The organism is Granulicatella sp. 572.rep1_STHE (assembly GCF_001073445.1).
Lineage (GTDB): Bacteria > Bacillota > Bacilli > Lactobacillales > Aerococcaceae > Granulicatella > Granulicatella adiacens.
In genome coordinates this window covers 1-40714 of sequence record NZ_JVBO01000021.1, presented here as the reverse complement: position 1 = coordinate 40714, position 40714 = coordinate 1, and the positions used below count along the sequence as shown (strand labels likewise).

Sequence of the window (40714 nt, the reverse complement as noted above, 5' to 3'; positions counted from 1 at the left end):
GGCTCTTTGTCAAATAGTGTTGATGAAGAATATTAGGAAGGGATTAAGCAACTAATTGTTGCTTAATTCCTTTTTGTTTTGGGCCAAACATTTTTGTTATTAAAATAATCCTGTTCCTAAAGTGATAATAGTTTCTAAAGCCATAGGCATTTCTTTTGAGCACTTTTATTTTATTGTTTATTCCTTCAATAGGTCCGTTTGTTCTAGTTGGATGCTCACAAGTATTTTGAATATATGGCAGGTAAGTAATTAGAGTTTTTAATACTCTTTTTAAACCAGAAGATAGGTCTAATTGTGTAGCTGCTTCAATCATTTCCTTGAATTCTATATAATCTCTAGCTTGAATACATTCACGAAGTGAATGTACAACCTCATAATCATTTTTAAGAGATGGATTGTTTTCCAAAATATAATCCACGATTCCTTTACTTGTTATAAAACTTTCAAAAAGCTTATAACGATTATATTTATAGTTCTGAAGTTCGTTAGGATTCTTTAAAATGAACTTCCAATAGTGTTTTAACTTTCGATATAATTTAGGGTCTTTATAACGATGCTTATTCATGACACGTACCCGAGTACGATTTAATTCTCTATTTAAGGCTTGTACGATATGAAAAGGATCAATGATAATTTTTGCGTTAGGAAACATTTCTTTTATTAATTGAATGTACGGTAGGTACATGTCGATTGAGATAGTTTTTACCATTAATCTAGTCTTGGGCTCAAAACGATGAAAATATCTTTTCAAATTGTAAGATTTTCTATCTCGTACAACATCGACCAGCTTGTGTGTAGTGCTATCACAAATAATGAAACTCATATTACTATCGGAAGATTTAACGGATTTAAATTCATCAAAGCATAAATGCGCAGGTAAATCATGTAATGGTTTAATCGTTAAGAATCGTGCTGTATCATCTATGATACGTCTGACAGTATGAACTGAAACATTTGTTTCTTTTGCGATATATGTTTCAGATACTGTTTCACTTATTTTTGATTTGATTTCGTTTTTTAATCGTTTCGAGATATGACAGTGTTTTTCTACAATTCGACTAGTGTCTGCGGTAAATGAAGAGCCGCATTCTCTACAGAGAAATCTCTGCTTGCGTAGATTTAAGTAGGCCGGAAGGCCTGAAACAGAACAGAGAGTGATACGAGAAGTTTTCGTCCCATTTTTAACAATATTATGATTTTGGCTAACACATCCACAGACGGTACAAAATTCTGGTTTATGCGTATATGTAGCTGAATAAAATAAAGATTTTCTCTTTTTAAATATCTTCTCTTGAACTTTATTATCCCAAATAATATTTTTATCTTTGATTTGTAGCGTAGCTTCTAGTATATTGTTCATATGGTCATCATCCTTTTGTATTAGGTTTAGGCGCTTTTAATATAATGGATGTTGGCCTTTTTGTATACACTAAAATAGGGTTGTGGAAAATTTCCATCAACCCTAAAAATTATAGAACCAAAAGAACTTAGCAACGAATATGCTAAGTTCTTTTTTTCTTATTTTGAAACGACAGCAAGACGACGAATGATCTCTTCGTGTTCCGCATACTTTTCTAATAATTCATCTTGGGTATAGAGTATAAAATCTTCGTATTCAAAACCAGGTGTAACGCTGCAACTCACAATCGCAAAATCTTCTTCGTTCTCCGATTCAATGGTAGATCCAAAGACGACTCCTGCAGGAACGGTGAATTGAAGTTTTTGACCTTCTCCTGGTCCGATTTCTACAGCTTCGTAAGTACCATTAGGATGAATCATATGTACGGTAAGGGCGTGTCCAAAATGATAGTACCAAATTTCATCAGATGAGAGGAGATGGAAGTGGGATGGGTTTTGGTTCGTTAATAAAAATAAGATAGAGGTAGAAAGAGACCGGATGCGTCCCTCAGGCAGTTCTACAGTTTCAATAGCTTTATACGTTTGTCTAAAATAGCCACCTTCTACATGTGGTTCTAAGGCTAATTCTTCAATCCATTCTTCTTTCGTTTTCATAAGAGACCTCCTAAGTTATTTTCTTATATTATAGCGTAACTTTTTCTGCTTGTGAATTGTTGATAGAATGGTAATTATGCTATACTGGTACTATTGGAAAAGGAAGGAGAAGAGTCATGAAAGATAATATTGCACTTATTGTTTCGAATAAAGATGTCAAGAAAATAAGAGAGCTTTTTAATGAGAATTATCCGATTGATATCGCTTTAGCGTTAGAAGAAGTTGACGATGACGTTCTAAAGAATTTCATGTTCTCTATCTCGAATACAAGACTTGCTTCGATTTTAGAAGTTGCTGAACCTGAATTCCAATTACGAATGCTTGAGAAATTACCATTTAGACGTGTAATTTTACTGTTCCAGCAAATGTCAAATGATGATGTCGTGGATATTTTAGGGAATTTACCAGTGGGAATACGTAAGCGTTATATCAAAATGATGAAGCAAAGTTCTCAAGATGATATTCAAACGATGTTAAATTACGCTCCGGATACTGCCGGGGGGATTATGACAACGGAGTACATTACGGTAAAAGAACACTTAACCGTAGAAGAAACTCTTTCTAAACTAAGAGAGATTTCTCCAAACTCAGAAATTATCAATATTATTTTTGTAACGAGTTTACAACGGAAATTAATTGGTTGGATTGATATTCGTGATTTATTCACGCATGATTTAGATGAGAGTTTACACGATGTGATGCATACGAATATTATTTCCGTCTTACCAGAAGAAGACCAAGAAGAAGTGGCCCGTATTTCTACTAAGTATGACTTATCTGTCGTGCCAGTAGTCAATAAGCAAAATGTGTTACTTGGGATCATCACAATCGATGATATCGTTCACGTCTTACAAGAAGAGCACCACGAAGATATGTTATTAATTAGTGGGGTTGAAGGAACAGAACGAATCGGTGGACCTTTTAAAGAATCGATTCAAAAACGGACCCCTTGGCTGTTAATCAACTTAATTACAGCCTTTATGGCAAGTGCGGTTGTTGGATTATTCCAAGACACGATTGAGCAAGTTGTTGTTCTAGCGGTTGCCATGCCAATTATTACAGGAATGGGTGGGAATTCAGCTTCTCAAACATTAGCACTGGTTATTCAAGAGGTTGCAATTGGTCAACTAACTTGGGAAAAAGATAAAAAGTATGTATTAAATGAAATCTGGCTTGGATTAGTGAATGGGATTATTACAGGGATTTTTGCAGCGATTGCACTCTACATCCCATATCAAAACTTTTTCTTATCGATTATCGTCATTTTAGCAATGGCAATGAACTTAATGGTAGGAGCATTCTTCGGCTTCTTTGTACCTTTATTCTTAAAGAAACTGAATTTAGACCCAGCCATTTCATCAACGATTTTTGTAACAACAGCTACAGACGTATTAGGATTCTTTATCTTCTTATACTTAGCTGAATTGTTCTTGCCATTATTAATGTAGTTTGATAGAATTATTTGAATTTTATTGTAGTAGTGATTAAGGAGTTATTCATGAATTTAGAACAAATGAAAGAAAGACAAAAGCGTATTCGAAACTTTTCGATTATCGCTCATATTGACCACGGAAAGTCTACATTGGCCGATCGTATCTTACAAGCAACTGATACTGTTGCTGACCGTGAGATGCAAGACCAATTATTAGACTCGATGGATCTTGAAAGAGAACGTGGCATTACCATTAAATTAAATGCTGTGGAATTAACATATGATGCTAAAGATGGCATAGAGTATATTTTCCACTTAATCGATACACCTGGGCATGTGGACTTCACATACGAAGTTTCACGTAGTTTAGCAGCCTGTGAAGGGGCCATTCTTGTAGTGGATGCTGCTCAAGGGATTGAAGCGCAAACTTTGGCGAATGTGTATTTAGCAATTGATAATGATTTAGAAATCATTCCTGTTATTAATAAAATCGATCTTCCTGCGGCGGACCCAGAAAGAGTGCGAACAGAAATTGAAGATGTTATTGGCATTGATGCTAGTGAGGCAGTTCTGGCTAGTGCTAAAGTTGGAATTGGTATTCCAGAAATTTTGGAACAGATTGTAGAAAAAATACCTGCGCCTACTGGAGATATTGAAGCACCGTTACAAGCGTTGATTTTCGACTCTGTCTATGATGCGTATCGCGGGGTTGTACTAAATGTCCGTATTCAAAACGGGATTGTAAAACCTGGCGATAAAATTCAATTGATGAGTAATGGGAAGACATTTGATGTAGTGGATGTTGGAATCTTCTCACCAAAACCAATCAGCCGTGATTACCTAATGGTTGGAGATGTGGGTTACATCACTGCTTCTATTAAAACAATTCAAGATACTCGTGTAGGGGATACGGTTACTTTAGCGAATAATCCTGCTAGTGAACCGTTAGATGGATATCGTAAAATGAATCCAATGGTATACTGTGGTTTATATCCAATCGATTCATCAAAATATAATGACTTGCGTGATGCGTTAGAGAAATTACAATTAAACGATGCTGCGCTTCAATTTGAAGCAGAAACTTCTCAAGCGCTTGGGTTTGGTTTCCGTTGTGGATTCTTAGGATTACTTCATATGGATGTTATTCAAGAACGCTTAGAGCGCGAATTCGATTTAGATTTAATTACAACAGCACCATCTGTAATTTATCATGTACAAAAAACAGATGGTACAGAGGTGGTTGTATCAAACCCAGCTGAGATGCCGGACCAATCCAGTGTTCAATCGATTGAAGAGCCATACGTAAAAGCATCTATTATGGTGCCAAACGAATATGTAGGAAGCGTAATGGATATTTGTCAACGTAAGCGTGGTGTCTTTGTAACGATGGATTACTTAGATGAATACCGCGTGAATGTGATATACGAAATGCCACTTTCTGAAATTATCTTTGATTTCTTTGATTCGTTGAAATCAAGTACTAAGGGATACGCATCATTGGATTATGATTTAATCGGTTATAGACCAAGTAAGTTAGTGAAAATGGATATCATGTTAAATGGTGAAGTTGTCGATGCTTTAAGTATTATTGTTCATAAAGACTTTGCTTATGGACGTGGTAAAGCCATCACAGAAAAATTAAGAACTTTAATTCCACGTCAGCAATTTGAAGTTCCTATTCAAGCGGCTATTGGAAATAAGATTCTCTCACGTACAAATATTAAAGCCCTCCGCAAAAACGTGCTTGCAAAATGTTATGGAGGAGATGTTTCTCGTAAACGTAAATTATTAGAGAAACAAAAAGAAGGGAAGAAACGTATGAAGCAAGTGGGGTCTGTTGAAGTTCCACAAGAAGCTTTCATGTCAGTTCTAAACTTAAACGAAGAAGAAAAATAATGAGTTGTAAAAAGGCGTTCAGTGCGCCTTTTTACTTTGAATTTGAAAGGAGATTATGAATGGATAAAGAACGTCAACATTTTTATCGGCAAATGCTTGCCATTGCAATTCCTGTATCTCTTCAAAGCTTATTAACGTCTTTCTTAAATACATTAGATACAATAATGATTTCTTCTCTGGGAGATGCGAGTATTGCGGGTGTCGGGCTTGCAAATCAGGTATTTTTCCTATTTACGTTAATCTGTTTTGGGATTCATACAGGATCTGCAGTTCTCTTCTCTCAATATTGGGGAATTCGAGATTCAAAGAAAGTTCAAGCGGTTAATCAAATGAGTTTACTGCTATCTACCGCTGTCAGTGTTGTATTTATGCTTCTTGGTATACTATTTCCTCAAGAAATTTTGCGTTTATTTACTCAGGATCCGCTTGTTGTTCAAGCTGGAGGTGATTACTTACGAGTAGCCGCTTTAAGTTATGTATTTACAGCTTGGAGTTTTGCGATGACAAATGCACTTCGTACAACAGGAAGCCCAAAAATTCCTCTAGTTGCCACCATTTGTAGTTTTATCACGAATGCTTTCTTTAACTATGTCTTTATCTTTGGTAAATTCGGAGCACCTGCACTTGGAGTCGTTGGAGCTGCTGTTGCTACTTTAATTGCTCGTATCGTTGAAGTGGGCGTCCTCTTTGGTGTTGTTAGTTTTTATAGCGGCCCAATTCATCTACCAATTGGTCGCTATTGGTCCAAAATTTCAAAAGGTTTTTGGATGAGTTTTTGGGTAACAACTTTCCCGGTAATTGTTAATGAAACTTTCTGGGCATTAGGACAAGTATTTTATAGTGCCGCCTACGCAATGGTTGGAACTCAAGCAACTGCTGCTGTTCAAGTTGCTGTTGCTGTACAAAATTTATCATTTATCCTAGTACGTGGAGTGGGTAGTAGTTGTAGCATTATGTTAGGAAACCGAGTAGGACGAAATGAACTGGAACAAGCTCAAAAGGAAGCAAAACGCTTTTTAATGATTTCTCTTGTTATTGGAGTAGTCATTGGAGCTATTCAAAGTTTAACGCCACAATGGACTTTATTAATGTTTGCCCATTTAAGCCCAGAAGTATTTGAACTTGGAATGCAATTGCTTCAAATTATGGGAATTATTTTTGTATTTAAAACCTTAAATTCAATTATTCTTGTTGGTATTTTACGTGGTGGAGGCGATACACAATACGGCATGAAACTTGAAATGGCTTGTGTATGGCTAGTGGGCGTTCCATTAGCATTACTTGCAGCTGCAATTTGGCATTTTCCAGTACAACTGGTCATAATCTGTGCTGGAGCTGAAGAACTATGTAAAGCAGTAATTGGATTGAAACGAGTGTTCTCAGGAAGATGGATTCACCGATTGGTTGAAGCATAAAAAAAGAAGATCCGATAGGATCTTCTTTTTTTAGTTTGGATTTGTAAATGAAAGCAGTGGATAATAGACCCCAGTTGGATCTCCTTGTAAAATTGAAATTTGTGTTTGATCCGCGCGAGGGAAGACACGGCCAGAAAAGACCATTTCTCCATCATTAACAAAGATTTCAAAGACAGAATTATCAATAAAAATACGCGCAGTAGTGTCTGCTGGAGCAACTGGTGCTGAACGAACACTACTATATTCTGTAGCTAAGGCTTCTCCAACATTGCTACGGTCAACTACAACCTCACCATCTACAAGATTAAATATTAGGGAAAGTCCATTGCCATCCTTGTCTGAGAACAGAATAAGTTCATGAATCATATCACCTTTTAATTTAAGGTTTAATTCGTAGCAATTCGATGTGTTTTTAATATATTTATTAAACGGAAGGGAAGATTGACGAAGTTTTTCAATTCCTTTTACAGGAGTTTGATATAATTTACCATTTTTAATGGAAAGTTCTTTCACTAAAGATAAGATTCCTTGGTGTTCGTAAATATCGCTAGGATAAGAAACATCTGGTAATCCAAGCCAGCTGATGCAAAGCGCACGCCCGTCTGGTGCGTTAAACGCTTGAGTAGCATAGACGTCAAAACCGTAATCTAATTGATGGGGCTTAGAAACTGGTGTGATTATCGCATTTTCTGGGTCGAATGTTTCACCAATTTTATATAAGTTTGGATAAATATTATCGTAGTGGAATACGTCTTTATCTAATCCTTGAGGGCAGTAAATGAGTACTGGTTTGTCATCTACGAATACTAAGTTCGGACATTCCATCATATAAGCGGTATTGTCATTCTTAAAATCTAAATCTCCAATTTCTTCCCAATTTGTATAATCGTTATTAACAGAGCGGTAGAGGCGAACAAACCCTTTTTTATCTAGGTTTTGACCTCCTACAATCGCGTAATAATGATCTTTATATTGAAAAATTTGAGGGTCTCTAAAGTGATCTGTAGCATCACTTGGTTTTGGAATCAAATCTTTTCCAAGTTTTTCAATATGACCGTCTTTATCCATAAGTGCCCCTAATTGGTAAGGGTGACGAACCCAATTTTCATCTCTAACATTTCCTGTATAAAATAGAAACAATTGATCACCAAATTGCATTGCACTACCTGAATACGCACCATGACTATCGAGTGGAGTATCTGGTAGTACCTTGACTCCAGTTTCTTTAAAGGTCACAAGATTATCACTTTCCAGTTGTACCCATGATTTTAAACCATGAGCCGCTCCGAAAGGAAAGTTTTGGTAGAATAAAATCCATTTGCCATCAAAATAAGAAAATCCGTTTGGGTCATTTAATAATCCGCTAGATGGTTCTACGTGATATTTCGCTCTCCAAGGAGATTTTTCCATTGTAGACTTTAATTGTTCTTTTTCAGCCTCTGACCAATCTTCATACCTTTTATATCTCTTTTCAGTTGTCCATTTCATGATGGATTCCTCCTCTAAAATTGTATCTTTACAGTACGTGTTTTTGCGCGTAAATGCAAGCTTTTTTGGAGGAAGTGTTCTTTTAGTGATTCAATATCAGATGTAACTTGACTTATAACGGTATAATGATACAATTCGAAATGAAATAAATGTGCTATTATTAGTAACAATTTTTATAAAGGAGAGTGTAATGGATGAATAATATTGAAATTGCTAAAAGTGTTATCGAAGCCATTGGTGGCAAAGACAACGTTAGTAGTGTAGCGCACTGTGCAACGCGTCTTCGTATCATGGTAAAAGATAAGGAAAAAATCGATACGAATAGAGTCGAGAATATTGAGAAAGTTCAAGGGGCGTTCTTCAACGCAGGACAATTCCAAATTATTTTCGGTACAGGAACTGTAAACCGTATTTATGATGAAGTGGTATCTCTTGGATTACCAACTTCAACAACTAGCGAAATGAAAGCCGAAGCAGCTAAGCAAGGGAACTGGTTCCAACGCGCTGTTCGTACATTCGGGGATGTATTTGTTCCAATCATTCCAGCCATTGTTGCAACAGGTCTTTTCATGGGGCTTCGTGGATTGTTAGAGGCTTTTGGTGTTGTATTACCATCTGACTTTTTAATCTATTCTAAAATCTTAACAGATACGGCCTTTATCGCATTACCGGCCTTAGTAGTTTGGTCTACGTTTAAAGTGTTTGGTGGGAATCAAACAATCGGAATTGTACTTGGTCTGATGTTAATTTCTGGTTCTCTTCCTAACGCTTGGGAGGTTGCTCAAGGTGGGGAAATTGTTCCAATTAAATTCTTCGGTCTTGTGGATGTCGTTGGATTACAAGGTTCTGTTTTACCAGCGTTTATCATCGGGGTTGTAGGTGCTAATTTTGAAAAATGGGTCAGAAAATATGTACCAGAAGTATTGGACTTATTAGTAACACCTTTTATTACATTATTTGTAATGTCAATTTTAGGACTTTTTGTATTAGGACCAATCTTCCATCAAGTAGAGAAAGTGATTCTTTCACTTACAACAACTGTATTGTATTTACCATTTGGTCTTGGTGGACTAATCATTGGTGGTACACATCAATTAATCGTTGTTTCTGGAGTTCACCATATCTTCAATTTATTAGAAATTAACTTATTATCAGCGACTGGACAAAACCCATTTAATGCTATTATTACAGCTGCGATGACGGCTCAAGGGGCTGCAGCGGTTGCGATTGGTGTTAAAACGAAGAGTCCAAAATTAAAAGCATTAACATTCCCAGCGGCTTTATCTGCTTTCCTTGGAATTACAGAGCCTGTTATCTTCGGGGTAAACTTACGATTCCGTAAACCATTCGTTCTTTCATTGTTAGCAGGTGCGTTAGGTGGAGCTCTTTCAGCTTTACTAGGATTAGCGGGTACAAGTAACGGAATTACAATCATTCCTGGTTCAATGCTTTATGTCGGAAATCAACAATTACCACAATACTTATTCATGGTTGCAGTATCATTTGCGTTAGGTTTTACTTTTACTTATTTATTCGGTTACGATGACTCAATGTTAGATACTCCTGTTGAAGCAGAAGGACCTTCTTCACAAGAAACTCAAGAGGAAGAAGCAGGTGCGCCGGCGACTGAACGTACTGATGAAAAATTACATTCACCAATTGTTGGCGAAGTTGTGGCTTTAAGCGAGGTAAATGATCCTGTATTCTCTAGCGGAGTTATGGGACAAGGGATTGCAGTGAAGCCATCTAAAGGAGTTGTATATGCTCCAGCAGATGCCGAAATCGCGATTGCGTTCCCAACAGGTCATGCATATGGTTTAAAAACAGATAATGGTGCTGAAATTCTCATTCACGTCGGAATCGATACTGTTTCGTTGAATGGTAAAGGATTTGAAGCAAAAGTATCTCAAGGAGACCGTGTAAGAGCAGGGGATATCATCGGAACATTTGATTCTGAAGTGATTGCTGCAAATGGGTTAGATGACACAACAATGGTCATTATCACTAACACAATGGATTATGCAGAAGTGACTCCAATCGCAACTGGTTCTGTTACGAATAAAACTCGAGTATTAGAGTTACATGTATAATTTTTCTATAAGACGAATTCTATTACAGGATTCGTCTTCTTTTTTTAGGTAAAAATATGATACAATAATTAAAAATAACTAAGGGAGCTTAAGGCCTATGACAAACTTATATGGAAGTTTAGAAGCTGGAGGCACAAAGTTCATTTGTGCAGTTGCTGATGAAGATTTTAATACTGTTGAAGAACTTCAATTTCCTACAACGACTCCAAAAGAAACGTTAAAAAAGACAGCGGACTTTTTTGCAAAATTTAAAAATCTAGCTGCAATTGGAATCGGGTCATTTGGACCGATTGATGTGGATCCTAAATCTAAAACATATGGATACATCACGACAACACCAAAACCAAATTGGGCAAATGTTGATGTTGTTGGTGCGTTGAAAAAGAGAGTAGATGTGCCTATTTACTTCACAACAGATGTAAATAGTTCTGCTTACGGAGAAGTTTATGCGCGTAACAATCGTGGAGAAAATATCGAAACGCTTGTCTACTACACAATCGGTACTGGAATTGGTGCGGGGGTGATTCAACGGGGTGAATTTATTGGAGGCACTAGTCATCCTGAAATGGGACATGTTTATGTAAGTAAGCACCCAATTGATGTGGCAAATAACTTTGATGGCGTTTGTCCTTTCCATAAAGGCTGTCTTGAAGGTTTAGCTGCTGGTCCAAGTTTAGAAGCACGTACTGGAGTTCGTGGAGAACATATAGATATTACGAGTGATGTTTGGGATGTTCAGGCGAGTTATATTGCTCAAGCAGCCATTCAAGCAACTCTAACTTTCCGCCCTGAAAAGATTGTTTTTGGAGGAGGAGTTATGGCTCAAAATCATATGTTAGAACGCGTTCATCGTATGTTTGAGGAATTACTAAACGGATATGTACCAACACCACCAGTGAAGGACTTTATTGTAACACCTGCCGTTGAGAATAATGGGTCAGCTACATTAGGTAACTTTGTATTAGCGAAAAGTTTAGTTCATTAATTTTCCAAGTATCTATCATTTATGAAGTTAACTAATGGAAACTTTACCGCAAGGCTTTTCATTTTCTTCATAATTTAGTACAATAGTTAAGGATACACATATTGAAGGGAGAGAAAGCCAAATGTCAACAGGAGCATGGATTTTAATCGTGATTCTTGCTGCAATCGCAGGTGCGATCGGTGGTTTCTTTATCGCACGTCGTACAATGATGAATTACTTCGCAGAAAACCCACCATTTGATGAAGATATGATTCGTAGCATGATGACTCAAATGGGTCAAAAACCATCTGAACAAAAAGTTCGTCAAATTGCTGCTTCAATGAGAGCACAAGCTAAAAAAAGAGCTAAAAAATAAAGTAAAAACCATCGGAAATTTCCGATGGTTTTTTTGTGATACCGTATACGGTATCACCTTATTTTTTTACTGGTAATTCATATACATAATTTGGATTAATTTCTTTATCAAGTTCATCAAATTTTTGAATAAGCACTTGATCGTAATTAGCAATTTCTTCTTTTGTTAGTTTTTGATCTGCAATATAAATAGGATCACCAATACGTACATGCATTTTCTTACGTTTAATAATATCCTTGAAAGTTAATGGTCCTTGATACACCATTGGAACGATAGGGGCTTTTGCTAGACGAGCAATCATCACAGCGCCACCTTTCATCTCGTTAGAGTAACGTGTTCCAGTAGGGAAGATAACAAGGGCTTTTTGATTTTCCTTAATTTGTTGGACAGGATATTTAATCGCGCTCGGTCCTGGTTTTTCACGGTTCACTGGAAAAGCACCAAGTTTCTTAATAAACCAAGCGAATGGTTTTGGTTTGAATAATTCTTGTTTTGCCATTAAGACAAGAGGTTGAGGATAAACAGCAATCGCCATCATCACTGGGTCTAGCCAAGAACGGTGTGGTGCAACTAATACATATCCTGTATCTTTGGGTAACTTATCTTTTCCTTGGTAATCGCCAAAGCCATTGAGTAAAACAAGAAGGCCTCGAACAATCCATAAAGTGATTTTGTATATCATAGAATTCTCCTTTAGTTTCTCTGTAATTGTAGTATGCGTGAATTCAACGTTTTTTGCAAGTTCAAAACACTCATGGAAACCCTCTCTTTTTTCGTTATATATGGTATAATAATGGTAAGAATTTTACGGAGAATTTCCTATGAAAGAATATAAAATCAGTTATTTTCGACTAAGTTTAGTCTTATTAGGGTATTTAATTTATAATCTTGTCTATTATATGCTTGATTATTCCGGAGGCTATGCGTTCTTTATTGTTTGGCCGATTTTCTTTTTATCTTTAGCCATGATTGTTTTAGGAAACATCTTACTTTTTAGAGACATCGTTAAATTAAGAGCTACTTATGAAAAGAATAAAATGATTCAAGTAACCAGTATGATTCAAGTCATCTCTGCTAGTATTGGTTTATGTTTCCAACTAACGAACTTAAGTGCAGGGATATTGTGGCCAATTAATTATGTCGAACATTATCCGCTTTTAGTTGGTACAAGCATCATTTATTCGGTTATTTTCATAATAGGCGTTATTCAAAAAAGAGCAATAGAGCAACAAGAAAAGTTGTCATCCGTTTTCAGTTTAGTTTTCGGGTTTTCCGTGGTCTTACTTTGTAACTTCTTATTATTCACGAATAGCAAGGCGTCTGTTTTTGATTCAAATAAACTATATGTAGAGGAGTTTAAAGATTTCGGCTTCACTGGAAAAGTTGAGGTTCGAGAAAAAACGCAATTAATTGAACCGTATGTTGGTTCTCGTACTAGTTTACATTATGATGAGAAATTATCGGATGGTAGTTATTTCTGGGAGTTAATTGATGTTGTAGAAGTTCGAAGCGGGACTCATGTAACCAAACTGGACGATCAGCTTGTTGAAGAAATTAGTAAGTATCTTGAGACCGATGAAGAAAATGAATTATTCGATAAAGTAAAGAAACTAGAATTTCAATTTGTGCTATTCCTTTATAAGGACTTAATCAGAAAACGTAACATTGATACAGAACTAATCGATAAAGTTAATAATGCGGTTGGGTTTAAACTAGTAGAAAAATACGGTTTGAGTCTTTATCCAAAAAATCCTCCAGAGTTTTATAGCTTGATTATTAAAAACGCTCTGAAAAATAGAGCAAACGGGGATACTGAAGTCGCTGGTTTTTATAATATTGATGTCTTAAATAAAGCGATGATTGCTCACTTTGGTTATGTGAATTACCTTGAGTTCGATCAATTCCTTAAGGATAAAAACGCAAGTCGTGTAGATTATCTTAAAAAGATACTATCTGAGATTCCATCTGGAACGCTTGAGGATGGGACTTATAAATTCACTGGCACGACAAAAGTTGATGGTAAAGATCAATTAGTGACGGTTACGATGGTAATTGAAAACGGAAGTAGTCATTTTGAACCAGACGAAATGAGAAATCCGTAATCTATGATAAGTAAGGAGGAACTTTTATGAAACGAAATACAGTCAGTTTTTTTCGGCTGAGTTTAGTGATCATTGGATATTTAATCTATAATGTTCTTTTCTATTTGTATCCATCTGGAGAGTTTCCTTCTTTTGCATGGCCTTTTGTTATTGTATCGTGGGCACTGATTGCTTTTGGAAATCTCTTTTTACTCATCGATCCAATACGATTAATGGTCGGATTTAAAGAGGATGAAAATATCAGGAATTCAAGTTTTATTCAGTTGGTTCTTGTAATTGTAAGCTACTTTATTCAGAGCGCTGATTTAATAAAAGGAAAACTAAAGTTCATTGATTTTATGAATCATTTTTCTGAAACATTCGCTTTAAGTTTAATTCTTACATTGATTTTTATCATTGCGGTTTATCAAAAGCTATGGCTCCATAGAGAGGACAATAATGATGCCAAATACCATTTTGTATTTGGATTGTTTTTAATTATTATTACGAATATTTTGTTAGTATCAACTGCATTTTCATCGATTTCAGCACCATCACTTTTCAATTCTGGGAAAAACTATCCTCAAGAGTTTAAAGACTTCGGACTAAATGGGACTGTAAAAGTAAAAAATAAAAAGCACGCATTTGAATTACGAGGATATGAAGTGAGTTTGGAATATACTGAGCAGTTTTCGGACGGATATTCTTATTCAAAAAATTATACAATTTCTGAAGAGGCTGGAGATCAATATGAATTAGCAATTTCAAATGAGAATGTTCAAAAAATCAAAGAACTATTAAAAACTGATAAAGAGCGCGAACGACTTGATAAAGTGAAATATGAGGAATTCAACTTTTTACTCACCCTTTATAAAGCGAAATTAAATAAATTAAAAGTGCCTTATACAATTGCTGATACCATTAATACAGCTTTTAAAGTTGAGCTGGTAAAAGAATCTAGAGTTGATTTTTATCCAACAGACGGGTATGAATTTACGGCGTTTTTAATTGCTGAATCGCTTCGAAATGTCGAAAAAGGGGATCAAGACGCTGCTGGGTTTTACAATATTGATGTAAAGCAAGCGATGAAGAACGATCAAATTTACGCAAATATTGATCTCATTTTCTATTCTGAATTAACTTCTAAAGCGCAAAAAGCAGGGTTATCTAACCTAGAATACTTTAAAGAAGTACTTGAAGCATTACCAAGAGGCTCCTTTTGGGATGGAGTCTATCAATTCAAGGGTAGTGCTGAGGTGAATGGAAAAACGAGAGATGTGATTAGTACTTTTGTTGTGGAAAATGGGTTAGGTTATTTTGAAGAAGATGAATTGAAATAGAATTGTTTCGTCATGAAAACAATAGAATTTTCTTGCATTTTAAATAACTTTCATGTACAATCATTGATGGTGTAAAAACCAAAAAAATTCACACCTAATTGGATGTTAAGATTGGTGCTTCTTTTAGAAGAGGTCTTATCGCTGAAAATTGGGGAGGAAAATATAAACCAAATTGGAGGAAAATAAAAATGGCAGTTATTTCAATGAAACAATTGTTAGAAGCTGGTGTACATTTCGGTCACCAAACACGTCGCTGGAACCCTAAGATGAAGAGATACATCTTCACAGAAAGAAATGGTATCTATATCATCGACCTACAAAAAACTGTTAAATTAGTGGACGATGCATACAACTATATGCATGAAGTTGCTGAAAACGGTGGTATTGCATTATTCGTTGGTACTAAAAAACAAGCACAAGATGCTGTTAAAGACGAAGCAATCCGTTCAGGTCAATACTACGTTAACCATCGTTGGTTAGGTGGTACTTTAACGAACTGGGATACAATCCAAACACGTATCAAACGTTTGAAAAAAATCAAAGAAATGCAAGAAGACGGTACTTTCGAAGTATTACCTAAAAAAGAAGTTGGTATTCTATTAAAAGAATTAGACAAACTTGAAAAATACTTAGGTGGTATTAAAGATATGCCACGCATTCCTGATGTAATGTTTATCGTTGACCCTCGTAAAGAACGCATTGCTGTTCAAGAAGCTCACAAATTAAACATTCCAATCGTTGCTATGGTTGACACAAACTGTGATCCAGATGAAATTGATGTTGTTATTCCATCAAATGATGATGCTATCCGCGCGGTTAAATTAATCGTTGCTAAAATGGCTGATGCATTCATCGAAGGTAACCAAGGTGAAGACGTAGCAGTAGACGTTGAAGACTTAGATAAAGATACTTCATTAGAAGATATCGAAAAATTAGTTGAAGGCGACAACGCTGAATAATCACTAACTGTTAAGCTGTTTGAATCAGAAAGAGGCGAAATAGACTTTTCAATTCAAACAGCTTTTTTTAAAAAGTTCATAAAAATTTTAAAGCAATTTATAGGAGGAATTGAGAATGGCTCAAGTTACAGCTCAATTAGTAAAACAATTACGCGATATGACTGGCGTAGGTATGATGGATGCTAAAAAAGCATTAGTTCAAGTTGAAGGAGATATCAACAAAGCAGTTGATTTCTTACGTGAAGCAGGATTAGCAAAAGCTGCTAAAAAAGCAGACCGTATCGCTGCTGAAGGGATTACTAATGTATTAGTAGAAGGAAACCGCGCAGTTATCTTAGAAGTGAATGCTGAAACTGACTTCGTTGCTAAAAACGACAAATTCCAAGCATTAGTTAAAGAAGTTTCTGAAGCAATCTTAAAAGCAAACCCTGCTGCATTAGAGGAAGCTCTTGAAGTTGAAACTCCAAACGGAAAAATTTCTGATGTGATTGCTGAAGCTACTACAGTTATCGGTGAAAAAATCACTTTACGTCGTTTTGAAATCGTTGAAAAATCTGATGCAGATGCTTTCGGTGCATACTTACACATGGGCGGACGTATTGGTGTGTTAACAGTTGTTGAAGGCTCTACTGATGAATCAGCAGCTAAAGATGTTTCAATGCACATCGCTGCAATCAACCCTAAATATATTGACCGTTCACAAGTTTCTGAAGAAGAATTAGAACATGAAAAGAAAGTTCTTACTGAACAAGCATTAAACGAAGGCAAACCAGCTAACATCGTAGAAAAAATGATCGCTGGACGTTTAAATAAATTCTTAGCTGAAATCAGCTTAAACGATCAACCATTTGTTAAAGATCCAGATCAAACAGTTTCTAAGTTCGTTGCTTCTAAAGGCGGAAAAGTTAAATTATTCCACCGTTATGAAGTTGGTGAAGGTTTAGAAAAACGTGTTGATAACTTCGCTGAAGAAGTAATGGGACAAGTTAGAAAATAATTATTGTTGAAGATAGGGAATATGGTAGTCCACTACCCGCTATTCCCTTTTTTTATAAAGATTAAGGAGACAAAGCAATGGTTGAACCAAAATATAAACGTGTGGTTTTAAAATTAAGTGGTGAGGCTTTAGCAGGCAAAGCTGGCTTCGGGATTAATCCACCAACGATTAAAGAAGTTGTTAAAGAATTAAAAAAGGTTCATGATCTTGGTGTTGAAATCGCAATTGTTGTCGGTGGTGGTAACATCTGGCGCGGAATTACTGGCGAAGAAGTTGGTATGGAACGTGCTCAAGCAGACTATATGGGAATGTTAGCTACTGTAATGAACGCTCTTGCACTTCAAGATGCTTTAGAAAACGTAGGGGTTCCAACGCGTGTTCAAACTTCAATTGACATGCGTCAAATTGCTGAACCTTATATTCGTCGTAGAGCTGTACGTCACCTAGAAAAAGAACGTGTTGTGATCTTTGCTGGTGGTACTGGGAATCCATATTTTTCAACTGATACAGCTGCTGCTTTACGCGCTGCTGAGATTGAAGCAGATGCAATCTTAATGGCGAAAAACAATGTGGATGGTGTTTACAGTGCTGATCCACGTGTAGACGTTAATGCGAAGAAATACAATGAATTAACACACTTAGATGTTATTCAAAAAGGCTTAAAAGTAATGGATACGACTGCAAGCTCACTTTCTATGGATAACAATATTCCATTAGTGGTGTTTAATTTAAATGAACCAGGAAATATTAGACGCGTTGTATTAGGGGAGAACATTGGTACAACAGTTAGGGGGAAATAGGATATGTCAACTAGCGAAATTTTAGCTCATACAAAAGAGCGTATGAAAAAATCTGAAGATGCGCTTCAACGTGAATTAGGTTCAATCCGTGCGGGACGCGCGAATGCAAGTCTTTTAGACCGTCTAGAAGTGGAATATTACGGAGCATTAACTCCCGTAAACCAATTAGCTTCAATTACAGTTCCTGAAGCTCGCATGCTTTTAATTACTCCTTATGACAAATCTTCATTAAATGACATTGAACGTGCAATTTTGATGAGCGATATCGGAATTACTCCAACAAGTGATGGTTCCGTAATTCGTTTAATTATTCCGCAATTAACAGAAGAACGTCGTAAAGAATTAGCTAAACAAGTAGGTAAAGAAGCTGAGAGTGCAAAAGTTAGCGTACGTAATATTCGTCGTGATGCAATTGACCAAGCGAAAAAAGCTGAGAAAGCTAAAGAAATTACTGAAGATGAATTACACACACTTGAAAAAGACATCCAAAAAGTTACGGATGACAGTGTTAAGAACATTGACAAATTAGCTGCAACTAAAGAGAAAGAACTTTTAGAAGTATAATTTGAATAAAAAGGGGCATTTGCCTCTTTTTTATTTATAAAGGAGAAGGCTAATGACACAAAAACAATGGAAAATGATTAGTACTATTATTTCAATTATTATCTTAATCGTATTTGCGCTTTATAAAGCTTTTGGAGAGCAAAAAGCTATCAACAAATCAAATGCTCATTCTTCGTCCAAAACCTCTCAGAATACGTCTAATTCTTCTTTTACGGGAAAAAACTTTGATTTCTTTGAAAGCATGAAAAAGTATCCTTTTAAATATGTGTACGGAGCTGATGGAGATACGTTTCATCTGAGTTATGAAGGAAAAGAGTTCAAAGTTCGCTTATTGATTGTAGATGCGCCTGAAACTGCTAAAGAGGGAAAAGAAGCACAACCATTTGCGGATGAGGCGAAGAAACGTACTGAAGAATTGTTGAAGAATGCAAAGAAAATTGAAGGAAGTTTCGATGTCGGGGACCATGCAGATAAGTATGACCGTGCATTAATGTACGTATATGTGGATGGTAAGTTACTTCAAGATATTCTAATTGAAGAAGGTCTTGCGAGAGTTGGTTATGCATATGAACCCAATACAAGTTTATTAAAGCAATTCCAAGAAATTGAAAAGAAAGCAAAAAAACAAAAGAAAAATATATGGGAAAAAGAGGGATATGTAACGAATAAAGGTTATGATATCAGCGTTTATAAGTAATTTGTGAAAAAACTATATATTGTGTTGAAAATGGATATTGTATTTTCATAAGAACTATATATTGTATTTTGAAACAAAATGATGTATGATAACTTCTGTCAGAAAAAATAAAAGGGGGAGAAGTAATATGTCAAATCGCAATATTATTCTTTATTCTAAACCAAATTGTATGCAATGTAATTTTACAAAACAATTTTTTGAAAATAACAATGTGGAATTCACTGTAAAAGATGTTTTCGAGTCAGAAGAAGCTTTAGCAGAAGTGAAGGAATTAGGGTTCCAATCATTACCTGTAATTGTTGCTGATGGCGTTGAACCATTCTTTGGATTCCGTCCCGATCTTTTAGAAAAATTAGTGGGATAATTTTATTTTTATATGGAAAAACACTTTTAGTAGAAAACTACTAAAGGTGTTTTTTTATTGCAATAAATAGCCGTATTTGTTTGATTTCATGATATACTAAAGAAGACTTTAAGTGGAGGGATAATGATGGGATTTAAAGCTGTAATTTCAAAAAAATCAACCAATAAATCAAAGATGATTGCTGGACGTTTTTCAAATTGGTTGAAAGAAAAAGAAACACACCAAGTGTTCTATATCGTTCCAGATCATATTAAATTTACTGCTGAGATGGAAATGATTCGAAATGTCGGTGAGTTGTTATCGAATTCAACCAACCGAAGTTATGCTTCTACGAGACTACAAGTTTATAGTTTTAAACGTTTATTATGGTATCTCCTTCGTAATGAAGCTATTACAGAAAAACTCTCCATTTCAAAAGTAGGAATTACAATGCTTTTGAAATCTATTTTGGAGGAACATTCTGACGAACTATTACTCTTTAAAAACGAAGCTCGTCATAAAGGTTTTCTTGAACAACTAAGCAAAGTAATGAATGAATTTCAATCGGGAGGAATTGAAATTGAGGATTTCTCAAGCTTTTTTGAAGCAACCAACCCTACTGAAAACGAGCAACGATTAAAAGAATTTGGAATTATTTATCGTTACTATACGAATGCACTAAAACAAGATTTTGTTCACCAAGAAGAAAGTTATGCCCAGTTATGTAGTGTCATTGCTTCGAAAAATTTATCCAATACCTTTATCGTGATTGATGAAATGGTGACGTTATCGAAGGCTGAAATGGAAGTAATTGAAGCTTTAGTAGGAAGTGGTGCCACTGTTGAATTTCATGCTACATTAACAACTTATGGTGTACATACTGCCAAGAATGAAATAGGAGATTCACTGTTTACTTCAAATAGAATTCTCTTGGAGAGACTCTCAAGATGGATTAATAGAGGAGATGACTTAGCACGCATCATCGAATGGGAAAATACTGAATCTATCTTTGATGAAGAATTTAAAGAGGTGGAACAGTTCTGGTTGGAAACAAATGGTGGACTTCCAAAGGTGAAAAGAACACCAGAACAAAAAATTCCATTACAAAAGATTACTTTTACTAAATACACGGACGAAAGAGAAGAGTACCAAGAAACTTTTGCCCAAATTAAAAGAATGGTGCAAACTGGAAAAGTTCGCTACAAAGATATCCAAATTTTAGGACGTAATTTAGAAGAGAATCATTTATTCTTAGAATCGCTTTTAAAGCAATACGATATTCCTGGATTTATCGATTTATCAGATTCTATGGAACATCATCCAATCATTCAAGTACTAGACGCGCTTTTTGCTATTTGGCAATATGATTGGCGTTATGCCGATATTATGAGTCTTCTTCGTAGTGAATATGTCTTATGGCATAAAGATGAAGAAACTTCACTTAAGGACCAATTACAAGCGTTTAGACAACAATTAGACGAAACAGAAACGGTTATTCTTGCCAATGGTTACGAAGGGTATCAATGGACAAATGGGAAACCTTGGGCGTATGTGGAAGATTCAATTGACGAAGATTCGAAAGCGGAACAGACTGATAAAAATACACAAATATTACTGAAAGCACAAGAACTTCGTAACGAATTAACGGCTATATTATTACCTGCATTCAAAAAAATAGAACAAGCAGCTACAACGAAAGAAGCTGTTTCTGTACTATATCAATTACTATTAACTTTATGCGTTGAACAATCCTTTATTTATTGGAGAGATGTTGCTGCTGAAGAAGGAGATGTAGAAACAGCTAGACGTCAAGAACAAGTTTGGTCCGAATTTATCCGATTGTTAGATGAATATATTTATATTTTTGGTGAAAAATCCTTTGATTGGGAAACCTTTATGATGTTACTTCATACTGGTTTTGAACAAACGCACTATAATTTAGCACCATCTACATTAGATGAATTAACCATCACTGGGATGGATTCCGTTCGTTATACACCGAAGAAAATCACTTTTGCAGTAGGGCTCTCGCAAGGTGTAATGCCACGAAATATCGATGAAACAGGATTATTAACCGACGACGAACGTGAACTATTCTCAAATCATTTAGATAGTGGACGTTTTCTTGCGCCAACAACAGGTCAGCTGCAATCCGTTGAGCCGTTTGTATTCTATCAGTTACTCATGAGCGCAACAGATCACCTATATCTCTCTTGTGCTATTTCTAAAGATGGTAAGGAACAACTGGTTTCAAATTTCATACAACGTTTATTAAAACACTATGAACTAGAAGAAATGGATGGGTCGTTGAACCGACAAAAACGCTTAGAACAGGGTGATTTCGTTGTTCCATATGAACTCTTTACAACGCTTCTATTGAAGATGAGAGAGAACAAGTTCAAAGAAAAAGAAGAGATTGATTTCTTGTGGAAATTAATTCCGCATTTACTAAAAACTGACGCCACATTCAGCGCTAACTATCACGCATTACTAGCGTCTGTCTTTAGATTGAATGTAGCGAGTAAATTGCCACTTTCTCTTTCGCAAGAGCTTTATGGAAATCAATTAAATTTATCAACATCTCAAATTGAAACTTACTATAAAGATCCATTTAGTCATTTCTTACAATACGGATTAAGACTGAAAGAACGTCAAGAATTTGAGCTTTCACCAGCCAATACTGGTGAATACTTCCATGAATTCTTTGATCAGTTTATTAAAGAGTTAAATGCACGTGGGATATCTCTAAGAGACTTAACGTTAGAGCAAAAGTTGGCTATTGAAAAAGATATCTTCAATCGAATGAAAGACAATCCGAAATTTGCGATTTTAGCCTCTTCTAGACGCTTAAACTTTGTCCAAGGATTGTTACACCAAACTCTAATGCAAACGACAAATGCGCTTCAAAAACAAGCCTTAGCGCTAGAGACAAAACCTTGGATGACCGAAGTGGTATTCGGGACTTCTGGAAACTATCCAATTCATATTCCAATTGGACATAATCAATCTATTCATTTACGTGGGAAGATTGACCGTATCGACTTACTACAAGCAGATAATGGAATTTTTAACGGAATTATTGACTATAAATCTTCTGAACAAAAATTCGAAATCGCTAAACTCATTGCAGGAGTTCAAATCCAACTGTTAACGTATTTGAAAGTTTCAGAAGAAATCATTCGCAGTGAAAAAGGCGTAATTCCAACGCCTCTAGAAGCAAGCTATATCCATGTGCATAATCCTAAATTCAGCATTAAAGAAGTGCCAACGGAAGATAAGTTTAAGCAAGAATGGACAAAAGCCTTTAAACATCGTGGTTTAGTTAACTCAGATGAGATTGCTAGACTCAATCCGGAATTAGTTGAGACGAGTAAGTCGAATGTCTTGAATGTTGCTCTTAAGAAAGACGGAGGCATTAGTGCAACTTATAAAAATGGTGTTTATACGACAGAAGAATTGAAGTTATTCAAAGATTTCGTATGGGAAAAGATTCAAGAAGCAGGAAAAGGAATCCTATCTGGGGATATCACACTAGCTCCTTACGAGGACTTTAAACAATATGCAGATTCTGTATCCGGTAAATTTAGTAGTATCGCACAGTTCGATGCTACAAACCCAGAAAACAGATATCGTACTCTTCCTAAATTTGAAAAAGAAGAGGGGATTACATTTATTCAAGATGAATTACAAGAGAAGAAAGGAGAGACAGAAGCATGATTCCAGAGAAACCAAAAGGATTACAAGCAACACCTGATCAATGGAAAGCGATAGCTACTCGTGGGAACAATCTTCTTGTTTCTGCCTCAGCTGGTTCTGGGAAAACAAAAGTTCTTGTAGAACGGATTCTCATGCATATTCAAGAGGGTATCGACATTAATGAGTTGCTAGTTGTAACCTTTACAGAACTTGCAGCAAAAGAAATGAAGGAGCGTCTTCGTTCTAAACTAGAAGAAGCGATTGAAAAATCAACGGATGAAGTCCTTCAGCAACGTTTCGCGAAACAATTACAACTGATTCCGTCTGCTATGATTTCAACGATTCATAGTTTCTGTATGAAAGTGATTCGTCGTTATTTCTATTTAGCAGGGATTGACCCCGTATTTACGATGATGGATGAAATTGAAGGACAACTTCTGCAAGAAAAGGTCTGGAGAGCCGTAGAAGAAGAACTACTTGAACAACCAGAATATGAAGAAGTATTTGCAACATTCTCAAACGATCGCTCTGACGATGGCATTACCAATACTGTTTACCGCCTATATCAATATTCTCGTTCAAAAAGAGAACCTAAAACATGGTTATCTCATTTAACGCAGAACTATGCTGTAGGAACTGATTATGCTTCAACACCTTTCGTAAAAAAGTATGTGAAACCAGCATTAATCGAAGAGTTAAGCTACCTTGTTACTCAATATGATCAACTTCTTAAAGAAATTGAACTGCTTGGAGCACCGAAGCATCAAGCAGTTTTAGAAGATGATTTAGATTTTGTTAAAGCTGTTCTAGTACATATCCAAGAGGAATCCTATGTTTTTGCGTATCAAACATTCGAAGATAGAAAATTTAAGAACTGGTCTACAGCTAAAGTGGATGAAACCGTTAAAGAAAGCCTAGATGAGATTAAAGCGATTCGTGAAGGTTTGAAAAAAGACTTCCAAAAGATCAAAGAGGATTACTTTGTGATTTCGCCAGAAGTTCAGCTTCAACAAATGACGAAAGTGAATCGAATTCTATCGAAGCTATCAGATATTGCAGTGATGTTCTATGACCGTTTCCAGAATGAAAAACATCAGTTAAATAAGCTCGATTTCTCAGATTTAGAACATGACACTTTGAGAATTCTGACGAAATTAGATCAAAATGGACAAAAGATTGCTTCAGAATACTATCAAAATCACTTTAAAGAAGTCATGGTAGATGAGTATCAAGACGTTAACCGTGTCCAAGAAGCGATTTTAGAGCTCGTAAGTAAGCCTGATAACCGTTTTATGGTAGGTGACGTGAAACAATCTATCTACGGCTTCCGACTAGCAGACCCGTCTCTTTTCCGAGAAAAATACGAAGCGTATGCCGAAGGAAAGAGTGGGGAGAGAATCGTCCTAGCAGAGAATTTCCGTTCTAGAGATGAGGTTCTTTCCTTTACGAATAAAGTTTTCCAACAAATTATGAATAAAGAGTTGGGACAAGTGGAATATGACGATGTCGCTGCATTAAAAACAGGGAATCTTTCATATTCTCAAGATGATGATAAATCCAGTGAAATTATTTTAATTGAAGATGTGGATTTAGATGAAAGCACGGACGATTTAGAAGATGCTGAAGGGTTCGAAAAGGTAGAAAATGAGATTCATTATGTTGCACAACGCATTCAAGAGATGATTCATACTCCTTTTGAAGTGATGAATGATAAAGCGGATGCCAAACGTCCGGTAAATTATGGAGACTTCGCCATCCTTTCATCTACAAAGAGTAATAATGATAAAATCGAATCTATTTTTGCAGCATATGGTATTCCAGTGAACGTTCAAAAGGCGCAATCGTACTTTAAACGTACTGAAATTACGACAATGGTTTCTTTACTAAAAGTGATTGATAATCCATTACAAGATATTCCATTAGTTGCTGTATTGCGTTCTGGACTTGTTGGATTAGACGAAATCGCATTAGCTCATATTCGTACAACATCCAAAAATACAAGTTACTATGAAGCTGTTTGTCAATTTATTTCTGATTTTAAACTCAAGGACGTAGACTATTATGATTCTAAGCAACAATTAGCGCTTAAAGAACGTCTTGAAGGCTTTTTAACATTATTAAATAAATGGAGAGACACCGCAAATAACGAATCTATCGCTCAGTTGATCTGGAAAATTTATATGGATACGCATTATTTGGAATATGTCCATGGGCAATCAAACGGTGAGCAAAGAGCTGTAAACTTGCATGCATTATATGAACATGCCCATCAATACGAATCAAGTAGCTTTAAAGGAGTTCGTAACTTTATTCGTTTCATTGAAGCTCTGCAAAAGAAAGAAAAAGACTTAGATGAAGCGCCAATAGCAATGGATTCCAACGCTGTGCAAGTGATGACAATTCACGCAAGTAAAGGGTTGGAATTCCCAGTTGTATTCTTAATCGATACCAATCGCAAATTTAACATGCAAGACTTAAAAGCGTCTATCATGTGCTCTGATGAGATTGGTGTAGGTACAAATTACTTTGATTTAAGCACACGCATTACGTATCCAACCGTTCAAGCAGTAGCTACAAGAAACTTCGAGAAGAAGAAATTATTATCCGAAGAAATGCGTAAATTGTATGTAGCGATGACACGTGCACGTGAAAAGCTAATTATCGTTGGTACCCTTAAAAACTACGAGTCATTTAAGAAGAAATATGCCTTTTTAATGAATGAATCTAGTGAAATTTTACCGTATCAAGCACGATTCAAAAGCAGTACATTCCTTAATTGGATGCTACTGAGTGCGATTCGCGAACAATACAAGATTACTCCTGAAATTGTTGCTAAGGCGGATATTGTATCTAATAGCAAACACTATATCCATGAAATCAGTGATAAGGAAGTCTTCCAAAAAGATTGGCATGAATATTATAATGAAGCCAATTCTCCGGGTGAATTGAAGGCTCGAGTTCAAAGTATGCTAAAAACCATTCAACAAGATTACCAGTTTGACGTTGAAAGCAAGACAACAAGCTATCAAAGTGTGTCTGAATTAAAACGTGTACTTGAAGATCCAATCATCGAAGAATTATCGCAAAATAGCTTGATAGAAGAGGGGAGAAGAGCCATTTATCTCTCTCCTACATTGGAACAACCACGCTTTATGGAAACTAGTTCAACAACTGTTTCTGGAGCTCAAAGAGGTAGCGCTCTTCACTTATTAATGCAGAAAGTGGACTTTACAAGTACCATTACATTAGATTCGTTAGAACAATTACAGGGAAGTTTAGTGGAATCCAATGAAATTACACCAGAAGTTGCTGCAAAAGTTCCAGTGACACAAGCGTTCGAATTCTTCCAATCAACATTTGGTCAATGGATTGTTCAAAATTCACATGCATTAGTCCGTGAGCAAGCATTTTCATATGTACTTGAAGCTAGCAAATTCTTCAAATCGATTCAGACAGATGATTTGATGATGATTCACGGGATTATCGATGGATATGTCGAGTTAGACGATGAGATTATTGTATTTGACTATAAGACAGATTATGTCGTAGATTCTATAGAAGGAATTCAAAGCATCGTACGTAAATATAAGGACCAATTGAATATATATGCCGATGCATTAAGCATTAGTTGTAACAAAAAAGTTACAAAAAAAGTTCTATGTTTATTATCAATCAATAAGAATATAGATATCGATACATTAAAAGCTATATAACGTTATGCGCTCAGTGTTTCTTATAAATGCTGAGCGTATTTTGTTGATGATGGAGGATATATTAATTTTCTGATTAATAACTTAGTATAATATATATTATGTAAACCTATAGATGTGTCAAAGAAACATCATTGCATTTTAAAGCACCTCAAAGTATACTATTAAAGTAATTAATTATTAAGGATGGTCTCTCATGCAATATAATCAAGACAGCAAGTTTTGGCATTTCGCTACATTAGTTGCTGATTTTATTTTATTAAATCTATTATTTGTCGTTCTATGTATACCTGTTGTTACGATTGGTCCAGCAATTTCTGCCTTAATTCATACAACACTTAAGCTTTCTGAGGATGAGAATCGTACACTGATAAAGCCGTTTTGGAATGAATTTAAGCGTGATATCACTAAAAAGATACTCTTATGGATCGTGTATTTAATTCTACTTGCTGCTATGGTTTATATGGCACAATTTTACTGGAAATTTGCGAATAATAACGTTGATTTATTGAGAATTATCGGTTTTATGTTATTTGTCTTATCAGCGTTGATTTTAGTTGTAACTATTGTAGCTTCAATTATTGGTCTTGCAATGACGACAAGGTATTTCAGTCCGATTAAACGATTAGTAAAGAATAGTTACTTATTAATTATTGTATTGCCGATTCAGGCTTTTATTATGGCTGCAGTTTTAGTAGCTTCAACCTTATTCTTTATCTATCAAACGGTGCCTGTCTTATCATTTTTCCTTGTAATTGGTTTTGCTGCTTTAGCTTATAGCTTTGCACCTTTAGTTCGTGAATTTTTCACAAAAGTAAAATAGATATCATTATAAAAGAAAACGACCTACAGAAATGCTCTGTAAGTCGTTTTTTGTTGTTTATTTGATGAAATTTAACCGCGTGCTAAACGTGTACGAATCTTAGTAGATACAAACTCAATGAATAGCACTAGAATGATTAATCCGCAAAGAATGGCTCCTACTTCATTCCATTTATAAGCGCTCATCGCAAACATTAAAGGAGAACCGATACCACCGGCACCTACCATCCCTAAAACTGTCGCATCTCTTAAGTTCATATCAAAACGATAAATAACCGTTGAAATGAAAGACGGAATTAATTGAGGCAAGATGCCAAATCGAATTTTTTGGTACAAATTACATCCGCTAGCATCTAATGACTCTAAAATCTTGTAATCTAAGTCTTCGATTGCTTCAATGTACAATTTTGAAATCATCCCGATGGATGCTACAGACATTGTTAAAAGCCCTGTAAATGCTCCAGGGCCTGTTACCCGGATGAACATTAATCCGTAAATTAATGTTGGAACTGTTCGGATTGCCATAATTAAAGTACGGAAAACTAACGCTACCGGCTTTGGAACGATATTTGTTGAAGACAAGAAAGCAAATGGAATTGCTAAAATTGATCCTACTAAAGTTCCTAGAAACGCAATACAGATGGTTTCTAACAGAAGGTACGCTACACCTTTGTTGGAAGTGTCAAATAAGAGTGTTGTATCCGGAGAAAAAATCCCTTTAATAATGTTCTTTGAGATTTCAGCGCCATTCTCAGGAATTTTACTTAATTCAATAGTCGTACCAGACCATGCAACAAGCGTTACAAGAATTAAAACAACCATTAATTTTACAATCCAAGTACGAGGAGCTTTTTGATATTGATTTAAAACTGCTTCATTCATTTAAGTCCCCTCCTACGCTAATTTAGTACGTAAATAATAACTAACGCTTTCGATTATGACTACAGTTAAGAATAGAATCACTAAAATCATCCCGACGTTGCTATATTCACGCCAACCTAAGTTTTCATTTAAAATAATACCGATACCACCAGCACCTACATAACCAAGAATAGAAGCGTATCTCACATTCCCTTCAAAACAATATAAAGAAGAAGCTAAATAACCTGGTAAAATTTGCGGAATGATAGCACTTGAGAAGGCTTTTCCTTTAGTAGCACCCAAAGCTTCAGCAGCTTCGAAAGCTCCCATATCAACCGTTTCGATTTGCTCGTATAGTTGTTTTCCACAATAAGCGAATGTATAGGTTGCAATCGCAAACGTACCTGCGAGTGTTCCTAAACCGAATATATATGTAGCAATTAATGCGGTTACTAGTGTTGGTAATGTACGAACAACACTTAAAAATAAACGGCTTAAACTAATCACAAACTTATTTTTTACAATGTTGCTAGATGCAATAATCGCAAAAGGAATTACTAAAATCGACCCTAATAAAGACCCCAATAATGACATTTTAATCGTATCGATTAATGGCGACCAAATTGAACTAGAGTATTCCCAGTTTGGTGGGAACATTCTACCAATCATTACAAAGAATTGTCCACCACGTTGCATAAGCGTTTTTAAGTTAAATCCCGTTACTTTACCAGCGTAATACATTGCCACAAGAAGCAAAATCGTAATAATAATTGCTTTCGATCGTGGTTCTCTAACGGTAGTTCCGTTTTCTAGTGTATATTCTTTTGGTGCGAAGAGTTTACTTAGCTTCATTCAACCCCTCCACCTTTCCTTTGTAGATTAAATCTAAAACTTCAGGAGTCACTTCAGAACTTGGACCATCATACACAATTTCGCCATCTCTAATTCCTAAGATACGATCAGCATACTCAAGCGCTAATTCTACATGGTGAATGTTTAAAAGAATAGAAATATTCATGTCTTTGTTAATGCGTTTGAAGTCTTCCATGACTCGTTTTGCTGTTACTGGGTCCAGTGCCGCAACTGGTTCATCTGCAAGAATAATTTCTGGATTTTGTGCTAATGTACGAGCTAAAGCCACACGTTGTTGTTGCCCACCAGATAATTGGTCCGCACGAATAAATGCTTTATCAACAATTCCAACTTTATCTAAGGCTTCTAATGCATGTAATTTTTCTTTTTTGGTATAAATTCCAAATAATGAACGGAAGAATGGAATATCTGGTACGATAGACGTCAATACGTTTTTAATAACCGTTGTTCTAGTCACTAAGTTAAACGATTGGAAAATCATCCCTACTTTATTTCTACGGAATTTACGCAAAGATTTCCCTTTTAATTTACTTACATCAGTTCCATCAACCGTTAATTTTCCTTCACTGATATCCAGCATTCTGTTAATTGTGCGAATAAGCGTAGACTTCCCAGCACCTGAAAGACCGATAATAGAAACAAACTCCCCTTGTTCAATTTCTAAGTTAATATTTTTAAGACCCTTAACCCCATTTGGATAAGTTTTAGATACATTTTCGAATTTAATCATTTTTCTTGCCTCTCTCTCAAAAAAGGGTCAGGAGAAATTTCCTAACCCTCATTTGATCTTCAACTCAAATTTATTAGTTACCTGATTTTAATTTTTTAAGTAATTTTTGTGCTTCACGTTCTTTATCGTAGTCGCTAGCATTTGCTTTCTTATAGCCTTTATGAGAGTAAATTTTGATAATTTCTTTACCTTCATCTGTTTTAGCAATATTCATCATTGCATTAGCGAACGCTTCTTTAAATGCATCGTCTACGATTGGAGAAGATTTACTTACTGAAATTGTGTCATTGTAAATATCTGGAGTTACACCGATAACGTTCGTTTCTTTGAAGATATCTTCTGAACGACCATAATCACTAGTCCATTTTTTAGCGTAATCGTTACGAACGTCAGCATAACCAACCATGATATCAATTTGACCAGAAGCTAAACGTGCTGCTGAACTTGCGTAAGAGTCTGATTGAACAACATTTTGTAAGTCAGAAATTCCTTTCCCATACTTTTCTTGTAACCATAATGTTGGGTAAATATAACCTGATGATGATGAAGTTCCTAATACTCCCCATTTGGCAGAATTTAACTCTTCCCAAGTCAATTCTTGACCACTATTGATTTTCGCAGCTAATTCCTTCCCTTTTTCAGTAGGGCCAGCAATAACTAATCCTTTATAGGATGTAGCTTGTTCAGTTCCACGACCTGTTTCTTTTCCATCATTCCAATCTTTTGGATTAGTAGAGTCTTTTAATAAATTATCACGAGTAGCCGTTAATAATACATCAACTTCTTTGTCATACAATACATAAGTCCCACCAGGTAAGAAACCAATATCTGCACTACCTGATGCTAATGCTTCACCTACAGCGTCAAAACTTGTACCTACAGAGATATCAACATTTTTAACATCGTAGCCTTCTTTCGCTAATTCTTTCTTTAGTAGTTCTTTTAATGGTTCTGTTGTTGTCACAATTGTTTCAGGATCACGAGATGGTACAAAAGCGATTTTCAAAGTTTCGATTGTTTTCGAAGCATTTTGGCTTTGACTTTGATTTGTATCTGAACCTGAATTACTAGAACATCCTGCTAATAAAGCTAATGATGATAAACCAATTGCTAATTTAGACCAAAAAGACTTTTTCATAAAAATATATCCTCCTAAGATACGTTTTGTTATTAGAAATTAAGAATTCCTTAACCCCTCTTACTATATTACAAGACATATACGTAAATTACAACAGAAATATTATTAAAAATAAAGTTTTTCATACTATTTTCAAAATAATATTCAAACAAAATTATTGAAAACGCATAACATACGAACTTTAAAACGCGAACGTTCGGCAATTTAGACAAAAAAGAAACCTCCCAAATTTTGGAAGGTTTCAATCTATTTATTTGTTTGGAAAATGAGATCTTAAGAATTGGTTTGCAAACTTAATGTCTTCTAACCAGTTTTCTTGACCTACATACCAGAATTCACCGGTGAAACGATTTACTCCGATTGATAAGAATGTATCGACCATACGTTTGAAATCGATTTGACCAGTACCAAATGGAATTTCACGGTAATGTCCAGGAATCGTTTCTTTTAAGTGAGCTGCAACAATATGCCCTCTTCCTAATTCGATATCTTCGTAGACATTTTTTGCTCCAGGTTCTAATGATGCGTTCATTAAGTTACCTGAGTCTGGATATACTTGTAAGTATGGAGATTTCACTAATTCAACGAAACGCATTGATTTCTCAACAGTGTTCATGAATGGAGTTTCCATTGTTTCAAAACCAAGAAGAATACCTTTTTGTGAAGCCATTTCAGTAGCTTTCTTAAGGTTTTGGATGAAGTAATCAAGTGTTACTGCATCTCCTTCTTCATAGTAAACATCGTATCCAGCTAATTGGATCACTCGAACACCTAAATCATCTGCTAATTGAATTGCTTTTTCCATGATTTCTAGACTGCGTGTGCGAGTTGCTTCATCGTGCGAACCAAATGGATATTTACGATGGCCACTTAAGCACATTGAACGGATTGGAACTCCAGTTTCGAACATGTCGTTCACTAACTGTTGGCGTTCTTCCTTAGTCCATTCTAGACGACTTAATTTTTCATCAGTTTCATCGATACTGATTTCTAAAAAGTCAAATCCAGTTGTTTTCACTGTTTCTAACTTTTCTCTAAAACTAAGTGTGTTAGGCATTGATTTTTCATACAAACCAAGTTCATAAAACTTTTTATTGTCCATAGTAAGCATTCGCTCCATGTTTTCTTAAATAGTGTTTATCTAAAATTGTTTGTGACATTGGCTTCATATTTGGGTTTAAAGCAAAGTTATGCCAAGCCATGTTTGCAACGTATTCTAATACAGTAATGTTGTGTACCGCATCCATTGCGTCTTTACCCCATGCAAATGGTCCATGGTTAAATACTAAAACAGCTGGAATCGCATTTGGATCTTTATCTTTGAAAGTTTCAACGATTACTTTACCTGTTTCTAACTCATAAGCACCTTTAATTTCTGCTTCTGTCATTTCTCTAGTACAAGGGATTGTTCCGTAGAAGTAGTCTCCTTGTGTTGTTCCGAATGCAGGAATTTCTTGTCCTTGTTGAGCCATTGTAGTTGCCCATAGAGAGTGAGTATGCACTACCCCATTTACATCTTTAAAATTACGGTAAATTTCTAAGTGAGTATCTAAGTCAGAAGAAGGTTTTAGAGCTCCTTCTACTTTATTACCGTCGATATCCACAATTACGATATCATCAGCAGTTAGTTTATCATAGTCAACGCCTGAAGGTTTGATTGCGATAACCCCTGCTTCACGGTCGTACTCTGAAACGTTACCCCATGTAAAAATAACTAATCCATGTTTTGGTAACTCTAAGTTTGCTTTTAATACACGTTCTTTTAATTGTTCGTATGCCATTGTAGAATCCCTTCTTATAGGCCTAAAGCTTCAGAAATTTTTTCAGTCATTTCTTTTTCAGATAATAAGTTTTGTAAGCCTACGATTTTTGTGTTTGGTAAATCTAAGCCATCAAAAACTTCTAACAAAGCTGATGAAATAACAACTAAATCATAGTTTTTTGCTGAAGATTTTGCTTCAGAAACTGCACAGTGATGAACTTCTAAAGGAATATTTAATTTTCTAAATACATTTGTTAATTTCATTTTGATAATTTGGCTTGAACCCATTCCGCTTCCACATGCTGCTAATACTTTCATAATTTACATCTCCTTATATTGCTAGAGTATCGGATAGAAAACACTACCCGATACCCTTATTTTACTATATTCTTTTACTTAATTAAATTAGTTTTGCTTAGACTCTAAGTATGTTTCATAGTCTTCAGCGATAGTGAAGTAATGTTCTTTGTTTTTGCTGTATTGTAATTGAGGGATTGCTAAAAGAATAATTAACACAATTCCTAAACCAATGTATTGGAAGTTTTGCATTAAGAATCCGAATCCAACCCAAATTGTATCCCAGTCAAAGTTACCATGCCATCCACCGTATGCAGCTAAACCAAATGCCCCTGCTGCTACAGCTCCACCTAATACTTGGATTAAACCTGATAAGAATGAAAGGATAGAAGCAGCACGTAAACCACCTTTATGGTTAGCGTATACTGCGAATGTAGCGTTATCGAAGAATACTGGTACGAATCCAGTGATGATTAATACTGGAGATTTGAATACGATTAATCCTAAGATTGCTACGATTTGTCCTAATACCCCGAATAAGAAACCAACTGTTACAGCGTTTGGAGAACCAAATCCGTAAACTGCAGCACAGTCAACCGCTGGCATAGAACCTGGTAATAATTTGTTAGAGATACCTTGGAACGCTTCTGATAATTCAGCAACGAATAAACGAACCCCTAATTGTAAGATTTGAACATAAACAGTGAATGTTAATGCTGTTTGTAAAATGTAGAAGAAGAAGTCGTCAGTTGCTTTTAATGTAGTCATTTTGAATTTAGAAGCAGCAACTGTTAACTCTTGTCCATTTACGCCTACTAAGTAGTCTTTACCTAATACTAATAAGATTGCACCGAAGAACACGATCATTAAGATTGATGTTGCAACGATTGATTCTTTGAAGATTGATAAGAAACCTGGTAATTCAAGATCTTCAATCTTCTTGTCGTTTTTACCTGAGAATTTAGGAGCTAATTTGTCAACTAACCAAACCCCAAACATTTGTTGGTGACCAATTGCAAATCCGCCGCCTTCTGTTAATTCTTGAGTAGCTTCTACAGTTAAGTTTGCAGCTACTGCCCAATATACACCTAATACAATACCTAATAAGATTACAAATTGTAATTGGTTAACGTTATCACCTAAAGCTAAAGCCATTAACCAAGTTGCTGTAGCAGATTGTTGCACCATGATGTGACCAGTGATGAATACTGTACGAACTTTAGTTAATTTACGGAAGATAACTAATACTAAGTTCGTTAAGAAAGCTACTAATAATACTTGTACTGTTAAACCTGTTGCATGACCAGCTGATTTTAATGCAGCTTCTGCAGCAGCTTGACCAAAGTATGGGTCAATAACGGCAGCTTGTAATCCAAAACGATCCCCTAATGCTGCTAATACTGGACGGAAGTTTGAAACTAATCCACCAGCAGCTACGTTTAAGATCATGTAACCTACAACTGCTTTAATAAAACCTGCTAATGCATCGTACCATTTACGACCCAATAGTAAATAACCAACTAAAACGATTAAACCAACAAAGTATTGTGGTTTAGTAAAAATGTTAGCATAGAAGAATTGCCAAAAACTGAATAAAAATTCCATTATTATTCACCTATTCCTTTTAAGATATTTTCTAAATCCTCTTTTGAGCGCGCATTAACAAACGCATTAATTACAGATTCATCGTCTAATAAAGTCACTAACTCAGATAAGTTGTTTAAGTGTTTTTCATTATCAGTTGATGCTAAAACGAAGAATAAATGTGGTTGGTAGTCAGCACCTGGTCCAAAATCCACAGCTTCTTCAATGTTCATAAATGCTACAGCAGTATCATTTACCCCTTTTCCTTCTTGTGCGTGAGGGATACAAATCTCTGGCGCAATTACGATGTAAGGTCCAAATTCATGAACATTACTAATAATGTAACCTGGGTATTCAGGTTCAATGATCTTTTGTTCTAATAAAGGTTGGCAAGCTTTTTTGATGGCTTCTTCCCATGATAGAGAACCTTTTTGGAACGAAAAGCGTCCATTTTCGATAATTTCTCTTAACATATTTTCCTCCTTGTGTTATTAAGAAATCGTATTCATTATTACGCTTGGATAAAGCCTAGAGTGGGTTAGCTCTAGGCTTTCCAAATTTAATGACAATATTATAAGAATGATGGGAATGGTACGTCATTCTCTACAGAGAATACATCGTCAAATCCACGGTAGAAGTTAAATTCTAATTTATCTTTGTCAGTTGGGTAAGTATACTTACCACCTACTTGCCAGATGAATGGTTTGAATTTGTATTCTAAGCGATCCTTCTTGAATTTCCAGATTTCTGTAATTTCTTTTGGATCTGCTTGGAAGTTAGCCCAAATATCATAGTGAACTGGGATAACCACTTTCGCATTTAATGATTCAGCCATACGTAACATATCAACTGAAGTCACTTTATCAGTGATACCACGAGGGTTTTCACCGTAAGCACCTAAGCACACATCGATTTCATGTTCGTTACCATGTTTAGCAAACATGTTTGAGTAGTGAGAATCTCCTGCGTGATATAAGTTACCACCACTTGTTTTGAATAAGTAGTTCACAGCGATTTCGTCCATGTCTTGAGGCATTTTGCCTTTAAGAACTTCACCGTCTTTAGCTGTAACTAAAGCTGTACGGTCAAATGCTTCTAAAGCAACGATTTCGATGTCTTTGATTTTAACTGAGTCTCCTGGGTGTACAACGATTGTACGTTCAGCAGGAACTCCCCAACCTAACCAAGTGTTTACTACTTCTTGAGGTCCTACGAATTTAGCTTCTGGACAGTTGTTAGCAACTGCTGCAGCTGTATTAATGTCTAAGTGATCTGAGTGAATATGAGTTACTACTAAAGCATCAACATTTTTCACTTCGAATGGATCGATTACAAATGGTTGTGTACGTAAGTTTGGTTGTAAGTTTTGGCAACCACTCATACGTTGCATTTGGTGACCAGTTTTCATTTTTCCATTACCGTGGCTACGTTTACCAGTTCCACACCATAAGTCACATAAGATGTTTGTATTTTTTTCTGATTTTAACCAGATACCTGTACATCCTAACCACCACATAGCGAATGTTCCTGGTTTCACTTCTTCGCGTTCGATTTCTTCATTTAACCAAGTTCCCCATTCTGGGAAAGTAGATAAAATCCAAGATTCTTTTGTTACATCTTTGATATTTGCCATTATTATTCCTCCTTGGGATTATCCCCAAATACGTTTGATTTCTTCTTTAAATTCACGAGCAGATTGCGCTGGATTTTCAGTAGCGTAAATTCCGCGGCCTGCGATGAATGTATAAATTGGAATTCCTTCAAACACTTTTAATGTGTCTTTTGTTAATCCACCTGTAGCTGAAACTTTGAATCCCATGTCGATTAAACGACGGATTTTGTTTAAATCAGATTCAGTCCAAGTTGCTCCTGCAAATAGAGCATCACGGCTTTGGTGGAAGATTGCTTGGTCAATACCAGCGTCTCTCCATTGTTGTGCTTGTTCGAAAGTCCAATCTCCGTATAATTCAACTTGTAAAGACTTCACTTCTTTGTTTGCGGCTTCCATAGTTGGAATAGTTGCACAGCAAATTACTGTCATCCAGTCTGCTCCAGCGAGGGCAACATTTTTAGCAACAGTTGTACCAGCGTCAGCACATTTTGTATCAGCAATGATTACTTTATCTGGGAAAGCACTACGTAAGCATTTAATCGCTTTGTCCCCTTCGTTTAAAAGTAAAATCGTTCCTGCTTCAATAATGTCTACTTCGTTTCCAACCGCAAGAGCATCTTTTAATGCATCTTCAATACGGTTGTGGTCTAAAGCAACTTGTAAATTAGGAATTGCCATATTGTCATTCTCCTTTTCTGTCTTGCTTTAAACAATCATAAAATCATAACGTCTTACGAAAATGATCATTTAAAAAGTTACGGTACCAATTCATGGTATTAGTATAGTATAAACATTTTTTTGTTACAACCGTTTACAAACAAGTAATCGAATAATCAGTTTTATGATTGTTTGCGTTTACTTTACGAACGTTTGGAAATAAGCAATATGGTTATGTATATAGGAAGAATTCATAAAATTATATTATGAATACTACTAAAATATCTGTTTTGATCGTTTACGATTATAAAATAAAAATACCCTCTCAATAAAGAGAAGGTAATAATATTACTCATTTTCAATAATGACCTCATCAGAAGCGTCATCCTCCAGTAAATGAACATGGATAACTTCCTCTAAAGAAGTGGGTACATTTTTCCCGATAAAATCTGGACGAATTGGAAGTTCTCTATGACCTCGATCGATAAGAATTGCTAAACTGATTCGCTTAGGTCTGTCGATATCCATAATTGCATCTAAGGCAGCTCTTACCGTTCTTCCTGTAAACAAAACATCATCCACTAAGACCACTTGCTTTCCTTTGATATTAAAAGGTATAGACGTTCCATTTAATACAGGCGCCTCTTCATTCTCGATATCATGCCGATCATCTCGGTATAATGTAATATCTATTTCGCCAACTGGTACTTTAATCTTTTCTAAAGAAGAGATTTTCTCAGCGATGCGTTTTGCTAAAGTGATTCCTCTTGTTTTAATACCAAGCATCACTAAATTCGAAACGTCTTTTTGTTGCTCAATAATTTCGTATGAAATTCTGGTTAATGCTCTACTAATAGCACCTTCATCCATAATTCTGACTTGTTTCATTGCTTTCACCTCTAGTCTTCAAAGTGTCCTTTATTCAATTGAATAAACTCCGCGAATTCTTTTGGTGGTTCCACTTGGAAGTTTAGCGTTTCTCCTGTTAATGGGTGAGTGAAGCTAAGTGTTCTTGCGTGTAGAAATTGACCAAATTCTGTTGCTTTTTTCCCTTTTGGATGATACAATGGGTCATTTACAATCGGATGTTTAATAAATTCCATATGGGCTCTGATTTGATGAGTTCGTCCAGTTTCTAGGCGACAAGATACGAGTGAATAGTTTGAAAAAGAATCTAAAACTTCAAAATGCGTAATAGCATTCTTTCCTCCTTTTTCCACGACTCTTTTTAAGCGATTCGTTTGATGACGGGATAAAGGTGCATCAACAACACCCGTTTCATGTGCAAAGTGCCCATCCACAATGGCAATATACTCACGGCTCATCTTATTTTCAGCAATCTGCTCAGCCAATTTTTGGTGCACATCATTATTTTTAGCAATGACTAATAAGCCACTTGTATCTTTATCAATGCGATGGACTAATCCTGGACGATAGATTTCTTCACTCGTGCTATCTGATAAGCTATTTGAATGATATAACAATGCGTTTACTAACGTACCACTATAATGTCCTTTAGACGGATGAACAACCATACCACTTGGTTTATTGACTACAATTAATGAGTCATCTTCAAAAACGATATCTAGTGGAATATTCTCTGGTTGAATGGTTATAGTTTCTTCCTCTTTCTGAAGAATTGTAACTTCATCCCCAGAATGTGCTTTATAATTTGATTTTACGACTTCTCCATTAACTGAAATAAGTCCAGCTTTTAGCCAACTTTGAATGGTAGTTCTACTTAGACCAAGCTCGCCAGTTAACACTTTGTCTAATCGTTCAGTCTTTTCTAATTCAAGTTTTAATTTTTTTAATACTGATGTCATAGTGCTCTCCTATTTTGATTGTTCCTTAAAAATAACATAATAAAATAAGAAGATTACTCCGAAGGTTAAACAAATGTCTGCAACATTAAAGATTGGAAAATCGATAAATTCAAACTTAAACATATCGACAACATACCCTAATCGGATACGATCAATAAAGTTTCCTACAGCCCCAGCTAAAATGAAAGAGTAAGCTGTTAATAACCATTTGGATTTTCCTTTTTCTTTAAACATCAAATATAAAAGTGTTCCAACTGCTACTGCAGTGATTGCATAAAAGAAAACCATCTTCCCTTCGAACATTCCCCAAGCTGCTCCAGTATTTCGAACGTATAATAAGCTCACAATTCCATTAATAAACTGCATTCCATCATGCAAGTTAAAGTTATTTACAATCCATAATTTCACTAGTTGATCTGCAATAATTAGTACAGCGCTTAATATTAAATATAAAAACATATCGACTCTCCATTTCTTTTCAATAATAGTATTGTACAAAGAAGTCAAAGGTTAGTCAACGAACTGAAAATGATGTTAAATTGAAATACTTTTTTCCACTCAAGGGGTAAAAACGGGTAAAATTTAACTGAAAATGGGGATAAAGTCCTAAAAATCAGTCAAAAGATTGAAAAAACAACAAAATACACGTATAATATCAACAAGAAAACGCATTACTGTTAAAGGAGTGTAATATAAAAAAAATCGCAGCCAAGGTATTCTTGATTAGCGCGGGTTTCTTATTTTTAGGAGCATGCGGTAATACAAAGAAAAGTGCCGAATCTACTGTTCAAGAAGTACAAGATACCTTACCTGTTGTCGTTCAACAATTAAATGACATTCAAGCGTTAGAAAATTCATTACAATCTGATTGGGAAGCGGATATCCATGAAGATTACACGATGACGTCTTACGCTAAGAAAACGGGTAAAGTATTCTCCAACATTCAAGAACGTCAGCAATTGTTGAAGTCTATGCAAAAATCGCTCAAAGTATTATCAGATGATGCGACTAGACTAAGTAACTTGAAGGATAAAAATCTTCCATCTGCAGAAATTCAAATTGTAGTTTCTAATCTGCAATCAATTGTTTCTCAATTAAAGAACTACTCCGAAATGTCTCAAAAACAATTGGAAAAAGAAGCTGAGTTTTGATATGTACCCCCTTTACTGGACAAACCAGTAAAGGGGGTATTTATTATGCGTTACTCATTTGAATTCAAAATGAAATGTGTAGAATTATATCGACAAGGAATATGGGCCGAAACGCCTGAAAAAGTTATGAAAAGGAGTTTCCAAAGAAAAATACTGGATTGGGATAAAATTGAAAAAATTCACGGACCTAAAGGATTAGAGCGCGTTAAAAGGCAAAGAAAATGGACAGCAGAAGAAAAATTGACATTTATTCTACAGGTTTTAAACGGGAAGACTCTTTCAGAGGTTTCTTTTCCAGCAGGAATTAGTCGCGGATTATTAAGTTCTTGGGTTCACAAGTACCTAACTTATGGATATAATGGTCTAAAGAATGAGAAACGTAGACAAGCATTATCTAAGGAGCTTATTATGAATAAAAAAGCTGTGACTGGTAACCTTTCAGAATCCGAACGAGAAGAATTAGTTCGATTACGTGAGCGAAATGCATATTTAGAAGCTGAAATTGCTGTTATAAAAAAACTGAGAGCCTTGAGAAAAGAA

At 35.6% G+C, this 40714-nt stretch carries 37 protein-coding genes; 19 read left to right on the top strand and 18 right to left on the bottom strand.

Features of this window, described 5'->3' with window-relative positions:
- Positions 1 to 43: 43 nt before the first annotated feature.
- Both ADH99_RS05560 and ADH99_RS05555 read right to left on the bottom strand, forming a co-directional pair.
- Positions 44 to 1360, bottom strand: coding sequence for an ISL3 family transposase (locus ADH99_RS05560; RefSeq protein WP_049554475.1), 1317 nt, complete (start codon positions 1358 to 1360; stop codon positions 44 to 46).
- Positions 1361 to 1518: 158 nt separating this feature from the next.
- Positions 1519 to 2013, bottom strand: coding sequence for a cupin domain-containing protein (locus tag ADH99_RS05555; protein ID WP_049555411.1), 495 nt, complete (start codon positions 2011 to 2013; stop codon positions 1519 to 1521).
- A gap of 116 nt (positions 2014 to 2129) precedes the next feature.
- Between ADH99_RS05555 and mgtE the strand changes: the two genes are divergently transcribed.
- From mgtE to ADH99_RS05540, 3 genes are read left to right on the top strand one after another with little or no spacing between them, the layout of a single operon-like run.
- Entirely contained in the window at positions 2130 to 3461 is a 1332-nt protein-coding gene (gene mgtE, locus ADH99_RS05550) for a magnesium transporter (protein WP_049555412.1), read from the top strand.
- A gap of 50 nt (positions 3462 to 3511) precedes the next feature.
- Positions 3512 to 5341, top strand: a complete 1830-nt coding sequence (gene lepA / locus ADH99_RS05545) for a translation elongation factor 4 (protein ID WP_049555413.1) — start codon at positions 3512 to 3514, stop codon at positions 5339 to 5341.
- A 59-nt stretch (positions 5342 to 5400) separates the two neighbouring features.
- Positions 5401 to 6756: an MATE family efflux transporter gene (locus tag ADH99_RS05540; protein ID WP_049555414.1), complete on the top strand. Its 1356-nt coding sequence runs from the start codon at positions 5401 to 5403 to the stop codon at positions 6754 to 6756.
- A gap of 30 nt (positions 6757 to 6786) precedes the next feature.
- Here ADH99_RS05540 and ADH99_RS05535 read toward each other — a convergent pair whose 3' ends face one another.
- Positions 6787 to 8244 carry a sucrose-6-phosphate hydrolase gene (locus ADH99_RS05535; RefSeq protein ID WP_049555415.1) on the bottom strand — a complete coding sequence of 486 codons (1458 nt, stop codon included), beginning with the start codon at positions 8242 to 8244 and terminating at the stop codon, positions 6787 to 6789.
- Positions 8245 to 8438: 194 nt separating this feature from the next.
- On the opposite strand from ADH99_RS05535, the gene ADH99_RS05530 reads away from it, so the two are divergent.
- The 3 genes from ADH99_RS05530 to ADH99_RS05520 all read left to right on the top strand — a co-directional run bounded on the left by ADH99_RS05530 (position 8439) and on the right by ADH99_RS05520 (position 11674).
- On the top strand, positions 8439 to 10334 hold the full coding sequence (locus ADH99_RS05530; protein WP_049555416.1) for a PTS beta-glucoside transporter subunit IIBCA: 1896 nt from the start codon (positions 8439 to 8441) through the stop codon (positions 10332 to 10334).
- Between the two features lie 97 nt (positions 10335 to 10431).
- Complete coding sequence (gene scrK / locus ADH99_RS05525; protein ID WP_049555417.1) at positions 10432 to 11319, top strand: fructokinase ScrK; 888 nt, start codon at positions 10432 to 10434, stop codon at positions 11317 to 11319.
- Positions 11320 to 11440: 121 nt separating this feature from the next.
- The gene (locus ADH99_RS05520; protein ID WP_049555418.1) at positions 11441 to 11674 is read left to right on the top strand and encodes a YneF family protein; all 234 of its coding nucleotides are present in this window, start codon (positions 11441 to 11443) and stop codon (positions 11672 to 11674) included.
- Between the two features lie 58 nt (positions 11675 to 11732).
- On the opposite strand, the gene ADH99_RS05515 is transcribed toward ADH99_RS05520, so the two are convergent.
- Positions 11733 to 12356: a lysophospholipid acyltransferase family protein gene (locus ADH99_RS05515; protein WP_049555419.1), complete on the bottom strand. Its 624-nt coding sequence runs from the start codon at positions 12354 to 12356 to the stop codon at positions 11733 to 11735.
- A gap of 139 nt (positions 12357 to 12495) precedes the next feature.
- Here ADH99_RS05515 and ADH99_RS05510 point away from each other — a divergent pair, with 139 nt between their 5' ends.
- From ADH99_RS05510 to ADH99_RS05460, 11 genes are all read left to right on the top strand, one after another.
- Positions 12496 to 13776: a hypothetical protein gene (locus ADH99_RS05510; RefSeq protein ID WP_049555420.1), complete on the top strand. Its 1281-nt coding sequence runs from the start codon at positions 12496 to 12498 to the stop codon at positions 13774 to 13776.
- 26 nt (positions 13777 to 13802) lie between these two features.
- Positions 13803 to 15095 carry a hypothetical protein gene (locus ADH99_RS05505; protein ID WP_049555421.1) on the top strand — a complete coding sequence of 431 codons (1293 nt, stop codon included), beginning with the start codon at positions 13803 to 13805 and terminating at the stop codon, positions 15093 to 15095.
- Between the two features lie 188 nt (positions 15096 to 15283).
- Positions 15284 to 16054 (top strand): 30S ribosomal protein S2, encoded by a 771-nt coding sequence (rpsB, locus tag ADH99_RS05500; RefSeq protein WP_039848780.1) that lies wholly within the window; start codon positions 15284 to 15286, stop codon positions 16052 to 16054.
- Positions 16055 to 16169: 115 nt separating this feature from the next.
- On the top strand, positions 16170 to 17051 hold the full coding sequence (tsf, locus tag ADH99_RS05495; protein ID WP_049555422.1) for a translation elongation factor Ts: 882 nt from the start codon (positions 16170 to 16172) through the stop codon (positions 17049 to 17051).
- Between the two features lie 77 nt (positions 17052 to 17128).
- Positions 17129 to 17851 carry a UMP kinase gene (pyrH, locus tag ADH99_RS05490; RefSeq protein WP_049555423.1) on the top strand — a complete coding sequence of 241 codons (723 nt, stop codon included), beginning with the start codon at positions 17129 to 17131 and terminating at the stop codon, positions 17849 to 17851.
- A 3-nt stretch (positions 17852 to 17854) separates the two neighbouring features.
- A complete protein-coding gene (gene frr / locus ADH99_RS05485; RefSeq protein WP_049555424.1) occupies positions 17855 to 18415 on the top strand; it encodes a ribosome recycling factor in 561 nt (186 codons plus the stop codon).
- 52 nt (positions 18416 to 18467) lie between these two features.
- A complete protein-coding gene (locus ADH99_RS05480; protein WP_049555425.1) occupies positions 18468 to 19112 on the top strand; it encodes a thermonuclease family protein in 645 nt (214 codons plus the stop codon).
- 127 nt (positions 19113 to 19239) lie between these two features.
- A complete protein-coding gene (gene nrdH / locus ADH99_RS05475; protein WP_039848779.1) occupies positions 19240 to 19476 on the top strand; it encodes a glutaredoxin-like protein NrdH in 237 nt (78 codons plus the stop codon).
- Between the two features lie 123 nt (positions 19477 to 19599).
- A complete protein-coding gene (locus ADH99_RS05470) occupies positions 19600 to 23172 on the top strand; it encodes a PD-(D/E)XK nuclease family protein (protein WP_082160279.1) in 3573 nt (1190 codons plus the stop codon).
- Positions 23169 to 26864, top strand: a complete 3696-nt coding sequence (addA, locus tag ADH99_RS05465; RefSeq protein ID WP_049555427.1) for a helicase-exonuclease AddAB subunit AddA — start codon at positions 23169 to 23171, stop codon at positions 26862 to 26864. Before ADH99_RS05470 ends, addA begins: the two co-directional genes overlap by 4 nt.
- A gap of 193 nt (positions 26865 to 27057) precedes the next feature.
- Positions 27058 to 27684: a DUF624 domain-containing protein gene (locus ADH99_RS05460; protein WP_049555428.1), complete on the top strand. Its 627-nt coding sequence runs from the start codon at positions 27058 to 27060 to the stop codon at positions 27682 to 27684.
- A gap of 71 nt (positions 27685 to 27755) precedes the next feature.
- Here the strand turns inward: ADH99_RS05460 and phnE (ADH99_RS05455) are convergent, their stop codons facing one another.
- The 14 genes from phnE (ADH99_RS05455) to lspA all read right to left on the bottom strand — a co-directional run bounded on the left by phnE (ADH99_RS05455) (position 27756) and on the right by lspA (position 39482).
- On the bottom strand, positions 27756 to 28565 hold the full coding sequence (gene phnE, locus ADH99_RS05455; protein WP_049555429.1) for a phosphonate ABC transporter, permease protein PhnE: 810 nt from the start codon (positions 28563 to 28565) through the stop codon (positions 27756 to 27758).
- A 12-nt stretch (positions 28566 to 28577) separates the two neighbouring features.
- Positions 28578 to 29396: a phosphonate ABC transporter, permease protein PhnE gene (gene phnE / locus ADH99_RS05450; protein WP_049555430.1), complete on the bottom strand. Its 819-nt coding sequence runs from the start codon at positions 29394 to 29396 to the stop codon at positions 28578 to 28580.
- Entirely contained in the window at positions 29383 to 30147 is a 765-nt protein-coding gene (phnC, locus tag ADH99_RS05445; RefSeq protein WP_005605483.1) for a phosphonate ABC transporter ATP-binding protein, read from the bottom strand. Before phnC ends, phnE (ADH99_RS05450) begins: the two co-directional genes overlap by 14 nt.
- A 73-nt stretch (positions 30148 to 30220) precedes the next feature.
- Positions 30221 to 31285, bottom strand: a complete 1065-nt coding sequence (locus ADH99_RS05440; RefSeq protein ID WP_005605481.1) for a PhnD/SsuA/transferrin family substrate-binding protein — start codon at positions 31283 to 31285, stop codon at positions 30221 to 30223.
- A gap of 250 nt (positions 31286 to 31535) precedes the next feature.
- Complete coding sequence (locus ADH99_RS05435) at positions 31536 to 32387, bottom strand: L-ribulose-5-phosphate 3-epimerase (RefSeq protein WP_065427320.1); 852 nt, start codon at positions 32385 to 32387, stop codon at positions 31536 to 31538.
- Positions 32377 to 33066, bottom strand: a complete 690-nt coding sequence (locus tag ADH99_RS05430) for an L-ribulose-5-phosphate 4-epimerase (protein WP_005605477.1) — start codon at positions 33064 to 33066, stop codon at positions 32377 to 32379. Before ADH99_RS05430 ends, ADH99_RS05435 begins: the two co-directional genes overlap by 11 nt.
- A gap of 14 nt (positions 33067 to 33080) precedes the next feature.
- Positions 33081 to 33368, bottom strand: coding sequence for a PTS sugar transporter subunit IIB (locus ADH99_RS05425; RefSeq protein WP_049555432.1), 288 nt, complete (start codon positions 33366 to 33368; stop codon positions 33081 to 33083).
- A gap of 84 nt (positions 33369 to 33452) precedes the next feature.
- Positions 33453 to 34949: a PTS ascorbate transporter subunit IIC gene (locus tag ADH99_RS05420; protein ID WP_049555433.1), complete on the bottom strand. Its 1497-nt coding sequence runs from the start codon at positions 34947 to 34949 to the stop codon at positions 33453 to 33455.
- Between the two features lie 2 nt (positions 34950 to 34951).
- Positions 34952 to 35401, bottom strand: coding sequence for a PTS sugar transporter subunit IIA (locus ADH99_RS05415; protein ID WP_049555434.1), 450 nt, complete (start codon positions 35399 to 35401; stop codon positions 34952 to 34954).
- Between the two features lie 98 nt (positions 35402 to 35499).
- Positions 35500 to 36561 carry an L-ascorbate 6-phosphate lactonase gene (gene ulaG, locus ADH99_RS05410; RefSeq protein WP_006702638.1) on the bottom strand — a complete coding sequence of 354 codons (1062 nt, stop codon included), beginning with the start codon at positions 36559 to 36561 and terminating at the stop codon, positions 35500 to 35502.
- 18 nt (positions 36562 to 36579) lie between these two features.
- Positions 36580 to 37218, bottom strand: coding sequence for a 3-keto-L-gulonate-6-phosphate decarboxylase UlaD (locus ADH99_RS05405; RefSeq protein WP_048711867.1), 639 nt, complete (start codon positions 37216 to 37218; stop codon positions 36580 to 36582).
- Positions 37219 to 37545: 327 nt separating this feature from the next.
- Positions 37546 to 38085 carry a bifunctional pyr operon transcriptional regulator/uracil phosphoribosyltransferase PyrR gene (gene pyrR, locus ADH99_RS05400; protein WP_049555435.1) on the bottom strand — a complete coding sequence of 180 codons (540 nt, stop codon included), beginning with the start codon at positions 38083 to 38085 and terminating at the stop codon, positions 37546 to 37548.
- Between the two features lie 11 nt (positions 38086 to 38096).
- Entirely contained in the window at positions 38097 to 39023 is a 927-nt protein-coding gene (locus ADH99_RS05395; RefSeq protein ID WP_049555436.1) for an RluA family pseudouridine synthase, read from the bottom strand.
- A 9-nt stretch (positions 39024 to 39032) separates the two neighbouring features.
- Positions 39033 to 39482, bottom strand: a complete 450-nt coding sequence (gene lspA / locus ADH99_RS05390; protein WP_039848773.1) for a signal peptidase II — start codon at positions 39480 to 39482, stop codon at positions 39033 to 39035.
- Between the two features lie 260 nt (positions 39483 to 39742).
- Between lspA and ADH99_RS05385 the strand changes: the two genes are divergently transcribed.
- Together ADH99_RS05385 and ADH99_RS05380 are read left to right on the top strand one after the other, a co-directional pair.
- Positions 39743 to 40174, top strand: a complete 432-nt coding sequence (locus ADH99_RS05385) for a hypothetical protein (protein ID WP_179944357.1) — start codon at positions 39743 to 39745, stop codon at positions 40172 to 40174.
- A 45-nt stretch (positions 40175 to 40219) separates the two neighbouring features.
- On the top strand, positions 40220 to 40714 hold a 495-nt coding region (locus tag ADH99_RS05380; RefSeq protein WP_049555925.1), incomplete at its 3' end, for a transposase.

Coding starts and splice junctions, on each gene's coding strand:
- ADH99_RS05405 (WP_048711867.1), bottom strand. CDS start 37,218: ATGGCAATTCCTAATTTACAAGTTGCTTTAGACCACAACCGTATTGAA.
- ADH99_RS05395 (WP_049555436.1), bottom strand. CDS start 39,023: ATGACATCAGTATTAAAAAAATTAAAACTTGAATTAGAAAAGACTGAA.
- ADH99_RS05555 (WP_049555411.1), bottom strand. CDS start 2,013: ATGAAAACGAAAGAAGAATGGATTGAAGAATTAGCCTTAGAACCACAT.
- ADH99_RS05480 (WP_049555425.1), top strand. CDS start 18,468: ATGACACAAAAACAATGGAAAATGATTAGTACTATTATTTCAATTATT.
- ADH99_RS05420 (WP_049555433.1), bottom strand. CDS start 34,949: ATGGAATTTTTATTCAGTTTTTGGCAATTCTTCTATGCTAACATTTTT.
- ADH99_RS05460 (WP_049555428.1), top strand. CDS start 27,058: ATGCAATATAATCAAGACAGCAAGTTTTGGCATTTCGCTACATTAGTT.
- addA (WP_049555427.1), top strand. CDS start 23,169: ATGATTCCAGAGAAACCAAAAGGATTACAAGCAACACCTGATCAATGG.
- tsf (WP_049555422.1), top strand. CDS start 16,170: ATGGCTCAAGTTACAGCTCAATTAGTAAAACAATTACGCGATATGACT.
- ADH99_RS05560 (WP_049554475.1), bottom strand. CDS start 1,360: ATGAACAATATACTAGAAGCTACGCTACAAATCAAAGATAAAAATATT.
- rpsB (WP_039848780.1), top strand. CDS start 15,284: ATGGCAGTTATTTCAATGAAACAATTGTTAGAAGCTGGTGTACATTTC.
- phnE (WP_049555430.1), bottom strand. CDS start 29,396: ATGAAGCTAAGTAAACTCTTCGCACCAAAAGAATATACACTAGAAAAC.
- pyrH (WP_049555423.1), top strand. CDS start 17,129: ATGGTTGAACCAAAATATAAACGTGTGGTTTTAAAATTAAGTGGTGAG.
- lepA (WP_049555413.1), top strand. CDS start 3,512: ATGAATTTAGAACAAATGAAAGAAAGACAAAAGCGTATTCGAAACTTT.
- ADH99_RS05470 (WP_082160279.1), top strand. CDS start 19,600: ATGATGGGATTTAAAGCTGTAATTTCAAAAAAATCAACCAATAAATCA.
- ADH99_RS05415 (WP_049555434.1), bottom strand. CDS start 35,401: ATGTTAAGAGAAATTATCGAAAATGGACGCTTTTCGTTCCAAAAAGGT.
- ADH99_RS05520 (WP_049555418.1), top strand. CDS start 11,441: ATGTCAACAGGAGCATGGATTTTAATCGTGATTCTTGCTGCAATCGCA.
- ADH99_RS05530 (WP_049555416.1), top strand. CDS start 8,439: ATGAATAATATTGAAATTGCTAAAAGTGTTATCGAAGCCATTGGTGGC.
- lspA (WP_039848773.1), bottom strand. CDS start 39,482: ATGTTTTTATATTTAATATTAAGCGCTGTACTAATTATTGCAGATCAA.
- phnE (WP_049555429.1), bottom strand. CDS start 28,565: ATGAATGAAGCAGTTTTAAATCAATATCAAAAAGCTCCTCGTACTTGG.
- ulaG (WP_006702638.1), bottom strand. CDS start 36,561: ATGGCAAATATCAAAGATGTAACAAAAGAATCTTGGATTTTATCTACT.
- frr (WP_049555424.1), top strand. CDS start 17,855: ATGTCAACTAGCGAAATTTTAGCTCATACAAAAGAGCGTATGAAAAAA.
- ADH99_RS05435 (WP_065427320.1), bottom strand. CDS start 32,387: ATGGACAATAAAAAGTTTTATGAACTTGGTTTGTATGAAAAATCAATG.
- ADH99_RS05510 (WP_049555420.1), top strand. CDS start 12,496: ATGAAAGAATATAAAATCAGTTATTTTCGACTAAGTTTAGTCTTATTA.
- ADH99_RS05515 (WP_049555419.1), bottom strand. CDS start 12,356: ATGATATACAAAATCACTTTATGGATTGTTCGAGGCCTTCTTGTTTTA.
- scrK (WP_049555417.1), top strand. CDS start 10,432: ATGACAAACTTATATGGAAGTTTAGAAGCTGGAGGCACAAAGTTCATT.
- pyrR (WP_049555435.1), bottom strand. CDS start 38,085: ATGAAACAAGTCAGAATTATGGATGAAGGTGCTATTAGTAGAGCATTA.
- ADH99_RS05430 (WP_005605477.1), bottom strand. CDS start 33,066: ATGGCATACGAACAATTAAAAGAACGTGTATTAAAAGCAAACTTAGAG.
- ADH99_RS05535 (WP_049555415.1), bottom strand. CDS start 8,244: ATGAAATGGACAACTGAAAAGAGATATAAAAGGTATGAAGATTGGTCA.
- ADH99_RS05505 (WP_049555421.1), top strand. CDS start 13,803: ATGAAACGAAATACAGTCAGTTTTTTTCGGCTGAGTTTAGTGATCATT.
- mgtE (WP_049555412.1), top strand. CDS start 2,130: ATGAAAGATAATATTGCACTTATTGTTTCGAATAAAGATGTCAAGAAA.
- nrdH (WP_039848779.1), top strand. CDS start 19,240: ATGTCAAATCGCAATATTATTCTTTATTCTAAACCAAATTGTATGCAA.
- phnC (WP_005605483.1), bottom strand. CDS start 30,147: ATGATTAAATTCGAAAATGTATCTAAAACTTATCCAAATGGGGTTAAG.
- ADH99_RS05440 (WP_005605481.1), bottom strand. CDS start 31,285: ATGAAAAAGTCTTTTTGGTCTAAATTAGCAATTGGTTTATCATCATTA.
- ADH99_RS05540 (WP_049555414.1), top strand. CDS start 5,401: ATGGATAAAGAACGTCAACATTTTTATCGGCAAATGCTTGCCATTGCA.